At 64.9% G+C, this 54,863-nt stretch carries 57 protein-coding genes and 1 other RNA gene (1 of these 58 running past the window's edge); 21 read left to right on the top strand and 37 right to left on the bottom strand.

Features of this window, described 5'->3' with window-relative positions; translation table 11 throughout:
* The 7 genes from Q0030_RS36780 to Q0030_RS36750 form a co-directional block, all read right to left on the bottom strand.
* Positions 1–310, bottom strand: the beginning of a protein-coding gene (locus tag Q0030_RS36780) for a TetR/AcrR family transcriptional regulator (RefSeq protein ID WP_298378792.1). The gene continues 404 nt to the left of window position 1, outside the view; the window shows 310 of its 714 coding nt (coding positions 1–310); the start codon lies at positions 308–310; its stop codon lies beyond the left edge, outside the window.
* Positions 311–606: 296 nt separating this feature from the next.
* Positions 607–972, bottom strand: coding sequence for a hypothetical protein (locus tag Q0030_RS36775; RefSeq protein WP_298378789.1), 366 nt, complete (start codon positions 970–972; stop codon positions 607–609).
* An 81-nt stretch (positions 973–1,053) separates the two neighbouring features.
* On the bottom strand, positions 1,054–1,479 hold the full coding sequence (locus Q0030_RS36770) for a YciI family protein (RefSeq protein ID WP_298378786.1): 426 nt from the start codon (positions 1,477–1,479) through the stop codon (positions 1,054–1,056).
* Between the two features lie 158 nt (positions 1,480–1,637).
* Entirely contained in the window at positions 1,638–2,054 is a 417-nt protein-coding gene (locus Q0030_RS36765) for a YciI family protein (protein ID WP_298378783.1), read from the bottom strand.
* Between the two features lie 123 nt (positions 2,055–2,177).
* Entirely contained in the window at positions 2,178–3,386 is a 1,209-nt protein-coding gene (locus Q0030_RS36760; RefSeq protein ID WP_298378780.1) for a serine hydrolase domain-containing protein, read from the bottom strand.
* A gap of 70 nt (positions 3,387–3,456) precedes the next feature.
* The gene (locus tag Q0030_RS36755) at positions 3,457–3,828 is read right to left on the bottom strand and encodes a nuclear transport factor 2 family protein (RefSeq protein WP_298378778.1); all 372 of its coding nucleotides are present in this window, start codon (positions 3,826–3,828) and stop codon (positions 3,457–3,459) included.
* A gap of 153 nt (positions 3,829–3,981) precedes the next feature.
* The gene (locus Q0030_RS36750; RefSeq protein ID WP_298378775.1) at positions 3,982–4,635 is read right to left on the bottom strand and encodes a glutathione S-transferase family protein; all 654 of its coding nucleotides are present in this window, start codon (positions 4,633–4,635) and stop codon (positions 3,982–3,984) included.
* A gap of 282 nt (positions 4,636–4,917) precedes the next feature.
* Between Q0030_RS36750 and Q0030_RS36745 the strand changes: the two genes are divergently transcribed.
* Complete coding sequence (locus tag Q0030_RS36745; protein WP_298378773.1) at positions 4,918–5,706, top strand: SDR family oxidoreductase; 789 nt, start codon at positions 4,918–4,920, stop codon at positions 5,704–5,706.
* Positions 5,707–5,855: 149 nt separating this feature from the next.
* Here the strand turns inward: Q0030_RS36745 and Q0030_RS36740 are convergent, their stop codons facing one another.
* The gene (locus Q0030_RS36740) at positions 5,856–6,446 is read right to left on the bottom strand and encodes a histidine phosphatase family protein (RefSeq protein WP_298378770.1); all 591 of its coding nucleotides are present in this window, start codon (positions 6,444–6,446) and stop codon (positions 5,856–5,858) included.
* 253 nt (positions 6,447–6,699) lie between these two features.
* Here Q0030_RS36740 and Q0030_RS36735 point away from each other — a divergent pair, with 253 nt between their 5' ends.
* Complete coding sequence (locus tag Q0030_RS36735; RefSeq protein ID WP_298378767.1) at positions 6,700–7,551, top strand: hypothetical protein; 852 nt, start codon at positions 6,700–6,702, stop codon at positions 7,549–7,551.
* Positions 7,552–7,702: 151 nt separating this feature from the next.
* Here Q0030_RS36735 and cobS read toward each other — a convergent pair whose 3' ends face one another.
* The gene (gene cobS / locus Q0030_RS36730; protein WP_298378764.1) at positions 7,703–8,455 is read right to left on the bottom strand and encodes an adenosylcobinamide-GDP ribazoletransferase; all 753 of its coding nucleotides are present in this window, start codon (positions 8,453–8,455) and stop codon (positions 7,703–7,705) included.
* Positions 8,456–8,633: 178 nt separating this feature from the next.
* Here cobS and cobT point away from each other — a divergent pair, with 178 nt between their 5' ends.
* The 3 genes from cobT to Q0030_RS36715 all read left to right on the top strand — a co-directional run bounded on the left by cobT (position 8,634) and on the right by Q0030_RS36715 (position 10,650).
* Positions 8,634–9,647, top strand: coding sequence for a nicotinate-nucleotide--dimethylbenzimidazole phosphoribosyltransferase (gene cobT, locus Q0030_RS36725; RefSeq protein ID WP_298378761.1), 1,014 nt, complete (start codon positions 8,634–8,636; stop codon positions 9,645–9,647).
* Between the two features lie 174 nt (positions 9,648–9,821).
* Positions 9,822–10,112, top strand: coding sequence for a hypothetical protein (locus Q0030_RS36720; protein WP_298378758.1), 291 nt, complete (start codon positions 9,822–9,824; stop codon positions 10,110–10,112).
* 115 nt (positions 10,113–10,227) lie between these two features.
* The gene (locus Q0030_RS36715) at positions 10,228–10,650 is read left to right on the top strand and encodes a hypothetical protein (protein WP_298378755.1); all 423 of its coding nucleotides are present in this window, start codon (positions 10,228–10,230) and stop codon (positions 10,648–10,650) included.
* 170 nt (positions 10,651–10,820) lie between these two features.
* On the opposite strand, the gene Q0030_RS36710 is transcribed toward Q0030_RS36715, so the two are convergent.
* From Q0030_RS36710 to Q0030_RS36685, 6 genes are all read right to left on the bottom strand, one after another.
* Positions 10,821–11,231, bottom strand: coding sequence for a VOC family protein (locus Q0030_RS36710; RefSeq protein WP_298378753.1), 411 nt, complete (start codon positions 11,229–11,231; stop codon positions 10,821–10,823).
* Between the two features lie 80 nt (positions 11,232–11,311).
* Positions 11,312–11,848, bottom strand: coding sequence for an SRPBCC family protein (locus tag Q0030_RS36705; protein ID WP_229171581.1), 537 nt, complete (start codon positions 11,846–11,848; stop codon positions 11,312–11,314).
* 33 nt (positions 11,849–11,881) lie between these two features.
* Entirely contained in the window at positions 11,882–12,292 is a 411-nt protein-coding gene (locus tag Q0030_RS36700; protein WP_298378749.1) for a DoxX family protein, read from the bottom strand.
* 198 nt (positions 12,293–12,490) lie between these two features.
* Complete coding sequence (locus tag Q0030_RS36695; RefSeq protein ID WP_298378748.1) at positions 12,491–13,768, bottom strand: RNA polymerase sigma factor; 1,278 nt, start codon at positions 13,766–13,768, stop codon at positions 12,491–12,493.
* On the bottom strand, positions 13,765–14,133 hold the full coding sequence (locus Q0030_RS36690) for a YciI family protein (RefSeq protein ID WP_157347862.1): 369 nt from the start codon (positions 14,131–14,133) through the stop codon (positions 13,765–13,767). Before Q0030_RS36690 ends, Q0030_RS36695 begins: the two co-directional genes overlap by 4 nt.
* 189 nt (positions 14,134–14,322) lie before the next feature.
* Positions 14,323–14,616 carry a hypothetical protein gene (locus Q0030_RS36685; protein ID WP_298378745.1) on the bottom strand — a complete coding sequence of 98 codons (294 nt, stop codon included), beginning with the start codon at positions 14,614–14,616 and terminating at the stop codon, positions 14,323–14,325.
* Positions 14,617–14,705: 89 nt separating this feature from the next.
* On the opposite strand from Q0030_RS36685, the gene Q0030_RS36680 reads away from it, so the two are divergent.
* Positions 14,706–15,671, top strand: a complete 966-nt coding sequence (locus Q0030_RS36680) for a glyoxylate/hydroxypyruvate reductase A (protein WP_298378744.1) — start codon at positions 14,706–14,708, stop codon at positions 15,669–15,671.
* Positions 15,672–15,755: 84 nt separating this feature from the next.
* Here Q0030_RS36680 and Q0030_RS36675 read toward each other — a convergent pair whose 3' ends face one another.
* The 4 genes from Q0030_RS36675 to Q0030_RS36660 form a co-directional block, all read right to left on the bottom strand.
* The gene (locus Q0030_RS36675) at positions 15,756–16,247 is read right to left on the bottom strand and encodes an SRPBCC domain-containing protein (protein WP_298378743.1); all 492 of its coding nucleotides are present in this window, start codon (positions 16,245–16,247) and stop codon (positions 15,756–15,758) included.
* The gene (locus tag Q0030_RS36670; RefSeq protein WP_298378741.1) at positions 16,228–16,632 is read right to left on the bottom strand and encodes a metalloregulator ArsR/SmtB family transcription factor; all 405 of its coding nucleotides are present in this window, start codon (positions 16,630–16,632) and stop codon (positions 16,228–16,230) included. The genes Q0030_RS36675 and Q0030_RS36670 overlap by 20 nt, the downstream gene beginning before the upstream one ends.
* 98 nt (positions 16,633–16,730) lie before the next feature.
* Positions 16,731–17,378, bottom strand: a complete 648-nt coding sequence (locus Q0030_RS36665) for a dihydrofolate reductase family protein (RefSeq protein WP_298378738.1) — start codon at positions 17,376–17,378, stop codon at positions 16,731–16,733.
* 91 nt (positions 17,379–17,469) lie between these two features.
* Positions 17,470–18,129, bottom strand: a complete 660-nt coding sequence (locus Q0030_RS36660) for a TetR/AcrR family transcriptional regulator (protein WP_298378737.1) — start codon at positions 18,127–18,129, stop codon at positions 17,470–17,472.
* 98 nt (positions 18,130–18,227) lie between these two features.
* On the opposite strand from Q0030_RS36660, the gene Q0030_RS36655 reads away from it, so the two are divergent.
* The gene (locus Q0030_RS36655) at positions 18,228–18,872 is read left to right on the top strand and encodes a glutathione binding-like protein (RefSeq protein WP_298378736.1); all 645 of its coding nucleotides are present in this window, start codon (positions 18,228–18,230) and stop codon (positions 18,870–18,872) included.
* A 46-nt stretch (positions 18,873–18,918) separates the two neighbouring features.
* Here the strand turns inward: Q0030_RS36655 and Q0030_RS36650 are convergent, their stop codons facing one another.
* From Q0030_RS36650 to Q0030_RS36610, 9 genes are all read right to left on the bottom strand, one after another.
* Positions 18,919–19,386, bottom strand: coding sequence for a nuclear transport factor 2 family protein (locus Q0030_RS36650; protein WP_298378734.1), 468 nt, complete (start codon positions 19,384–19,386; stop codon positions 18,919–18,921).
* Between the two features lie 86 nt (positions 19,387–19,472).
* The gene (gene ybgC, locus Q0030_RS36645; protein ID WP_298378732.1) at positions 19,473–19,922 is read right to left on the bottom strand and encodes a tol-pal system-associated acyl-CoA thioesterase; all 450 of its coding nucleotides are present in this window, start codon (positions 19,920–19,922) and stop codon (positions 19,473–19,475) included.
* A gap of 177 nt (positions 19,923–20,099) precedes the next feature.
* Complete coding sequence (locus Q0030_RS36640; RefSeq protein ID WP_298378731.1) at positions 20,100–21,587, bottom strand: ABC transporter substrate-binding protein; 1,488 nt, start codon at positions 21,585–21,587, stop codon at positions 20,100–20,102.
* 330 nt (positions 21,588–21,917) lie between these two features.
* On the bottom strand, positions 21,918–23,810 hold the full coding sequence (locus Q0030_RS36635) for an adenylate/guanylate cyclase domain-containing protein (RefSeq protein WP_298378729.1): 1,893 nt from the start codon (positions 23,808–23,810) through the stop codon (positions 21,918–21,920).
* 225 nt (positions 23,811–24,035) lie between these two features.
* Positions 24,036–24,953, bottom strand: a complete 918-nt coding sequence (locus Q0030_RS36630; RefSeq protein WP_298378727.1) for a metallophosphoesterase — start codon at positions 24,951–24,953, stop codon at positions 24,036–24,038.
* Positions 24,954–25,277: 324 nt separating this feature from the next.
* On the bottom strand, positions 25,278–26,327 hold the full coding sequence (ruvB, locus tag Q0030_RS36625; protein WP_298378725.1) for a Holliday junction branch migration DNA helicase RuvB: 1,050 nt from the start codon (positions 26,325–26,327) through the stop codon (positions 25,278–25,280).
* Complete coding sequence (gene ruvA / locus Q0030_RS36620) at positions 26,324–26,941, bottom strand: Holliday junction branch migration protein RuvA (protein ID WP_298378723.1); 618 nt, start codon at positions 26,939–26,941, stop codon at positions 26,324–26,326. The genes ruvB and ruvA overlap by 4 nt, the downstream gene beginning before the upstream one ends.
* Positions 26,938–27,465, bottom strand: coding sequence for a crossover junction endodeoxyribonuclease RuvC (ruvC, locus tag Q0030_RS36615; protein WP_097676713.1), 528 nt, complete (start codon positions 27,463–27,465; stop codon positions 26,938–26,940). Before ruvC ends, ruvA begins: the two co-directional genes overlap by 4 nt.
* 182 nt (positions 27,466–27,647) lie before the next feature.
* Positions 27,648–28,394, bottom strand: coding sequence for a YebC/PmpR family DNA-binding transcriptional regulator (locus Q0030_RS36610; protein WP_298378720.1), 747 nt, complete (start codon positions 28,392–28,394; stop codon positions 27,648–27,650).
* A gap of 224 nt (positions 28,395–28,618) precedes the next feature.
* Between Q0030_RS36610 and Q0030_RS36605 the strand changes: the two genes are divergently transcribed.
* Positions 28,619–30,376, top strand: a complete 1,758-nt coding sequence (locus Q0030_RS36605; protein WP_298378719.1) for a methyl-accepting chemotaxis protein — start codon at positions 28,619–28,621, stop codon at positions 30,374–30,376.
* A 195-nt stretch (positions 30,377–30,571) separates the two neighbouring features.
* Positions 30,572–31,996, top strand: coding sequence for a methyl-accepting chemotaxis protein (locus Q0030_RS36600; RefSeq protein ID WP_298378717.1), 1,425 nt, complete (start codon positions 30,572–30,574; stop codon positions 31,994–31,996).
* A 274-nt stretch (positions 31,997–32,270) separates the two neighbouring features.
* Here the strand turns inward: Q0030_RS36600 and Q0030_RS36595 are convergent, their stop codons facing one another.
* From Q0030_RS36595 to Q0030_RS36580, 4 genes are all read right to left on the bottom strand, one after another.
* Complete coding sequence (locus tag Q0030_RS36595; protein ID WP_298378715.1) at positions 32,271–33,095, bottom strand: TIGR00282 family metallophosphoesterase; 825 nt, start codon at positions 33,093–33,095, stop codon at positions 32,271–32,273.
* A gap of 2 nt (positions 33,096–33,097) precedes the next feature.
* Positions 33,098–33,676: a 5-formyltetrahydrofolate cyclo-ligase gene (locus tag Q0030_RS36590; protein WP_298378713.1), complete on the bottom strand. Its 579-nt coding sequence runs from the start codon at positions 33,674–33,676 to the stop codon at positions 33,098–33,100.
* Between the two features lie 201 nt (positions 33,677–33,877).
* Positions 33,878–34,038, bottom strand: a non-coding RNA gene (gene ssrS / locus Q0030_RS36585) — 6S RNA.
* 200 nt (positions 34,039–34,238) lie between these two features.
* On the bottom strand, positions 34,239–34,868 hold the full coding sequence (locus Q0030_RS36580) for a TetR/AcrR family transcriptional regulator (protein WP_298378711.1): 630 nt from the start codon (positions 34,866–34,868) through the stop codon (positions 34,239–34,241).
* A gap of 135 nt (positions 34,869–35,003) precedes the next feature.
* Here Q0030_RS36580 and Q0030_RS36575 point away from each other — a divergent pair, with 135 nt between their 5' ends.
* Complete coding sequence (locus tag Q0030_RS36575; protein WP_298378709.1) at positions 35,004–35,480, top strand: PaaI family thioesterase; 477 nt, start codon at positions 35,004–35,006, stop codon at positions 35,478–35,480.
* A 6-nt stretch (positions 35,481–35,486) separates the two neighbouring features.
* Positions 35,487–35,702 (top strand): acyl-CoA dehydrogenase family protein, encoded by a 216-nt coding sequence (locus Q0030_RS36570; RefSeq protein WP_298378707.1) that lies wholly within the window; start codon positions 35,487–35,489, stop codon positions 35,700–35,702.
* Between the two features lie 69 nt (positions 35,703–35,771).
* Here Q0030_RS36570 and Q0030_RS36565 read toward each other — a convergent pair whose 3' ends face one another.
* Together Q0030_RS36565 and Q0030_RS36560 are read right to left on the bottom strand one after the other, a co-directional pair.
* A complete protein-coding gene (locus tag Q0030_RS36565; RefSeq protein ID WP_097673652.1) occupies positions 35,772–36,155 on the bottom strand; it encodes a cell division protein ZapA in 384 nt (127 codons plus the stop codon).
* Positions 36,152–36,472, bottom strand: a complete 321-nt coding sequence (locus Q0030_RS36560; protein ID WP_223966784.1) for a DUF4164 domain-containing protein — start codon at positions 36,470–36,472, stop codon at positions 36,152–36,154. Before Q0030_RS36560 ends, Q0030_RS36565 begins: the two co-directional genes overlap by 4 nt.
* A gap of 337 nt (positions 36,473–36,809) precedes the next feature.
* Between Q0030_RS36560 and tkt the strand changes: the two genes are divergently transcribed.
* The 8 genes from tkt (at position 36,810) to Q0030_RS36520 (ending at position 46,408) form a co-directional block, all read left to right on the top strand.
* Entirely contained in the window at positions 36,810–38,792 is a 1,983-nt protein-coding gene (gene tkt, locus Q0030_RS36555; RefSeq protein ID WP_298378703.1) for a transketolase, read from the top strand.
* 163 nt (positions 38,793–38,955) lie between these two features.
* Positions 38,956–39,963 (top strand): type I glyceraldehyde-3-phosphate dehydrogenase, encoded by a 1,008-nt coding sequence (gene gap / locus Q0030_RS36550; RefSeq protein WP_298378701.1) that lies wholly within the window; start codon positions 38,956–38,958, stop codon positions 39,961–39,963.
* A 142-nt stretch (positions 39,964–40,105) separates the two neighbouring features.
* Positions 40,106–41,302 carry a phosphoglycerate kinase gene (locus Q0030_RS36545; protein WP_298378699.1) on the top strand — a complete coding sequence of 399 codons (1,197 nt, stop codon included), beginning with the start codon at positions 40,106–40,108 and terminating at the stop codon, positions 41,300–41,302.
* Between the two features lie 42 nt (positions 41,303–41,344).
* Positions 41,345–42,412, top strand: a complete 1,068-nt coding sequence (fba, locus tag Q0030_RS36540) for a class II fructose-bisphosphate aldolase (RefSeq protein ID WP_097673655.1) — start codon at positions 41,345–41,347, stop codon at positions 42,410–42,412.
* Between the two features lie 190 nt (positions 42,413–42,602).
* Positions 42,603–43,628 carry a class I fructose-bisphosphate aldolase gene (locus Q0030_RS36535; RefSeq protein WP_298378696.1) on the top strand — a complete coding sequence of 342 codons (1,026 nt, stop codon included), beginning with the start codon at positions 42,603–42,605 and terminating at the stop codon, positions 43,626–43,628.
* Complete coding sequence (locus tag Q0030_RS36530; RefSeq protein WP_298378694.1) at positions 43,629–44,306, top strand: thiamine phosphate synthase; 678 nt, start codon at positions 43,629–43,631, stop codon at positions 44,304–44,306.
* A 7-nt stretch (positions 44,307–44,313) separates the two neighbouring features.
* Positions 44,314–45,387: a tetratricopeptide repeat protein gene (locus Q0030_RS36525; RefSeq protein WP_298378693.1), complete on the top strand. Its 1,074-nt coding sequence runs from the start codon at positions 44,314–44,316 to the stop codon at positions 45,385–45,387.
* 226 nt (positions 45,388–45,613) lie between these two features.
* Positions 45,614–46,408, top strand: coding sequence for an inositol monophosphatase family protein (locus Q0030_RS36520; protein ID WP_298378691.1), 795 nt, complete (start codon positions 45,614–45,616; stop codon positions 46,406–46,408).
* A 14-nt stretch (positions 46,409–46,422) separates the two neighbouring features.
* Here the strand turns inward: Q0030_RS36520 and Q0030_RS36515 are convergent, their stop codons facing one another.
* From Q0030_RS36515 to Q0030_RS36505, 3 genes are all read right to left on the bottom strand, one after another.
* The gene (locus Q0030_RS36515; protein WP_298378689.1) at positions 46,423–47,556 is read right to left on the bottom strand and encodes an AAA family ATPase; all 1,134 of its coding nucleotides are present in this window, start codon (positions 47,554–47,556) and stop codon (positions 46,423–46,425) included.
* A 116-nt stretch (positions 47,557–47,672) separates the two neighbouring features.
* A complete protein-coding gene (locus Q0030_RS36510) occupies positions 47,673–50,831 on the bottom strand; it encodes a multidrug efflux RND transporter permease subunit (protein WP_298378687.1) in 3,159 nt (1,052 codons plus the stop codon).
* Between the two features lie 6 nt (positions 50,832–50,837).
* Positions 50,838–52,040: an efflux RND transporter periplasmic adaptor subunit gene (locus tag Q0030_RS36505; protein ID WP_298378685.1), complete on the bottom strand. Its 1,203-nt coding sequence runs from the start codon at positions 52,038–52,040 to the stop codon at positions 50,838–50,840.
* Positions 52,041–52,582: 542 nt separating this feature from the next.
* On the opposite strand from Q0030_RS36505, the gene Q0030_RS36500 reads away from it, so the two are divergent.
* On the top strand, positions 52,583–53,581 hold the full coding sequence (locus tag Q0030_RS36500; protein WP_298378682.1) for a flagellar motor protein MotA: 999 nt from the start codon (positions 52,583–52,585) through the stop codon (positions 53,579–53,581).
* Between the two features lie 140 nt (positions 53,582–53,721).
* Positions 53,722–54,750 carry a peptidoglycan -binding protein gene (locus Q0030_RS36495; RefSeq protein ID WP_298378679.1) on the top strand — a complete coding sequence of 343 codons (1,029 nt, stop codon included), beginning with the start codon at positions 53,722–53,724 and terminating at the stop codon, positions 54,748–54,750.
* Positions 54,751–54,863 lie beyond the last annotated feature (113 nt).

Below are 54,863 nucleotides of genomic sequence, written 5' to 3'. Positions count from 1 at the left end.
GATAGGCCTTGCCGACCCGCTCGAACGCCGAGACGGTGTCGGGGCGGCCGTCGTCCCAGGCCTGGGTCAGCAGGGATTCGAACTGCTCGAAGCCGCGCTGTGCGATGCTGGCGATCAGCTCGTCACGGTCGCGGAAGTGGCGGTAGGGCGCGGCGGGGCTGACGCCGGCCATCCGCGCGGCATCGGCGAAGGTGAAGCCGGCCGGCCCCTTCTTCGAGATCAGGTCGAGGGCTGCCTGCAGCAACGCCTCTTTGAGATTGCCGTGATGATAGCCGCGCTCGGCGCGGCCTTGGTCCTTGCGCCAGCTCATGTGAACGGCTTTTACATGAGCCCGCGGTAAAGGTCACTAGCGGCGGGATCGCGGGTTCATCAAGATTAACGGATAGGTGGCGTCGGGCACGGCTCTCGCTTGACCGGGGCAGCCCGGCTCAAGCCAATGGCTCCATCTTCCCCTTCCCCGTGAAAGGGGGAAGGTCGGGATGGGGGTCAGACGCAGGCGGCGCTGCAGGTGGAGAGAGTAGATCCCCACCCGCTTTGCTCTGGCGAGCAAAGCGACCTCCCCTTTTCAAGGGGAGGTCAATGCTCCCCGCCCTAGCGCCCCCGGGACTACCGTCCCGGGATCGGCAGCACCGGCATGATCTCCACGGCTTCGCCGGGGAAGATCGAAAAGTGCGGGTGGTTCTCGAACAGTTTTGCCGCCGCCTCATGCGAGGGCGCGCGCACCACGGTGAAGCCGGTCATCAGATTGGCGATATCGGTGGTGCCGTCGGTCCCGACCTTCTTGGTCTTGCCGAGCGGTCCGCCCATCTCGACGATCACGTCGTGGTGCTTCTCGACCCAGGCGCCCCACGCGGCCATGCCCTGCTGCTCCTTGGCGCGCCGCTCGGCTTCCGGCAGCGCGTTCCAGGCTGCCATGCGCGAACCGGTCTTGCCGCCGCCGAGATAGACCGCGAGGAAGGTGTCATTGCTCATCGTGTTTCTCCGTTGTGGTGGTTTGACGATCGGTCGTTCGCGCGATGCCGCTTTGCGGCGGCATCGCGTCTCGTTTGAGATCTAGCGCAGCGCCTTGCCCCAGCCGCCCTGCGGATGTTCGAAGGTCGCGGCCGCCTGCTGCACCTCCTCGGAGAAATCCGCCATCTCCTGCACCTGGCGGATCTCGATCATCTCGTTGGCACAGGCCGGGCACTGCTTCGCCCATTCGATCGCTTCGGCGCGCGAGGCGACCTCGATCATCCAGAAGCCGCCGATCACTTCCTTGGCCTCGGTGAAGGGGCCGTCGACCACCATGGGCTCGCCGGTGTGGAACTTGACGCGCGCGCCTGACGCCGGCGGATGCAGGCCTTCCAGCGTGATCAGCACACCGGCGTCCTTCAGCGCCTGATTGTATCGCATCATCGCGGCGACCCGTTCCGGGTCGAGCTCGAGCTTGGCCGGCGCGGACTCGTAGCCGAGCGGGATCATCAACATCATGAAACGCATTGGTCGGACTTCCTTATCTGTTGAATCACGCGGAGTTCTCACCCCCGTCATTTCGGGAATGCGCCGTCCGAATTCGGGTTTACCCGAATTCGGCGCTTGGTATTTGTCCAAGTCGGCAACAGCCGACTTGGACGCGCAAGCCCGCGATGACGAAGACGTCACCTGTTTCCAGCCTGCGCACGCAGGCGCTCTCCCTGCTCGCGCAGCTCGGGCGTCAGCGCCTCGCCGAAATCCTCCGCGGCAAACACCTGGCGGATCTCGATCTCGGAGCCGCCGTCGAACGGCGCACGCTTCATCCAGTCGATCGCTTCATCGAGCGAGGAGGTCTCGATCAGCCAGAAGCCGCAGACGAGATCGCCGGTCGGGCTGAACGGTCCGTGGCTCACGGTGCCCTGCCCGCCGGCATATTTGACGCGCGCGCCCTTGCTGGTCGGATGCAGGCCCTCGCCGGCCTGCATCACGCCGGCCTTGACCATCTCCTCGTTGAACTTGCCCATCGCGGCGAGCAGCTCCGTGCTCGGCATCACGCCGGCCTCGGTATCCTTGTTCGCCTTCACGATCACCATGAACTTCATCATCCTGCTCCGTCGTCTCTGAGCCGATCACGGCACCGGCGCTCAGTTGAAAGACGGTGGAGAGTTTGCGATCCCGACACGGCGTTTGAAATTATTCTTTGGGTCATTGACGCACGCTCCGCGCTAGTCATCGATCGCCTGATAGGCGAGCGTCCAGAAATCTGAGAACACCCTGGGCGGCTCCGGCGAATCCAGCATGCGCTGGGTCAGCAGGATTCCGGTCATCGCCTCGCGCGGGTCGGAATACCAGGAGGTGCCATAGCCGCCGTCCCAGCCGTAGCGGCCCGGCACATGACAGAGATCGTCACGCACAGTGAACACCGACAGCCCGAAACCCCAGCCGCGCGACGCACCGAGCAACAGCTCGGAGCCCAGCCTTTGTTCCGGCGTGAGCTGGTCCGAGGTCATCAGCTCCACCGAGGGACGCGACAGGATGCGCTCGGTGCCGAGCCGCCCGCCATTGAGCATCATCTGCGCGAAGGCATTGAAATCATCCGCGGTCGACACCAGCCCGGCGCTGCCGTTCTCGAACGCCGGCGGCGCCGCGTATTTTCCCGTCGCGGGTGCATCGAACACTTTCAACGTGCCGGTCGCAGGATCGCCGCCATAGCACGTTGCAAACCGTGGCAGCTTGTGTTGCGGCACATGGAAAGCCGTATCGTTCATGCCGAGCGGCCCGAAGATCCGCTCCTGCAGGAAGGCCGCGAACGAGGTTCCGGCAACACGCGCGATCAGGACGCCGAGGATCTGGCTCCCGGTGTCGTAGAGCCAGCTTTCGCCGGGCTGATAGGCCAGCGGCAGTGTGCCATAGCGGCGCAGCAATTCATCCGGCGGAAACGACGGAAACACCGGCCCGGGCGCGAAGCCGGCATCCGCGATCGCCATCTGGATCGGATAGCGCGCCGGAAACACCGGGATCATGCCGAGCCCGAGACGGAAGGTTAGAAGGTCGCGCAGCGTGATCGCGCGCTTGGCCGGCACGGTGTCAGTGATCTCGGATTCGATGCTGCGCAACACACGGCGATCGGCAAGCTCGGGCAGCCAGCGATCGAGGGGATCATCAAGCCTGAGCCGGCACTCCTCGACCAGGATCATCGCGGCGACCGCCGTCACCGGCTTGGTCATCGAGGCGATGCGGAAGATGGTGTCGCGCTGCATCGGCGGCCCGTCCACCGCCATGCGGCCGAGCACATCGGCATGGATCTCGCCGCGACGGCTGACCAGCGCCACGAGGCCCGGAACGTCGCCCCCATCGACATGGCGTGCCAGCACCTCGCGCATGCGTCCGAGCCGTGCCTGCGACAGGCCGCTGCTTTCACTTGCAATGGACATTTTCCGGGTTTCCTTCGCAGAATTCGTGCTCGCCTGCGACCATCGGGCGAGCGATATCGCCGAGCTTGCCTTATCGATCCTGCCTGACGAGTTCGCCATCCTGATGTGACGGACCGAAATAGACGTCGATGCGCGACACCTTGTCGCCGTCGAACACGAAGAACTCGGTGTTGCGGAAGCTCTTGCCGTCCCGGCCAACGCAGCGATAGGTGACGAAGGCCTCAACGCCGTCGACCATGATGCGCTCGATCTCGTGGCGGCCGATCCAGCCAGAGTCGCGCCAGCACTCGGCGAAATAGCGCGGCTTGTCGATGTTCTCACCATAGGGTGTCGAGAAGCGGAAATCCTCCGCGAACGCGGCCTCGACGCTCGCGCGGTCATTGGCGAGATAGGCGGCGAAGATCCCGCGGATGATCTCCGCCCTGTTGCCAGCTGCAGCCATGTCGTCTCCACACAGATATCGCCCGAGCCCCGGGGCGCGACCGGCGCTCCAGAACCCGGGCTTCAGGGAGAAGACGAACGGAGCGGCGCGAAAGCGACACCGCGCCGCGATTTATTTTCGGGTCCTGGCCGGACCTCAGGTTCCCTTGTCGGTTCAGTCCCCCTTCGGGAACATGCCGAAATAAGGCTCGGCTTCCTTGAGGACGCGCGCGAAGGACGGTCGTTCCTTCAGCCGCTCGAGATAGGCCGCCAGATGTGGATGGCCCTCCCTGATCGGCTCGACCTTGTTGCCGTAGAACAGCGCCGGCGCGGCCGCACAGTCGGCCAGCGAGACCTGCTCGCCCATCATCCAGCCGCCATGCGCGAGTTGCTGATCCAGGATGGCATAGGAAGTGCGGAGCTGCGCCCGCGCTTCGGCGACGCCACGCGGATCCTTGCTGTCCGCCGGACGCAGCCGGTCGCCGACGATCTTCTGCAACGGCAGATGGACGTAGAGATCGAGGAAGCGATCGCGCAGCCGGGTCTGCAACGCAAGCTCCGGGTCATCAGGAATCAACCTGACGGTGCCGGGATAGTGCCGGTCGAGATATTCGATGACGATGCTCGATTCAGGCACCGTCTCGCCGCGCATCTCGTCGCGAAGCACGGGGAAGCGGCCGATCGGCCACAGCGCGAGCAGCGCCGCGCGCTCGGCGGGATCGCCGAGATTGACCATGTTCGGTGTGAACGGCGCGCCGTTCTCGTAAAGCGCGACCAGCGCTTTCCAGCAGAACGAGGACAGCGGGTGGTAATGCAGGATCAGCGACATCAGAACTCCATCATGGAACCAGTATCCGGAAGACGAACCGGAGACCGCTCTGCCGACATCCCGTGCGGAAATTATTATGCCCGTCGCCGGGCGCTGAGAGCGGGCATCGACGCGATGCGCATTCGTTGAGCACGCGAATCGCGGTGCTGAATCGATCCGTGAAACAGTCGGCGATACCAACGTTCACAATAGGTCTACGACAAGGAATCCCCGTCGGGTTGACACGTCGGAGCAAAGGCCGCAGACGGTCGGGACTTCCTGCCCGAACCGATGGACCATCCGATGAATTCCGCTTCCCCCAAAGTCGCTCTCGTGACCGGCGCCGCGCGCGGCATCGGGCTTGCCGCAGCGAAACGCTTTCTCGCTGACGGCTGGCGCGTCGCGCTGCTCGACATCGAGGGCGAATTGCTGCGCGCCGCGGTCGCGGCACTGAAGCAACCCGACACCACGCTGGCGCTGACCTGCGACGTATCGGACGCTGATGGCGTGGCAACCGCGATCGCGGCGATCACAGGCCGCTTCGGACGGCTCGATGCGCTGGTCAACAACGCCGGCATCGCCGTGTTCACGCCGGTGCTGGAGACGTCGGACGCCGACTGGAACCGGATCATGGCGGTCAACCTCACCGGCCCGTTCCTGTGCACCAAGGCGGCCGCGCCTGTCATGCGCGAGCATGGCGGCGGCGCGATCGTCAACATCACCTCGATCTCGGCGGTGCGCGCCTCGACGCTGCGCTCGGCCTACGGCACCAGCAAGGCCGGGCTCGCGCATCTGACGAAGCAGCTCGCGGTCGAGCTCGCCTCGCTCGGCATCCGCGTCAACGGCGTCGCGCCCGGGCCGGTCGAGACCGCGATGGCCAAGGCCGTGCATACGCCGGAGATCCGCGCCGACTATCACGACGCGATCCCGCTCAACCGCTACGGACTGGAGGAGGAGCTGGCGGAAGCGATCTTCTTCCTGTGCTCGGATCGCGCCAGCTACATCACCGGCCAGATCCTCGCCGTCGACGGCGGCTTCGACGCCGCCGGCATCGGCCTGCCGACCCTGCGCGGCCAGCGGCGGAATGGGTGAGACGTCCACGCAAGTAGGACAAACACCATCACCGTCACCCCCGCGCAAAGGCTTCGTCTTTGTCGCTGGAGGAGCGCGTAGCGCGTCTCGAAGGGTCGACGGCCCGACTGGTGGCCGTGCATCCTTCGAGGCTCGCAAGAGCTCGCACCTCAGGATGACGGGGTTGGTATCGGCGGCAGGTTCACTGCAACAATGCGCCAGGCGTCTGCCAGCCGGTCGATCCGCGTCAGCGACAGCGGATCGACCACGAAGCGCAGCGCAAGCTCCGGCGCGAGCTCGAGCGCGATTGCGAGGATCGCGCGGATGGTGCCGGAGTGCACGACCAGCACGACATCGCCGGCCGGCAGGCGTGCAAGCCCTGCCCGCGCCCGCGCGATCTGATCGGCAAAACTTTCGCCGCCCGGCGGCCGGTTGGTCCCCGGCGATTGCCAGAATGCACGATAGGCCGCGGCACCGAGTTCGACCTCGATCTCGCTGTGGCGGCGGCCGGTCCAGTCGCCAAAATCCTGCTCGCGAAAGGCATCATCCGCCGTTGCCGTCAGGCCGAGCCTCACGGCGGTCTCGCGTGTGCGCCGCGCCGGACTGCAGACCGCGACAGCGTCAGCCGGCAGCCGCGCCTGCAGCGCGGCGAAGGCGACGGCATCGCCGAAATCCGCGGGCGCATCCGGCGCATGGATCACACCGCGCGGACCGTCGACCGGCGCGTGGCGGATCAGCCAGAGATGCGTTTCGCGGTCCATCGCTGCAGGAGCCCTTCCATTCTGACCTGGGCGTGTACTCATGGACAGTTGATGCCTGATTTATCGGGCAAGGCGGAAATGCGTCGACGTGCTCGGCACGAGCTGGTCCCCCTCCATTATCACGAGACCTCAAGCCCGCTATCATCCGGCCATTTTTTTGGACAAGACTGACGGGAGTGCTGGGGGCTGATCGACCCTAACGGATAACCGAGTCGGCACGCTTGGGTGACATTGGATGGAAAGGGAAGCGCCAGTGAACTCCACCCCCACCCCGAACCCAGTCGAATCGAACGATGGCCTCGCCACGCGCGCCGACGAAAGGCTCGCAGAAACCCACAAGCAGATCACGCGCGCCAATGAAGAGCTCGCGCGTTTGAGTGAACAGCTTGCAAGAATGGAGCGCGATGCCGCGTCCCCAGCTCCGGCGCAACCTGCCCCGCCTTCGGTCGGACCCAGCCCTGCCGCCTCCGAGCCTGGCCCTACCTCTTCCGGACCTCGCTCGCGATCGCCGCGCCGAATGCCGGGGTTCCGTGCTCTCGCCGGCTTGTCGCTGGCAGCATGTATCGTTGTTGCTGCACTGGCTTTGCAGTCGTCGTATGGCAGAGGAGCCAAGCAGGTTGTCGCCCGTTGGGTACCTCAGCTCGTTTCAACTCCGTCATTGCCCCCGGATAATCCGCCGCTTGCGGCGCAGCCCGCTCCACCCACCGTTCAGGTCGCAGCGGCAGACGCCGCTCCGCCCCAAGCGACGCCCCCAGTTCAGACCGCACTGCCGCAGGACGCCGCGCCGACAGCCAATACAGCTCTTCCCGACCAGGCGCAGCTGCTGCAAACGATCGCCCGCAACCTCGAAAATGTGGAGCGAAGTATCGAGCAGCTCAAGGCGGACCAGCAACAGATGGCCCGCGCGAACTCCAAAGCCATTGAGGAACTCAAGGCGAGCCAGGAAGATATGAAACGGACGCTAGCGAAGGTCTCCGAGCCGAAGCCGTTACCGCTTCCGACGCCGCCGACCCCAAGCGTGCGCAAGCCCGAGCGGACGTCTCAGCCCCCGTATACAAGAGCGCGGCCTCCAATCTCCAGGGAGTGGCTCTACGACGATTGGTGACGGTCGATGCAATGCTCATCGATGTCTTGTCCCGCAACAACGCCTCGATCGGCGCGGCTTCCAGTTCTGGCCCATAGCTGAATTTCTCGCCGGCTGTTGCATGGAGTCGCATCATCTTCACGCGAACCGGTATCCGCTTCGCCGAAACGCTCTAACCGAATCGCGCGGCAAGCAGCACCAGGACCGCGGCCTCCGCAACCTGCTCGGCGCCGCCGAGCACGTCGCCGGTCTGGCCGCCGATTTGCCGCTTTGCCAGCAGCGCCACGATCAATGCGCTCGCGCACGCCGCGATCGCCGTCAGCAGCGCGCTGCCGAACGGCAAGACGAGGACTGCGATCACCAGCGCGATGCCGGCCGCGACCGCCGCAATCGTACCGTCGGGCCGGCCGGCATTGGCCGCGAGCCCATCCGTGCGCGCGTAAGGCAGGCTGATCGCGATCCACGGCAGCACGCCGCGGCCGAGCGCATGCGCCGCGATCAGGCTCTGCACCACCATATCGTTGGGAAGCGCCGCCAGCGCCGCAAGCCTGGTGGCAAAGCTCACCACGAGCGCCAGCGCACCATAGGTGCCGAGCCGGCTGTCGCGCATGATCTCGAGCTTGGCCGCTACGTCGCGGCCGCCGCCGAACCCATCGGCGACATCGGCGAGCCCGTCCTCGTGCAGCGCGCCGGTCAACAGCGCGCCGCCGCCGAGCGCCAGCGCCGCCGCGGCGAGGTCCGGCACGCCGATCGTCCGCAGCAGCAGACAGAACAGGCCGATCGCCACCCCGATGCCCGCGCCGACCAGGGGGAACAGCCGCTGCGCCCGGGCAAAACCCTCCGGCCGCGCGCCGTCCGGATGCGGCATCGGCAGGCGGGTCAGAAACGCGGTGGCGGTCCTGAGATCGTCGAGCCATTGATTCATGGTGAAGGCCTGAAAATTGAACTAAAGCGCGATGAGATCGGGCTGAATCTCATCGCGCTTTAGCTTCTTGTTAGGGCATGATCTCCGCGCAAATGCTACGCATTTGTCGCGAGGGAAAACCGCTTCACACTTTTCCGGATCATGCTTTAGTTTGCGGCCCGCTCGACGAGGGAATCGCATGCAGTTCAACACTCTAGACGACATCCGCAGCTTTTGTCGCGACCTGCCCGAGGGCGATGAGGCGAGCGCCGCGGCGGCCACGCTGCGCCAGCAGAACCTGACCAAGCCGCCGGGCAGCCTCGGCCGGCTGGAAGAGGTCGCGATCTGGCTGGCGCGCTGGCAGCGGCGCGAGATCCCTCGGCTCGACCAGGTCACGATCGCCGTGTTCGCCGGCAATCACGGCATCGCCGAGCGCGGCGTCTCCGCCTTTCCCTCTGAGGTCACCGCGCAGATGGTGGCGAATTTCACCGCGGGCGGCGCTGCGATCAACCAGATCGCCAAGCTTGCCGGGGCCGAGCTGCGCGTCGAGCCGCTCGAGCTCGCACGTCCGACCCGCGATTTCACGATGGCGCCGGCGATGGATGGCGCCGATTTCCTGGTCGCCTTTGACACCGGCTGGCGCACGGTGCCCGAGCAATGCGATCTGCTCGTGGTCGGCGAGATGGGCATCGCTAACACCACGGTGGCCGCGACGCTGTGCGCGGCGCTGATGGGCGGGCGCGGCGCGCGCTGGGCCGGCCGCGGCACCGGCGTCGACGATGCCGGCCTGCTGCGCAAGCGCACCGTGATCGATACCGCGCTGAAACTGCATCGCAGCCTGCTCGACGATCCGCTCGCCGTCGCAGTCGCGCTCGGCGGCCGCGAGCTCGCGGCCATCGCGGGCGCCGTGCTGGCAGCGCGGGCGAGATCGATCCCGGTGCTGCTCGACGGCTTCGTCGCGACATCGGCGGTGCTGCCGCTGGCGCGGCTTGCGCCTGATAGCCTTGCGCATTGCCGCGCCGGGCATGTCTCGGCCGAGCTCGGCCATCGCCAGCTGCTGCGCGAACTGCAGCTCGCGCCCCTACTTGATCTCGAGATGCGGCTCGGCGAAGCCTCCGGCGCAGGGGTTGCGATCCTGCTGCTGCGCGCGGCGCTCGCCTGTCATGGCGGGATGGCGACCTTTGCCGAGGCCGGCGTCTCCGGCGCAGGCTAAAGCTGCAGGTTAGCCGAACCGCTCCCCAAAAAGCCGGTGCATACCGCCCGGATCGGCCGCAATCTTCGCGTGCGCAGCATGACCTCTGCGCGCCGGAGGCCTAACGTCTGCGCCGGTGGGACGCCATTCGGCGGCTCAGCCATGCTGAACCAGATACCGGGGAGAAATCGCGTCATGTCGGGAGTCCTCATCAATCTGATCATTCAAATCATCAGCGGAGCCGTCGGCGGCAATGTCGCCGCCGGAGCGGCCAAGAACATCGATCTCGGCACGCTCGGAAACACCATCGCAGGCGCCATCGGCGGCGGCGCGGGCGGACAGCTTCTGGGCATGCTGATTCCGCTGCTCGCCAATTCCGGCACAACGCCTGACATCGGCAGCATCATCGGACAGGTCGCCGGCGGCGGCGTTGCCGGCGCGGTGCTCACGGCGATCGTGGGCGCGCTCAAGAACCGGGCAGCCTGAGCCCGCCTGTCATCGCGAATGGGGCATCGGTCTTGACGATGCCCCATTCCGGCGCGAGCCTTGCGGCTTCGGATGCGGCGGGACCTCGACCGCATCGTCGGCAGGGATTGCGCTGATGAAGATGTTTGTCGCGGCGGCAGCCCTCTGCGCAACGATTGGCTGCGCGCAGGCCGACGTCCGCATCCTCGCCAGCCCCGGCGGGCAGGTCGGTCCATTCATCGAACTGTTCGACAATGTGCGCGAGTCCGGAGAACGCGTGGTGATCGACGGGCCGTGCCTGTCGGCCTGCACGCTGGTGCTCTCGATGGTGCCGGGCGACCGCATCTGCGTGACACGGCGCGCGGTGCTCGGCTTCCACGCCGCGCGCTCGATCGACCGGCGCGGCCGAACCTATGCGGAACCGGAAGCATCCGAGGCGGTGCTGGAGGCCTATCCGGCGCCGGTGCGCGGCTGGATCGTACGCCGCGGCGGCCTGACCTCGCGCCTGCTGCTGCTGCGCGGCCGCGAGCTCGCCGCGATCTATCCGCGGTGCAGATGAAGGCGGAGAATGTAGGGTGGGTTAGCGAAGCGTAACCCACCATCTTCGCCACACAGACATTTGCGCAGATGAGAAACCGGCGGTGGGTTACGCCGGAGCCTGTCATCGGGCCGCGCTTCGCGCGGACCCGTTGGGCTAACCCACCCTACGATTCCGAAATTGATGCCGGCCTACATCTGCTGCGGGCAGTTCACCATCCAGGGGATGCCGAACTGATCGACGCACATGCCAAAACCGTTGGAGAAGAACGTCTTGCCGAACGGCATGGTGACCGTGCCGCCTTCGGACAGCGCCTTGAAGCGGCGTTCGGCCTCCGCGGGATCCTCGACCTGCAGCGCGACGTGAAATCCCTGCGGCTTCTGGAAGTGGCCGGGCGGGGCGTCGGAGGCCATGATGATCTCGCCGTCGATCGAGACCCGGGCGTGCATGATCTTGTCCTTCCAGCCGGGCGGCGTCTGCATCTCCGGATTGCCCTCGCCGTAGGGATAGGTTTCCTCGATCCGCGCACCGAGAACCTTCTCGTAGAAGTTCAGCGCGGCGCCGCAATTGCCGTCGTAGGAGAGATAGGGGTTGACCTGCATGACATGCTCCCTGGGGTAGATTCTCGTTTTGACGCGTTTTCCTCACGCGAACCGGTAACCACTTCGCTCGAAAACGCCCGCTATTTTTCAGTGAGCTTCTTCAGATTGGCGAGGCCGACCTCGAAATCCTTGCCGATCATGTGATCCAGGTTCATGAACACCTGCATCACTTTCGACATGAAGACGGCCGGACCATACATGGTCCATGTGACGCTGGTCGCATCTCCCTGCGGCAGCATTGTGAACTCGGCGGTGTTGTGGCCCTCGAACGGCTTGAGGAAGTCGAGCTTGATGACGATCTTCGACGGCGCGGACGATTGCAGGATCTCCATGCGGCCGGTGCCGACATTCTTGTTGCCGTCCCAGGCATAGACCGCCCCCTGCCCGCGCCCGGCGCCGTCATAGGTGCGCTTCATGGCCGGATCCCGGTTCTCGTAGGGCGACCAGACCGTCCACTGACGGAAATCGTCGATCAATGGAAAGATCCGTTCCGCCGGCGCATTGATGCTGGTCGCACGCGTGACGCGGAATGTGCTCGGCTTGGTCGCCGCGAGGACGAGGATGACGGCAATCGCGACCGCGAGAATGACCGCGATGATGGCAATGGTCTCGAACATGATGGTCTCCACAGGGACGGAATAAATAATAGCCTAGCGGCGGAATGGAAGCAGCGCGCGCAGATTGCCATCGCGCAGATAGAGCCCGCCCCACACCATCAGGCCGAGATAGAGCCCGAACAGCGTGTGGCTGAACAGGGGGCTGCCGATCCGCACATGGGACGCGATCGCACCGCCGAGATAGCCGGTGAGCAGGATGGCGCCGAGGATCGAGGTCGGCGGCACCGAGTACAGCAGCGTGCAGACGATGGTGATGATGCCGAGGCTGCGCGCCAGCGTATCACTCGCACCAAAGCCCATCTTGTCCATGGTCTCGGTGACGACAGGCAATGGCAGCAGCTTGATGGCGCCATCGAACAGCAGGAAAAGGACGACCACGCCGCTCATGACGCGGCCGGTGATGCGGGCGGGCTTTGAGATTTCGGTGTCGACGATCGTCGGCATGGCTTGCTCCCCAAGGTGTGGTGATGCTCTGCCTTCATGACGAACGGCGGGATGACGGACCGACAAGGACGGCGAAGATTTTTTGAGATTCGTCATGGCCGGGCTCGTCCCGGCCATCCACGTCTTCCTTTTTTCGCGGCATCCAAAGACGTGGATGCCCGGCACAAGGCCGGGCATGACGAGCAGCAATGTTGGGAGCTACTTCGCCTTCACATTGCGCGGCTGGCTGTCGCGCATCAGGCGGTCGATGTGCATGCGGATATGGGCAGCTTCGGCGGTGGTGTTGGCGAGCGCGATGGCGCGATCGAAGGTGACGCGGGCCTCCTCGTTGCGGCCGAGCTGCATCAGGAAGGCGCCGCGCACGCCGAAATAATGGAAGTAATTGGAAAGCCGCGGCGCCAAGGGCTCGATCATCTCCAGCGCGGCTTCCGGCCCCTTGACCTTGGAGACCGCAACGGCGCGGTTAAGCGTGATCACCGGCGACGGCTGCATGATCTCGAGCGCGCCATAAAGCAGGTCGATCTGGGTCCAGTCGGTATCCTCGGGCTTTTCCGCGCGGGCGTGGAGCGCGGCGATCGCGGCCTGCACCTGATAGGGCCCGCTGCGGCGATGGCGCATCGCCTTGTCGATCAGCGCGAGGCCTTCGGCGATCAGCTTCTGGTTCCACTGGCTGCGATCCTGGTCGTCGAGCAGGATCACCTGGCCATCAGCATCGAACCGCGCGGCGGCGCGAGCATGCTGCAACAGCAGCAGCGCCGTCAGCCCCATGATCTCCGGCTCGCTCTGGAACAGCCGCAGCAGCAGGCGGGCCAGCCGGATCGCCTCCTCGCACAACGGCGAACGGATTTGAGCGGTGTCGCCGCTCGCCGAATAGCCCTCGTTGAAGATCAAATAGATCATCGCGGCGACCGAGACGAGCCGCTCGCTACGCTCGACCGCGCCCGGCGTCTCGAACGGCACATTGGCGTCGGCGACGCGCGTCTTGGCCCGCGTGATGCGCTGCTCCATCGCGGCTTCCGAGACCAGGAAGGCGCGCGCGATCTGCTTCACCGACAGGCCGGAGACGATGCGCAGCGCGAGCGCGACCTGCTGGGTCGCCGGCAGATCCTTGTGGCAGCAGATGAACAGGAGCCGCAGGATATCGTCGCGGTAATGCGAGCCGTCGAGCCGCTCGGCGAGCTCTTCCTCGGCGTCGCCGAGGTCGGAGATCGCCTGGTCGTCGTCGGGCAACGCCTCCTGCTTCTTGCTGCGCCTGATGTCGTCGATCGCGACATTGCGGCCGACCATGATCAGCCACGCCGCGGGATCGCGCGGCGGGCCGTTCTGCGGCCAGCTCTTCAGTGCCCGCAGGCAGGCGTTCTGGAAGGCCTCCTCGGCGGTATCGAGATTGCGGAAGTAGCGCAGCAGCGCGCCAACCGCCTGGGGACGCGCCGACGTCAGCGCGGCATCGATCCAGGCGGTGTCGGTCATGCTCACGCCTTCGTACCCCCCTGATTGAAGTAGCCGACCGGGCGGATCTCATAGGTGCCGCCGGGATTGGCCTCGCCGAGGTCGCGCGCGATGTCGAGCACCTCGTCGAGGTTCTTGCCCTCGACCAGATAGAAGCCGAGCAGCTGCTCCTTGGTTTCGGCGAACGGGCCGTCGAGCACCAGCGGCGGGTTTTCCTTGCGCAACGTGGTCGCCGCAGTGGTCGGCAGCAGCCGCGCCACCGGACCGAGCCGGCCCTGCTTGGCGAGCTTGTCCTGCACGACCGACAATTTCTGCATGACCGAGGCGTCGTGCTCCTTGCTCCAGGAGCCGACCATGTCTTCGTCATGATAGCAGAGGATGGCGTACAGCATCGAAAAGGCATCTCCGTTCATTGCAAGAACGAACGATTATGCCCGCTGCCGACAGGCGGAGCGAAAGAAATTTAGGTTCCGGATGCGGGCGATGGATTTCGCCGAAGCTTCATGGCGCGCCGCGACAGACTGAAGGCTGAGGCCACAGCGATGGCGTGTCAGGTCATCGCCGTGACGACGATGCTGCGATCACCAATAGACACCGTAACGGGCGGCGATCCGGCGCGCCTTGGCCTCGTCGCTCTCGCGTCGGCTGGTCTGGCTCCGCTTCGCCGGACGCGACGCCTGCGGCCGGGAGGCCTCGGCCGGCTGGGCCTGTGACGGCGCCGGTTGGGCCTCGGCCTGCGCGGGAGCAACGGCCGGTTGCGCCTGAGCGGGCGTATCGGCGTTTGCGAGCACGAGGCCGCGGCTCTGGCCGGCGTGAGCGGCGGTGGCGGTGGTGGTGGCTGCGATGAAAGCCGCGATCAGGATCAGCTTGCGCATGGAAGTTCTCCCCGGTTGATGGCAGGAGATTAGGGAGCGGGCCGGACCCGCTCTGTGATTTACATCACATTGACATTGGAGGTATCCGGATGGGTAAGGCCGCACTGGCGCTGCTGATCAATGGCGGCTCGGAAAACTGGTCGTCGGCGCGCTGGAAGGCGCGGTTCGACACGGTCTGCCCGGACCGCCGCGTGGTGCTGCTGCCGGACGGCGCGCTCGATCCCGCCGAGGTGCACTATGCCGCGGTGTGGAAGCCGAAGCCGGGCGAGCTCGCGGCGTTCAAGAACCTGCGCGTCATCTTCAACCTCGGCGCCGGCGTCGACGCGCTGATGGCCGACCGTTCGCTGCCCGACGTGCCGCTGGTGCGGGTCGCGGTCGGCGATCTCACCGACCGCATGACTGAATATGTCGTGCTGCATGTGCTGATGCATCACCGCCAGGAGCTCTATCTGCGGGAGTCGCAACGATTGAGGCGCTGGGCGCCGGACTATCAATGGGCGGCAAGCGCGATCACTGTCGGCATCATGGGACTCGGCACGCTCGGCGCGGCCTCGGCGCATGCGCTGCGCGCGCTCGGCTTCCGCGTCGTCGGCTGGAGCCGCAGCGAGAAGCGGATCGACGGCATCGCCTGCTACCACGGCCGCGAGGGTCTTGACGCGTTCCTGCGCGAGACCAACATCCTGGTCTGCCTGCTGCCGCTGACGCCGGATACGCGCCACGTGCTGAACCGCGACGTGTTCGCGAAGCTGAATCGGGGCAGCCCGCTCGGCGCGCCCGTCATCATCAATGCCGGCCGCGGCGGCTTGCAGAACGAAGCGGACATTCTGCGCGCGCTCGACGACGGCACGCTGGGCGCTGCCTCGCTCGACGTCTACGAGACCGAGCCGCTGCCGCAAGACAGCCCGTTCTGGAGCCATCCGAAGGTGGTGCTGACGCCGCACAACGCCGCCGACACCGACGCCGACGAGATCTCGAAATACGTCGCGCAGCAGATCGCGCGCTTCGAGCAAGGTGGCGCGCTGGAAAATCTCGTCGATCGCAAGCGGGGGTATTGAGGCAGTGTCGTCCCTGCTTTCGCAGGGACGACCACGTTGATGGAGCAGCGCTTCGCTGGCGAAGCGCAACTCTCGGCCAGGGCCTCAGCCCATCCCGGCAACCACTTCTGCAAGCCGGTCGTAGGCGGGCTCGACACCCTTATCGATGCCGGAATTGAGATGGCCGTCGCGCGCCTCCTTGGTGGGATGGCGGATGGTGGTGGTCAACGTAGTGGTGCCGCCGGCCTCGATGAAGGTCGAGATGACGAGATATTCGTCGCTGGTGAAGCCCGGCATCGAGAACGTCTCGCCGAACGCCAGCCGCTCCGGGCGCACCACCTCGCGATAGGTGCCGGTGAGTTCATGCTCGATGCCCTCGGACGAGCGGAACACGAACCGATAGGCGCCACCGACCCGCAGGTCGACTTCGCACACCGGCATTGCGAGCTGCTCGCAGCCAAGCCAGCGCACCAGATATTCCGGCTTGGTCATCGCATCGAACACGAAGCGCCGCGGCGCGTCGAACTGGCGCGTCATGGCGAATTCGCAATCCGATGGGGTCGTGATCCTCAGCGTCTTATCCACGCGTGCGTCCACGTTGCTTCTCCTTGGTTACTCTGACTTTACGGGTGGTGTGCGGCGGGGCCTTCGTGGCCTCCTCCACCTTCATCTCCTCGAGCAGGCCGTCGAGGCGGTTGAAGCTCTCGTCCCAGAAGCGGCGGAAATTCCCGAGCCAGCCATCGACCTGCTTGAACGAAGAGGGCGCGATGCGGCACGGCCGCCACTGCGCCTCGCGCCCGCGCGAGATCAATCCGGCATGCTCCAGCACCTTCAGGTGCTTGGAGATCGCCGGCAGGCTCATGTCGAACGGCTTTGCCAGCTCCATCACCGAAGTCTCCCCGAGCGCGAGCCGCGCCAGGATCGCGCGCCGGGTCGGATCGGCCAGCGCCGCGAAGGTCGAACTGAGGGGGTCGAGCGGCATGTACTTAGCTCATCGGTTAAATAACCTTTGGGTTAAGTACGACCAAATGGCGATCGCGTCAACGGCCAATTTTGGCCGTTGACGCAGGCGTGAACCGTTCAGGACTTGCGCGCGAAGGTGACGTGCGTGGCGTTCGGGCTCGCGACATGCGAGACGACGGCATAGCCGAGCGCGGGCAGATCGAGGCCCGCGAACAGATTTTCGCCCGAGCCGAGCAGCACCGGCGACAGCGCTAGTTGCACCTCGTCGAGCAGGCGTGCCTGAAGGAATTGGCGCACCAGCGACACGCCGCCGCCGACCCGGATGTCCTTGTCCCCCGCAACGGCGCGCGCGCGCTCGAGCGCCTCGGCAATGCCTGAGGTCACGAAGTGAAACGTCGTGCCGCCTTCCATCTCGATGTCAGGCCGCGCGTGATGGGTCAGCACGAACACCGGCGTGTGATACGGCGGATTGGCGCCCCACCAGCCCTTCCAGGCATGATCCGGCCACGGCCCGCGGATCGGGCCGAACATGTTACGCCCCAGAATCCAGGCACCGATGTTTTCCATCGATTTGCGCGCGATCTCGTCATCGAGACCGGTGCTGCCGCCATCCTGGCCGAACGTCTGGCGAAACGTCCGCGTCCCGAGGAACCAGGCAGGCAGCGCCATGCCTCCTTCGCCGAATGGATTTTCGAGGCTCTGCCGTGGCGCGGCGCCAAATCCGTCGATCGAGACCGAGAATGCCGAAGTCCTGACTTTTCCCATGATATTCCGCTTCCGTGAGTTGAGGGACCTTACGGAAGACGGGCGCGAAAAACAGCGCCCGACATTTGGTGCAGAAGAAATTTCGCCGCTTCTATTTGGCCGCGCACAGCACGTCGACGGCGCCCTTCACGATCGCCTCGAGTTCCTTGCGCGGCACGCGGGCGCGGGCACGGATCGCGATGGTATGGATGGTGGCGGAGGCAAGATGCGCCAGCGACGCCGGATCGGCGCCCTCGGGCAGCTCGCCGCGCTCCTTGGCATGGCGGAAGCAAATCCCGAACGCCTTGTCGAGCTCGGTCAGGCCCTCCACCACCATGGTGCGGATATCCGGATCCGAAACTGCCTCGGATGCCGCCGTCATCACCGTGAAGCAGCCGCGCGGGCCGGACTCGCCGGAAAGATAGATGTCGAGCGCGATGCGATAGATGCGCTCGAGCCGCTCGCGCAGCGGCGCATCGGCACGGAAGATGTCGACCATCGCCGCGCGCGCGTCATCGCGGTAGCGCTGGTAGCTCTTGATGTAGAGCTCGCGCTTGTCGCCGAATGCGCCATAGAGACTCGGCCGGTTCATGCCGGTCGCAGCACTGAGATCATCGAGCGAGGTCGCGGCGAAGCCATCACGGCGGAACAGGTCGAGCGCCTTGCCGAGCGCGACCTCGGGCTCATAGGCGCGCGGCCGCCCGCGCCGCTTCGGCGCTGTGGGCGCTGCGATTTTGGCAGCAGATGGCGGCCTCTTACTTTTTTGTACCATTTCGCATTTAATTCCTTGACGCCATCAATATTATCCCAGACAGTACAAAAATCAACAACGGCCGGACACCCGCGCCAGACCGCCCCAAGGAGGCACCAATGGACCTTTATTTCTCGCCGCTCGCCTGCTCGATGGCGACCCGCGTCGCGCTCTATGAAGCGGGCCAGCCGGCGAACTATCTCGAGGTCGATCCGAAGACCAAGCAGGTGCGCAACGACGGCACCGACTTCAACAAGGTCAACCCGCTCGGCCTGGTGCCGACGCTGCGCACCGACGACGGCGTCGTGCTGACCGAGAACGCCGCGATCCTGCAATATGTCGCCGACCAGTTCCCGCGGGCCGGCCTCGGCACCGCTTCGAACGCCGAGCGCTCCAAGCTGCATCAATGGCTGTGCTTCATCGGCACCGAACTGCACAAGGGCCTGTTCCTGCCGCTGCTCGACAAGAAGGCGCCGCCGGAAGCCAAGGCCTATGCGCTGGAGAAGTACGTGTCGCGGCTCGACTATGTCGAGGATCACCTGAGGGGACGCGAATATTTGCTCGATCATTTCAGCGTCGCCGACGCCTATCTCGTCACTGTCATCAACTGGACCATGGCGACGCCCCCGATCGAGCTCGCCAAGTGGCCGGCGCTGAAGGCCTATTACGAACGCCTGCGCTCCCGGCCGTCGGTCGCCAAGGCGGTCGCGGAGGAGTTCGAGCTCTACAAGGCCGAGATCGCGCGGCACAAGGCGGCGGCGTAAGCCGGTCTCTTACTATCCGTCGTCCCGGCGAAGGCCGGGACGACAACTAGAACGGACTATCCCCCAGCCCCGGTACGTCGGCCGGACGCGGGCCCGGCGCGGGCCAGTGGAAGCGGCGATCTTTCTCCGCAATCGCGATATCGTTGATCGAGGCCTCGCGGCGGCGCATCAGGCCGTGCTCGTCGAACTCCCACTGCTCGTTGCCGTAGGAGCGAAACCAGTTGCCGGCGGCATCGTGCCACTCGTACTGGAAGCGCACCGCGATGCGGTTGCCGTCGAACGCCCAGAGATCCTTGATCAGGCGATACTCCAGCTCCTTTTCCCATTTGCGGGTCAGGAAGGCCACGATCGCCTCGCGGCCCTGAAATACCTCGGATCGGTTACGCCAGCGGCTGTCCTCGGTATAGGCGCCGGCAACCCGAACCGGGTCGCGGGAATTCCAGGCATCTTCCGCCATGCGCGCTTTCTGCGCGGCGGTCTCGCGGGTGAAGGGCGGCAGCGGCGGGCGTGACATCGGCGATCCCTCGCGGTTGTTTTGTCACGCGCAAATCTATCGCCGTGCCGCGCAGAGTCGATGGGGCGTTTCCTATCGGCCAATAGTTAAGCCAGATCGGCCTTCATTAGCGCGCGAATGGACTTCGGAATCGGCTGCGCCCGGCCCTGACTGACGAAGGCGACGCGCACCTGCGCCTTCACAAGCACGTCATCGCCGCGCCTGACCTCCTGCGCGAGCATGATGGAGGCGCCCTTCACCGCAATTGGCCAGGTCACGACGTCGAGCATGTCGTCCATCCGCGCGGGCTTCAGGAAGTCCAGCGACATCGAGCGCACCACAAAGGCGAAGCCGCCGGTCTCCTCCTGCGCCTCCTCGAACAGCGCGTTCTGTTCGGCGCCCATCAATCGGAGATGATTGGTGCGGCCGCGCTCCATGAAGCGCAGATAATTGGCGTGGTAGACGATGCCGGAAAAATCGGTGTCTTCGTAATAGACACGGACCTGCATGTGGTGTCGGCCATCGCGGATCGCGCCGTCGATATGGGGTAAGGTCATTTAGAAAACTCTCGCTCGATATCCCTGCGGCCGTCGAGAACGCGAACGATCACGATCCGATCCATCCCACCAGATAGAATGCAATGCAGCCCTCGATCAACCGCCCACGTAACGACGGCCACAGCTCACTTCAATTGCCTGATCGCACAACGAAGAATGAACCATGAGATTCGCGCTTCACTCCGACTTGTCGATGTTCCAGAAGATCGGCGTGGCAGGGCCGTCGAGCACGCCTGAGAGCGATTTTCGCCACGCGCTGACCCCGCGCCATTGCCCGAGGGGGACATAGATCACCTGGTCATAGACGACCGCCTGGATATCTGCGGCGATCTTCTGCTGCTCGGCCGGCGTGGATGCACGCACGAACTGGTCTTTCAGCGCTTCGAGCCGGGCCGATTCCGGCCAACCAAACCAACCACCGTTCCTGCCACGACCGTTGACCAATATGTTGACGACAGGGTCCACCACATCGGCAATGATGAAGTTGGTGAAAAACAGGTTCCAACCACCCTCTTTGGGCGGCTTCTGGCTGGCGCGACGGGAGACCACTGTTTGCCAATCGGTCGCCTGCAGATCCACGTTGAAACCAGCCCTACGCAGCAGTTGCGCCGCGACGATCGGTTGTGCCTTGAAAACCAGGACGTCGCCGGGCGCCATGATCACAACAGGCGTGCCGTCGTAGCCGGACTCCGCAAGCAGCTTCGCCGCTTGTGCGATGCCATTGCCTTTCACCAGCGATTCCGAGCCTGCGTCGGTGGCCAGCGGCGTATCACAACCGAAAACCGCGCCACACACCCGGTAGTATTCTGAATTACCGACCAGTGCGTCCAGCACATCCTTCTGGTTCAGCGCCAGCAACGCCGCGCGGCGCACCAGGACGTTATCGAACGGCGGGTAAAGAAAATTCATGCGTCCGACGATCTGGAAGCCATGCTTGTCCAGGGTCTCAAGCTTCAAGTCCTTGTTGGCTGCCAACTTCGTCACGAGATCGAAGGGGACATTCTCCATGAAGTCGATGTCGCCGGATTGCAGCGCGTTCACGGCGGTCTGTGCATCCGGCATCCGGATCCATTCGACCCGATCGACCATCACGACCTTACCGCCCGACGTCCAGTTCGGCGGCTCCTTACGCGGCACGTAGTCCGTGTTTTTCTCGTAGACGGCCTTTACGCCAGGCTGGAATTCGGACTGAACGAACTTGAAGGGACCGGAGCCAACCTGCTCCTTGATTTGCTGGCCCGGCGGCGTTTCGGCCAGACGCTTGGGCATCATAAACGGAACAATCGATGAAGGTTTTCCAATCGATTCCAGCACTAGCCCGTAAGGCTCTTTCAGTTTCAGCGTGATGGTTCTGTCGTCAGTGGCCTCAATGCTGGCCGTGAAGTCCATCAGCGTCTGGCCCATGGTCTCGTTCTTGCTCCAGCGCTTGAGCGACGCAACGCAATCTTCCGCAGTGACCGGGCTGCCATCATGCCATTTCAGTCCGTCGCGGAGGGTAAAGGTGTAGGTGAGCTTGTCGTCGGAGACCTTCCAATCCGCCATCTGAGGCCGGATCTTGAAGTCGGAGTCGGTGGCGAGCAAAGTGTCAAAGATCATGTAGCCGTGATCGCGCGTGATATACGCGCCGGTGAAGGTCGGGTCGAGGATGCGCAGATCGGAATGCATCACCGCGATGAGAGTCTTCGTATGCACTGGCGACGAGATTGGTTGCGCCGAAGCGAACACTGCCCACAAGGCCCCAACTGACACGACAGTGCAAAGTTTCCGACATGATATCTGAAGCATTGAATGTCTCCTGATACCGGCTGATCAAATCCTCAAATTCGAGCTGAGCGTACAGGCTTGATACGGCGGAGCACCGCACCAGCGACCACATGCAGAGATGTCAGCCCGGCACCCTATCCGCAATCATCCCTCGTGTGCTGCGCTGCACGGCGCTCGTAGCGCCGCGAGCGGAATGAATACCCATGAGCCGACCTTGTCGATCGACTGCGATTATTTCATCCCCGCCTGCTGCAATCCCTTGAAGAGTTCATTTAATGTACTCTGAAACGCTAGATGCTGATTTGGAATTTCCTGGGAATAGATGTCGTGGATGCGCGCCAGTGTGTAACCCGGCAGTGCGCCGTTGAAATCATTCAACGCGTCGACCGCTTCGGTTTGCTTTCCGGCCAGCGCAAATGCGCTCACCAAATGCGCCCGACTGAACCAAACCGTGCGTCTCTCCTCAACCGCTCTTCGAAGCCAGACAATTGCGTCGTCGTAGTTTCCCATCGCGAAGTACGCGCGCCCCAGGACCCAGGAAAATACACTCCTGGCAGGATCGCGGGGACTGAGTCTGATCGCCTTCAACACCAGCGGAGGCGCTTCCTTGGGACGTCCCGTCAGGACAAGTTGATTGGCTTTCTGAGCATATGCGAGGGCAAGATTGGGATCGAGAGCAAGCGCCCGTTCGAAAGCGTCCAGAGCTCCTTGATGATCCCCCTTCGCGCGGCGAATAAAGCCATCATCCATATGGGTCAGAGCAATGGTCGGATCGAGACTGAATGCCTGTTGCAACGCATGCTCGGCCTGGTTGAGCAGCTCAATGCGTGCGTTGGAATCTGTTCCAGCAGCTTCGTTCCAGCGATTCAAATAGTCACGCATCAAGACATCTGCCAGTTGGCTCCAGGCGATGGCCGATTGCGGGCTGAGCTGCAGAGAATCTTGAAGATACTTGCGTGCGATAAGATTGTGCTGTGGAGTAACCGAGTCAATGAGAATGGCCATGGCACGTAACCTCATATCAATCGCATTGGAATCTCCCGACCGATCACGTCGACGACTCTCGGCCTTGACCAGTTGAAGTCCGAGTGACGAGGCGATTCGACCCGTTACAACTTCTTGCAATTCGAAAAGGTCTGTAACATCAGTATCAAATTGATCCGCCCAAATAGCTCTGGCGGAGCGCGCATCTACCAGATGCGCGTTAGCTTGCACCTTGGTACCGATTTTCCGGATGCTGCCTTCCAAGAGATATCGAACGTCGCAGTCCAGTCCGATCTGTCGAGGGTCAATATCTTTCCCCTTGTAAGTGAAAGCCGTCGCACGCGCAATCACCACAGTATCTGTCAAGCGGGAGAGGTCCGTGGTTAGATCATCGGTGACCGCGTCGGCGAAATAGCCCTCCTGCGGATCATTGCTCATGCTGCGAAACGGCATGACCATGATGGAAGCTTGAGCAGACTGCGCTTTTTGGCCATGCCAAAACGGCACTGTGCCTACAAACATCGCGATGGCTAATAGGACTGCAAATGCTGCGGCCACCGAACGACGCATCGGAGGAAGCGCGATAGCTCGGCGCGCGGCAAGGCGCATTCGCCCCAGGAGGGATTTGTTTTGCTCCTCGGCCCGCGTAACCCGATAGACCTGAATCGGAGGGTCGATGTTCTTGAGCCGATGACGGCCCCTGTCCTCAAATGCGAGTTCCGGATGACCCAGGAGCTGATCGCGAACGGTATTGGTAACAAATAGCTCGCCTGGCTCGGCGAGAGTCTCCAGCCGAGCTGCAATATTGACGCTGTTTCCGTAGATATCGCGCTCGTCAAAAATGACGTCACCGGCATTTACGCCGATGCGCATTTGGAAGCGGCGCTCGGGGGCGGCACCGGCATTGCGCTGGTTCAATTCCTGCTGAATTTCGATACCGCAACGTACGGCATCCAGAGCGCTGTCGAATTCGACAAGTAATCCATCGCCGCTGGATCGGATCAGGCGACCACCATGCTCGGAAATTTTGGGTTCGATCAAGCCGCCGAAACATTCGGACAGCATTACGTGGGTGGCGTCCTCGTCGGTCGACATGAGCCGACTGTAGCCAACGACATCCGCCAGCAGGACGGCTGTCATCCTGCGTTTCACAGGGCACCTCCTTCCCGCGGCATCGGGGCTTAATGTTTTTACAGGAGCGGGCGGCTGTTGTCACGCGCCGAGGTCGGCATGGGTGCACGACACCCGTTTGTGGTGACGAACGTGCCTACCTCGCAAAAGGATGCCGCGTTTCAAGGAATTCCCCATGCAGCCTGATCCCCAAACGCCAACGTCCGCGCCCTTATGAGTACACGGCCTGGACGGTCAGGACACCACCGGCCCCTTTGCGCCGAGCGTAACCTGCACGATCTCGGGCGGCACGCCGAGGCGGAACGGCATGATGCTGCAGCCGAGACCGCCGGAAACGACGACGTCGCATTTCAGCTTGATGTGGCCATAGGCGAGCCGCATGCCGTGCTTCACCGGCACCGCCGGCGACCAGCCGAGCAGCCGGATCTGGCCGCCATGGGTGTGGCCGGACAGCTGCAGCGCGACGCGCGAGGGCACGCGGAGCGCGACGTCGGGCTCGTGCGCGAGCAGGATCACCGGCGCGTCGTCGGTGACTTTTGCAAGCGTCGCGTTGAGATCGTCGACGCCGATGCGCCGGACCTCGCGATAGCGCCGCGCCGGCAGATAGGCGAGCTGGTCGCCGAGACCGGCGAGCCAGAACGGACGGCCATCCTTGACGAGCCGCACCGCATCGTTCTCGTAGACCGGAATGCCGGCGCGCTCCAGCGCACGGCGCGCGACGGGAGTGCCCTGCCCCAGGCGCTGCACCGTTTTGTCTTCCCAATAATCGTGATTGCCGAGCACGGCATGCACGCCGAGCGGCGCCTTCAGGTCCTTGAGCACTGCAGCCCATTCCGAGGCCGGAATGAAGCGGGTGACGTGGCGCAGCCCCGCGACATAGTCACCGAGCAGCACGATGATGTCGGGGTTCAGCGCGTTGGTCCGCTCGACGATCTCTGCGATGCGATCGAGCGACATCCAGGGATCACAGGCGTGAATGTCGGCAATCGCGGCGATCTTGAGCGGAAAATCCGCAGGCCATTGCCGCGGCGACAGATCGTAGCGCGTCAGCGTGAGACGGACGACCGGTTCGCTCAGGCCATAGGCCGCGGTCGAAGCGGTGGCGGCGGTCAATCCGGCGGCGGTGCGCAGAAAATGTCGACGTGAGATCATGGACGTTTGATCGGTGATGCCTAGTGCATGATCCGATTGAATCGGATCATGCACTTAATTCCTTGTTTGGTCGCGTTTTCTTGATGCGAACCGGTATCCACTTCGCTTGAAAACGCTCCACACGATCATAGGCCTCTTATTGAAGCGAAATTGGGCCGCGTTTGTGCAGACGGCCTGCAGAGACGTCGCAATGGTTAGCGGGGAAGGTTACCGCGCAGCGCGATGCGCTGCGTCAACACGACTTTTCACGTCTTCGAGAGCGAGGCCTTTTGTTTGAGCATGATCTCCTCCGAAAAACCGCTTCGCACTTTTCCGGATCATGCTTTAGTCGTCGTCGCCATTGCCGCCGAACAGGCCGAACTGCGAGGGATCGCGGTTCGGCTCGGCGAGGCCGAGATGGCGGAAGGCATGCGAAGTCAGCAGTCTTCCGCGCGGGGTGCGCTGCAGATAGCCGCACTGGATCAGATAGGGCTCGATGATGTCCTCGATCGCATCGCGCGGCTCCGACAGCGCCGCCGCCATGGTCTCGACGCCGACCGGACCGCCGCCATAGTTCAAGGCGATGGTGGTGAGATAGCGCCGATCCATCGCATCGAGCCCGGCGCTGTCGACCTCGAGCGCGCTGAGCGCACGGTCGGCGATGCCGCGATCGATGGCGTCGGCATCCGCGGCGGAGGCAAAGTCGCGCACCCGGCGCAGCAGGCGGCCGGCGATGCGCGGCGTGCCGCGGGCGCGGCGCGCGATCTCGTTGGCGCCGTCGGGGCTCATGCCGATGTTGAGCACGCGGGCACCGCGGGTGACGATCTTCTCCAGCTCTTCCACGGTGTAGAAATTGAGCCGGATCGGAATGCCGAAGCGGTCGCGCAAGGGATTGGTGAGCAGGCCCGCGCGCGTCGTCGCGCCGACGAGAGTAAATTTAGACAGCTCGATCTTCACCGAGCGCGCCGCAGGGCCTTCGCCGATGATCAAATCGAGCTGGAAATCCTCCATCGCGGGATAGAGCACTTCCTCGACCGCCGGGCTCAGGCGATGGATCTCGTCGATGAACAGCACGTCGCGCTCTTCCAGATTGGTGAGCAGCGCCGCGAGGTCGCCGGCCTTCGCGATCACGGGACCGGAAGTGGCACGGAAGCCGACACCGAGCTCGCGCGCGACGATCTGTGCCAGCGTGGTCTTGCCGAGGCCCGGCGGACCAACGAACAGCACGTGATCGAGCGCCTCGCCGCGCTTCTTCGCGGCATCGATGAAGATCGAGAGATTCTTGCGCGCCTGGGCCTGGCCGACGAACTCCGTCAGCGATTGCGGACGCAGCGCGGTGTCGCCGACATCGTCGGAGCGGCGTTCGGGCGTGACGATGCGCGAGGGCGTGTTCACTTCGACAATTCCTTCAGGCCGAGCCGGATCAGCTGCGCGGTCTCGGCGCTCTCACCGGCGCTGCGCGAGGCGGCGGCGATCGCGGCGGCGGCCTGCGGCTGGCCATAGCCGAGATTGACCAGCGCGGAGATCGCGTCCGTGACCGGACGCGGCGCGCGGTTGTTGTCGATCGCGCCGGACAGCTGCACCACCGCCGGATCGACATCGGCAAAGCCCGGCGCCTTGTCCTTCAATTCGCTGACGATGCGCTCGGCGACCTTCGGTCCGACGCCGGGCGTGCGCGCCACCGCCGCCTTGTCGCGCAGCGCGATGGCGTTGGCGAGATCGGTCGGCGGCAGCGTGCCGAGCACCGCGAGCGCGACCTTGGCACCGACGCCCTGCACGGTCTGCAGCAGGCGAAACCATTCGCGCTCGAGATCGCTACGAAAACCGAACAGCTTGATCTGGTCCTCGCGGACATAGGTCTCGATCGAGAGTACGGCCGCGCCGCCCGGCGACGGCAATGCCTGCAGCGTGCGGCTGGCACAATGCACCTGATAGCCGACGCCGCCGACGTCGAGGATCACGTAATCCTCGCCATAGGAATCGATCAGGCCCTTGAGCTTGCCGATCATAGGTTCGCCACCCTGAGGCGGAGCGCGGCGCTCTGGCGGTGATGGGCGTGGGTGATCGCGACCGCGAGCGCGTCGGCGGCATCCGCAGACGGCGGTTCGGCTTTCGGCAACAGGATCTTCAGCATCACCTGGATCTGGTTCTTCTCGGCATGACCGGCGCCGACCACGGTCTTCTTGACCTGGTTCGGCGCGTATTCGGCGACCGAGATACCGAACATTGCGGGCGCCAGCATGGCGACGCCGCGGGCCTGGCCGAGCTTCAGCGTGGCGACGCCGTCCTTGTTGACGAAGGTCTGCTCGACCGCGGCCTCCGCCGGTCTGTAGTCGCCGAGCACGGCGGCCAGCCCCTCATGGATCGCGAGCAGCCGGCTCGCCAGCGGCAGATCGTCCGGCGGCTCGACCGAACCGCAGCCGATATAGACCAGGCGGTTGCCTTCGGTCTCGATCACACCCCAGCCGGTGCGGCGGAGACCCGGATCGATACCGATGATGCGGACGGGAGAGCGAATCGGCTGCGATGTCATGGGGAAGTGATACCGCCTGTGCCGGGAGAACGAAACACAAACGGAGCAGTCATACCCGGGAAAGCACAACACCTACAGTCGTCATGCGCGGGCTTGACCCGCGCATCCATCGATTAAGAAAGCGCTTTTGCTTTTGATGGATTGCCGGGTCAAGCCCGGCAATGACGGCCGCGCAAGCCGCGTCAGCCGCCCATCTTCGCGAGCAGCGCGTCGGACACCTCGAAATTGGCGTACACGTTCTGCACGTCGTCGTGCTCGTTGAGCAGGTCCATCAGCTTCAACAGCTTTTCGCCGGTCTCGTCGTCGACCGCGACGGTGTTCTGCGGCTTCCAGGTCAGCGCCGCCTTGCGCGGCTCGCCGAACTTCGCTTCCAGCGCCTTGGCGACTTCGCGGAAGGTCTCCTGCGAGGCATAGACCTCGTGGCCGGCCTCGCTGGAGACCACGTCATCGGCGCCGGCCTCGATCGCGGCGTCCAGCATCGCGTCGTCGGAGGCGACCTTGGCGTCGTATTCGATGATGCCGGTGTGATCGAACATGAAGGCGACCGAGCCGGTTTCGCCGAGATTGCCGCCCGACTTGGTGAAGAAGGAGCGGATGTCGGAGGCGGCACGGTTGCGGTTGTCGGTCAGCGCCTCGACGATGACGGCGACGCCGCCGGGGCCATAGCCCTCGTAGCGGATCTCGTCATAGTTCTCGCCCTCACTGCCCAGGGCCTTCTTGATGGCGCGGTCGATATTGTCCTTGGGCATGTTCTCGGCGCGGGCGGCGACCACGGCGGCGCGCAGCCGCGGATTCATCGCCGGGTCCGGGGTGCCGAGCTTGGCCGCCACGGTGATTTCGCGGGCCAGCTTGCCGAAAAGCTTCGACTTCTGGGCATCCTGCCGGCCCTTGCGGTGCATGATGTTCTTGAATTGGGAATGGCCGGCCATGCGACGTCTCTTCGAGCGTAGGGTCTGAACAGGGGTGGAAAACGCGGCCTTATAGGCCCCTGGCGGTCAAAATCAAAGGTCGGCAGGGGCCGTCCAGCCCGGGAATACTACCGCAAGCCGGAATATGAGGCACTTGTTAACCATGACTTCATGCCCGGATGCGAGGATCACCCCGTCCCGCCGCAACTTTCCAAGGCAACTTCCCACAGCCCCAAAGAGCCCCCATGGCGTTCGGATTGTTTCGAAAGCAAGTGCCGGAGCCGGCTGCGCCTGCCGCCGCGCCACAGGTTCCAACCGCGGCTGACGTCTCGACCGAGACTGATTCGGCCAAGGATTCGTCGAAGGAAATCCTGGAACTGCTGGAACTCGAGCTCGGTGCGATGATCCGCCAGCTTGAGCGTGCCGCGGGCTCGGTGGCCGACGGCGCCGAGGCGACGGCAGCCAAGCTCGCCACCATCCGCGCCCGCACCGATGCGCTGACCGGCCGCAGCAGCGATGCGCAGAGCACCGCGACGACGTTCTCCGAAGCCGCCGATCGCTTCACCCATTCCGCCGAAGGGATCGGCGCGCAAGTGCGGAGCGCCAGCCAGCTCGCCGACGATGCCGCGGCCGCGGCGCGCGAGGCCACCGCCAATGTCGATCGCCTGCGCGAATCCTCGGCCGCGATCGGCAATGTCGTCAATCTGATCGCGCAGATCGCGCGGCAGACCACGCTGCTGGCGCTCAACTCGACCATTGAAGCGGCGCGTGCCGGCGCCGCCGGCAAGGGCTTTGCGGTGGTCGCCACCGAGGTCAAGGCGCTGGCAGTGCAGACCCAGAGCGCAACCGAAGAGATCACAAGGAAGATCGAGGCGCTGCAGAAGGACGCCACTGGATCGGCGGATGCCGTCCACCGCATCTCGCAGGCGATCGAAAAGATCCGCCCGGTGTTCGAGAACGTCAACGGCGCGGTCGCCGAGCAGAACCAGATCACCGGCGAGATGGGCCAGAACGCGGCCTCCGCCTCCCACTTCATCGTCTCGGTCGGCACCAGCGCCGGCGAGATTGATTCGGCAACGCGCGAAGCCGCCGCCCATGGCGACAATGTCGCGAAGGCCGGCAAGGCGGTGACCGCCTTCGCTCAGAAGCTGAAGGCGCGCTGTGCGGTGCTGCTGCGCCAGGACGAACGCGGCGATCCGCGCAAGAACGAGCGCCTGCCCTGCAGCCTCAAGATCGAGATCACGACCGCGCGCGGCATGGTCACCGCGCCGGTCTATGAGATCGCGATGGACGGCATCCTGATCGGCGGGCCGGACGCCGAGAAGCTGCCGGCCCATGAGACCCTGACCGCGACCTTGCAGGACATCGGCTCGTGCCGGATCAGGATCGCGGACCGCTCCAAGGCAGGCAGCCAGGCGCGCTTCGAGGCGGCGTCCATCGCGCTGCGCGAGAAGATCGAAGACCGGATGTGGGCGATCCACGAGGAGAACGCCGAACTCGTCACCCGCGCGATGGAAGCCGGCAACGCGCTGAGCAGGCTCTTCGAGAACGGACTGGCAAGCGGCGCGATCACGATCGCTGACATGTTCGACACCGACTATGTCGCGATACCGGACACCAACCCGGTGCAGTACCGCACCAAAATGCTGGACTGGGCGGATCGCGCGCTGCCCGCTCTGCTCGAGGCGTTCCTCGCCAAGGACACGCGCCTGGCGTTCTGCGCGACGGTCGACCGGAACGGCTATCTGCCGGTCCACAACAAGATCTACTCGCAGCCGCAGCGGCTGGGCGACGTCGGCTACAACACCGCCAATTGCCGCAACCGTCGCATCTTCAACGATCCAGCGGGCCTCGCCGCCGCGCACAATGAGCGCGCCTATCTGGTCCAGAGCTATGCGCGCGACATGGGCAACGGCAGCACCGTGATGATGCGCGAGATCGACGTGCCGATCCGCGTGCGCGGCAGGCACTGGGGCGCCTTCCGCACCGCCTACAAGCTTTGATGGTTTCGTAGCCCGGATGGAGCGAAGCGCAATCCGGGACACGCGCTTCCACGGGCAGGGATCCGGATTTCGCTGTGCTGCATCCGGGCTACGCAGTGCACGCTCAGGCAAGACCGCCTGCGCGAATCACGCTTTAGATCGGAATGGGGAATGCCGCAGCGGCATGATGGGCTGCTGTAACGGAGGAAACGCGATATGTCGGCGGCGCAGCTTGCAGTGCTGGATACGTCATCGGACCGGACGCTGGCCGAACGGCTGGTCGACCAGCTCGCCGACCGCATCGGCGGCCTCGGGGTCGAGCTTGCCGACATCGCCGGCAATGTCCAGGAGGTTGCGAACCGCGTCAGCAGCCAGTCGGACCGGTTCCATCATCTGCAGGAGACCGCCGAGATTATGGTCTCGGCCAATCACGACATCGCCAACGCATCGCAGGCGGTGCAGACGACCGTATCCGCCGCGGTCGGCCAGATCGCCGAATCGCGCAACGTGGTCGAGACGGCGGTCAGCCATATCGCGGAACTCGTCGCAGCGGTCGGACGGATCGAGGCGCGGCTCGCCGCGGTCGGCTCCGCGCTGAGCCAGGTCGCCAAGGTCTCCGGTTCGATCGAGGCGATCGCCAAGCAGACCAATCTGCTGGCGCTCAACGCCACGATCGAGGCCGCGCGCGCCGGCAACGCCGGCCGCGGCTTTGCCGTGGTCGCGAGCGAGGTGAAGAACCTTGCCGAGGCGACCCGCCAGGCAACCCATCAGATTTCCGACACCGTGCGCGATCTCGACGGCCAGATCGGCAGCCTGATCGGCGAGAGCAGTGATGCCTCGCTGCGCGCCAAGAGCGCCGGCGAAGGCGCCCAGCAGATATCTAGCATCATCATGCGCGTGCAGGAGGGATTTTCATCCGTCGGCGCCGAGATCGGCAGCGTGGCGCGCGCCGCGACCTCCAATCTCGGTCATTGCGACACCGTGATCGCGGAGCTGAACGAGCTCGCCAAGGGCGTCGATCTCTCCTCGCGCGACCTCAAGCACGCCGACGGCCGCGTCGCGAAGCTGCTCGAGCTCTCCGAGAGCCTGATCGTGACCATCGCCGACAGCGGCGTCGAGACCAGCGATGCGCCGCTGATCCGCGTTGTGATCGACACAGCGAAACAGATCTCAGAGCTGTTCGAGCATGCGATCGCGCGCGGCGAGATCACGCTCGCGCAATTGATGGACGAGAATTATCGCGAGATCGCGGGCACCAATCCGAAGCAGTATCTCACCGACTATGTCAGCTTCACCGACCGCGTGCTGCCCGCGATCCAGGATCCGATCCAGAAGACCGATCCGCGCATCGTGTTCTGCGTCGCCTGGGCGCGGAGCGGCTATCTGCCGACCCACAATCCGAACTACCGGCTGCCGCAGGGACCGGACCCGGTGTGGAATAACGCCAACTGCCGCAACCGCCGGCTGTTCAACGACCGCGCGGTAAGCAAGGTCGCGGCCAATATCAAGCCGTTCCTGCTGCAGACCTATCGCCGCGACATGGGCGGCGGCAATTTCGTGCTGATGAAGGACCTGTCATCGCCGATCTTCGTCGGCGGCCGGCACTGGGGCGCGTTCCGGATGGGTTTCCGGCAGAGCTAGGCCAGCCCCTCGCCGGGACGGCGGGGTGTACTGCCAAAATATTGAAAACAACCCCATGCAAAGTAGCCGGCGGCTGCCGGCGCTCGACACTGCACTTGACACGTCGGGCAACTCAGAGGTATTTTTCCATTATTCCGAAATAGCCCCGTAGCCCGGATGGAGCCAAGCGCAATCCGGGTACAGCCTCTCAACTTGCGAGGGACCCCGGATTTCGCGGAGCCTGTCATCGGGCGCACGTTCGCGCGACCCGTTGGCTCCATCCGGGCTACGGGCGCTACGTCCAGAACGGCGGCACAGCGGGCTCGAGCCGCCCGCCGGCGCGCACCGGCGCAACCTTCACCGCAAGCCCGGTCGCATCGTCGGTCTCGACCGCGACGCCGCTCAGCGTCGCAACGCCGCCGGCCGGCTCGAAACGGCCGGAGGGAATGCCGGTGAGGAAGCGCTGCAGCGGCTCCTCCTTCTGCATGCCGATCACCGAATCATAGTCGCCGGTCATGCCGGCATCGCTCATATAGGCGGTGCCGCCGGGCAGCACCTGATGATCCGCGGTCGGCACATGGGTGTGGGTCCCGACCACGAGGCTGACGCGGCCGTCGCAGAAGAAGCCGACGCCCTGCTTCTCGCTGGTCGCCTCGGCATGGAAATCGAGCACGATGGCGTCACAGCCCTCGCGCAACGGGCAGGCTTCGAGCTCGCGCTCGATCGCGCTGAACGGATCGTTCGAGGACGGCTCCATGAAGACGCGGCCGATCGCGTTGATGATCAGCGCGCGCTTGCCGCTCTTGGTGTCGACCAGCGTGGCGCCGCGTCCCGGCGAATGGCGCGGGAAATTCAGCGGCCGGATCAGGCGCGGCGCGCGCTCGATGAAGACCAGCGCTTCCTTCTGATTCCAGGCGTGGTTGCCGAGCGTGATCGCATCGGCGCCGGCGTCGAGCAGCTCCTGATAGATCGCCTCGGTGATGCCGAAGCCGCCGGCGGCGTTCTCGCCGTTGACGACGACGAGATCGAGCGACCAGTCTCTGATCATGCCGGGAAGATGGTCGGATATGGCGGTGCGGCCGGTCCTGCCGACGACGTCACCAACGAAGAGAATACGCAAGGCTAGCTACTCCGGAAATCGAACGTCTTGCGCTCCGTTAGCACATAATCGAGCGGGACGTCGTGCGACAGCGCCGGAATGGCCTTGGTTTCCTGTGCAGCAAAGGCGACCCCCACCCCGATCACATGCTTGGCCTTGCGCAGATGTGCAAAGGTATAGTCGTAATAGCCGGCGCCATAGCCGATGCGGTGGCCGAGCTTATCGAATGCCGCGAGCGGCACCAGCATCACGTCGGGATGCACCTCGGCGGCGGCCGGCGACGGCTCGGGAATGCCGAGCGGCCCGAGCATCAGCCGGTCCTGCGGCGACCAGCTGCGGAAGGTCAGCGACTGGCCGCGCGCATTGATGCATGGCAGCGCAAGCCGCGCACCCTTTTCGGCAAGCTTCTTCATCAGCGGCGCCGGATCGAGTTCGCTGCGGATCGCAGCATAGCCCGATATGATCATGCCCTGCGTGATCTCGAACGGCGCGCCGCGCTTGGCAAGCGCCTCGGCAGCCGTCGCGCGCTGCTCATCGCTCAGCGCGTCGCGCTTGGCGAGGGCAAGCGCCCGAAGCTCGGCCTTCGATGGAGCTGCGTGCATGATCCATCTTCCGCTGTCATCGTCCGCAAAACGCGAACGAGCCGGCACTCCAGAAACGCTAGCATTCGTTTGACCAGGCCGCGGCGCACTGGACACCCCGCGAGGAGCCTGCCAGCGGGCGAGCCGATGACGAGACCCATTGCGGGGAAACTGCACATTCAAACCGCCGCAGCGCGACGACAAGGCAACAGCAAAAATCAGTGCGAAGCCGCAGAGGCCGTTGGAGCGCTCGATCCCGGAGTTCCCTACGAAAGTAGGTGGGCACCATATGTCCGGGTCCACGGACCCGGCCAGGGACAGTTCCCTAAAGGATCGATAAGGCCCCGGGGATATATGGCTCCTGACGCACGACGCAGCTTCGCGGGGCCAATGTAGCGACGAAGTGCCGGTTCCGCCAGCGGCAAGGGGCGGACTTCCGCAAATCAGAGCGCCGGCGCCGTGCTCGGCTTCCGCCGGAGTGCAAAATATCCGGTGCTTGGCGTGCGCTCCGTCACGGCGCCCGACGAAGCGGGCGACCCAAGCAGGCCCCGCCGCCTGATCGCCGACCGAACTGGCGCTTCAATCAGCCTCCGCCGCTCAGCCGCGCAACCATATTCCTCGTGTAGTGCGCCAGCAGAACCGGCGCGTTGTTGCCAAGCACGTCGATCCTTCCCCCGTGCTTGAGCACGAGCAACCCGACCAGATGCGTGATAAGCGCGGTGGCCTCGATGCGGACCATCGGCAGAAACGGCTTCGCCGTGGCCTTGCGAACCTGCTCCGCGAGCAGAGCGAGCAGAGTGTCCAGTTGCCGCTTGAGGGCCTCATCCAGGCCGGACCCGAGCTTCTTCTTGCGGTCCCCATTGAACAGCACGAGCGACAGCGTCAGCTCGGACGGATGCGCGTCGTAATATTTGTATATTGCAAGGGTCCCCCGTCGAAGGGATTTCGCGGGAACAGCGATGCCGTCCATCGCGGCCCTGACTTCTTCAGTGACTGCCAACAGCGATTCACCCAGCACCGCCGCGAATACTTCCTCCTTCGATCGAAACAGCGGGTAGATCGCGCCTGTCGTGCACCCGGCCATTTGCGCGATCGCCCTGATCGACGCGCCCTCGAGGCCGGTGGCCTCAAATACACGCCGCGCGGCGTCAACGATCACGCGACGACGATGAAGGTCGAGGGTCTGCTGATAGGTTTGCGCAGCGGCAGACATTGACTCGTTGCCGGTTCTGTAACATCGTTTCCAACAAATAACACTGTTATTCAGCTTGGGCAAGCGCATGTCGACGCTGCGGCCCCAAGCACTTCCGACGCCAGACGCAGTTCAGAATCTCTCCCGGAGAGCACCATGCGTGAACACGAGACGGCACGCTCCATTGAGCCTCTGCTGGATGCCGAGCAAGTGCGGCGGGCGATCATCCGAAACCTGCCGAGCATCGACCACCACGGCGAGATCGTTGAGAGCGTCGGACCGAACGCGATCCGCGTCCGGCTTCCGTATCAGCAGGCGTTCATGGGAGCCGAGTTGTGGCAAGACGGCAGCGGCGGCGTGTTTTCGGGACCGATGGTGATGGGCCTTGCCGACACCGCGATGTACGGCTGCGTCCTGGCGGCCCTCGGAGCAAACGTGATCCCGGTGATGGCAGCCTTCAACATCACCTTCCTGCGGCCAGCCAGGGCTTCGGATTTGATCGCGGAGGCGCGCATCGTGCGCCGCGGCCGCCGCCTGCATTATCTCGAATGCTGGCTGACTTCGGACGGCGAACCAGACCCTTGCGCCCATATCACGTCGACATATCGGGTCGCGGTGCGGCCGGAGCGCTAGCGCGCCATGCGCCACTCATTCAGTCCCAAGCTCTACGCATCGGAAGCGACCCATGGCATCATCGACAGCGCCGTTCAGATTTTCCGTGCAATGGGGATCAGCAAGGGTGAAGTCGTTGAACGGCTCTATCGCCACGTTCGCGCTTTACGGATCTTCGATGGAACGAGCGAGATCCACAAACTGATCATCGGCCGCAGCCTGTCGGCAGATGCAGGCAAATAGATCGTATCCGGCGGCGTCCGATCATTTTAGTCCGGCACGTCCTCCCCGCGGGTGAAGCTGCCGCGAACTTCAGCCGATCGCGATGCCGCCGCCGATTGTGCGGTTGAGCACCTGCGTGGTGCGCTCGATCCGCTCGGCGGCCGCGTTGAGCGCATTGGAGACCGCGGCCTGGGTCGCGCGGGCGCGGTCGGTGGCGGCGCTGCGGGCATTGCGCAGTTGCTCGACTTCTTCCTCGAGGCTGCGGATGCGCGCGCCCGCATCGACCAGCTCGTCGCAGGCGGTGAGCGCCGCCATCACGGTGAGCCGCGCATCGCCGATCTCGCCGAACTTGCCGCGCAGCGATTCGACGCGCTGCTGGAGATTTTCCGCGAGCTTCAGGAGCCGCACCTCCTGGCCCTCCTCGCAGGCCATCCGGTATTGCCGGCCGTTGATGGTGACGTTGATGTGGCTCATCTGCCTTCTCCGCCATCGAGCACGGCGCGAATGGTACCGATCGCCGCGTCGAGCTTTTCCGCGATGTCGCGATTGACGCGCTCGAGCTTGCGCGTCTTCACCAGCGATCCGTCGAGCTCGTCGGCAAGCCTGGAGCGATCGGCGCCGAGCGCCTGGATCCGGCTCGCCAATTCGTTCTCGTCGCGGTCAGCCTCGCGGCGCCGCTCCACGGAGCTCTCCAACGCATCGAGCGCTGCCATCAGCCGCTTTGTCGCAGCATCGATATCGGCAAGCGGTGCCTCGGTATTGCCAGACCCGTTGGCGAGACGATCACTCATGACACGCGGTGTGGACCCTTCAAGTCGGTCAGCTGGGGTAGCCTGGTGGAAACAGGCCTGCCGCACGGCAAAACTGGCGGTTCGGCAAGCGGTTAGCGGACGAAATTTACGTGGCAAGCGAGCCGAGTGCAACGGCGGCGCCAAACTATGCACCGTTCAATGAAATTGGGCCATTTTGGGCGACTTTTCCCCGTTTTGGGGCGTTTCATCGCCTTGGACTTGCGGAATTGAGGTGCTAATCCACCCTCCAACCCGTAAGGCCATCCACGCGCGTATCGCGGCTGCCCGCCCCGATGCGTCCAGCATTCAGCTCCTCATTCCAGGCGGACTTTTCATCATGACGCAGGTCGATCACACCCGTATGGCCAATGCGATCCGTGGCCTTGCCATGGACGCCGTCGAGAAGGCGAATTCCGGCCATCCCGGCCTGCCGATGGGCGCCGCCGACATCGCGACCGTTCTGTTCACCAAATTTCTGAAATTCGATGCCGCCGACACGGCATGGCCCGATCGCGACCGTTTCGTCCTCTCGGCCGGCCATGGCTCGATGCTGCTCTATGCGTTGCTGTACCTTACCGGCAACAAGGACATGACGCTCGACCAGATCAAGCGTTTCCGCCAGCTCGGATCGCTGACGCCGGGACACCCGGAGAACTTCCACACCAAGGGCATCGAGACCACCACCGGCCCGCTCGGCCAGGGCATTGCGACCGCGGTCGGCATGGCGCTCGCCGAGAAGATGCTCGCCGCAGAGTTCGGCAAGAAGATCGTCAACCACCACACCTATGTGCTCGCCTCCGACGGCGACCTGATGGAAGGCATCTCGCAGGAAGCGATCGCGCTGGCCGGCCATTGGCGCCTCAACAAGATGATCGTGCTGTACGACGACAACGGCATCTCGATCGACGGTCCGACCTCGATCTCCGATTCCGTCGACCAGGTGAAGCGCTTCAAGTCCGCCGGCTGGGCCGCCGAATTGATCGACGGACATGATCCGCAGGCGATTGCCGCCGCGATCACCCGTGCGCAGAAATCCAGCAAGCCTTCGATGATCGCCTGCAAGACCACGATCGGCTTCGGCGCGCCGACCAGGGCCGGCACCGCGAAAGCTCATGGCGAGGCGCTCGGCGCTGCCGAGCTCAAGGGTGCCAAGGAGAAGCTCGGCATCTCGCTCGAGCCGTTCTCTGTGCCCGACGACGTGCTGAAGGCCTGGCGCGAGGCGGGTGCCCGCGGCGCCGCCGAGCACAAGGCGTGGGACGAGCTGTTCGCGCAGCTCGGCAACCGCAAGCGCGCCGAGTTCGAACGTCGGATCCGTCACGAGCGGCCGCAGTCGCTCGCCAAGGGGCTGCGCGCCTTCAAGAAGGGGCTGCTGGAAAATCCGCTCAACGTCGCGACCCGCAAGTCGTCGGAAGCCGCGATCGAAGTGATCGCCGCCGCGATGCCGATGGAATTCGTGGCCGGCTCCGCCGACCTCACCGGCTCCAACAACAACAAGGCGAAGTCGGCGACTGCGTTCGCCGCCAAGACCCCGAAGGGCCGCTTCATCCATTACGGCGTCCGCGAGCACGGCATGGCGGCGTGCCTCAACGGCATCTTCCTACATGGCGGCTTCGCGCCGAACGGCGCAACCTTCCTGGTGTTCACCGACTATGCGCGCGGTGCGATGCGGCTGTCCGCGCTGATGGGCACCGGCGTGGTCTATGTGATGACCCATGATTCGATCGGCCTCGGCGAGGACGGCCCGACGCACCAGCCGGTCGAGCATCTCTCCGCGCTGCGCGCGATGCCCAACATGCGCGTGTTCCGTCCCTGCGACGCGGTCGAGACCGCCGAGTGCTGGGAACTGGCGCTCAACCGGATCGACGGACCGACCGTGCTGGCACTGACCCGCCAGAACCTGCCGCAGCTCCGCACCACTGCGCCGAACGACAACCCGTGCAGCCATGGCGCCTACGAGCTGGTCGCGGCGCAGGGCGACGCAAAAGTGTCATTGTTCGCCTCCGGTTCCGAGGTCCAGATCGCGGTCGAGGCCCAGAAGCAGCTCGCCGGGCGCGGCATCGCGACGCGGGTCGTCTCGGTCCCGTCGCTGGAATTGCTGCTGGCGCAGCCCGCCGAGCGGCAAAACGCCGTTATCGGCAAGGCCCCGGTCAAGATCGCGATCGAGGCCGCGGTGCGCTGGGGTTGGGATGCCGTGATCGGCCATGACGGCGAATTCGTTGGCATGCACGGTTTCGGCGCCAGCGCCCCGGCGAAGGACCTTTTCCCGCATTTCGGCATTACTGCAGAGGCCGTCGTTAACGCTGCCCTGAAGCGCGTCTGACGCTGGCCAGACACCCGCCGGTCGAAGGTTGAGCTTGCCGCGAAAAAGGATTACCAAAGCTCCATCTTTTCCGCTCGCGTCCGGCTGAACCGGGCGTTCCGCCGTAAAACCCTCGTGGGATACCTCCCACGGGGCCGGCAGCAGCTTTTAGAGGAGACACAGCATGGCAATCCGCGTCGCGATCAACGGGTTTGGGCGTATCGGCCGCAATGTGTTGCGCGCCATCGCCGAGTCCGGCCGCAAGGACATCGAGGTGGTCGGCATCAACGACCTCGGTCCGGTCGAGACCAACGCGCACCTGCTGCGCTTCGATTCCGTGCATGGCCGCTTTCCTGGCACCGTGACCGTCGACGGCGATTCGATCAGCGTCGGCGACAACAAGATCAAGGTCTCGGCCGAGCGCGATCCGTCCAAGCTGCCGTGGAAGGCCCTCGGCGTCGACATCGCGCTGGAATGCACCGGCATCTTCACCGCCAAGGACAAGGCCTCTGCGCATCTTGCCGCCGGCGCCAAGCGCGTGCTGGTCTCGGCGCCCGCCGACGGTGCCGATGCGACGATCGTCTACGGCGTCAACCATGACACGCTGAACAAGGATCAGCTTGTCGTCTCCAACGGCTCCTGCACCACCAACTGCCTGGCGCCAGTTGCCAAGGTGTTGAACGAGACGGTCGGCATCGAAACCGGCTTCATGACCACGATCCACGCCTATACCGGCGACCAGCCTACGCTCGACACCCTGCACAAGGATCTCTATCGCGGTCGCGCCGCGGCGATGTCGATGATCCCGACCTCGACCGGTGCCGCGAAAGCCATCGGCCTGGTGCTGCCGGAACTGAAGGGCAAGCTCGACGGCGTCTCGATCCGCGTGCCGACCCCGAACGTCTCGGTGATCGACCTGAAGATCGTCGCCAAGCGCGCCACCGACGCCAAGGAAATCAACGAGGCGATGAAGCGCGCCTCCGAGCAGCAGCTCAAGGGCATCCTGGGCTTCACCACTGCGCCGAACGTCTCGATCGATTTCAACCACGATCCGCACTCGGCCACCTTCCACATGGACCAGACCAAGGTGCAGAACGGCACGCTGGTGCGTGTGATGGCCTGGTACGACAATGAGTGGGGTTTCTCGAACCGCATGGCCGACACCGCCGTCGCGATCGGCAAGCTGATCTGAACATAGACCACCGTGATGCCCGGCCCAGCGCCGGGCATCTGCGTGTTTGCCCCCGCATTCGCGACCTTGACGGCCGCGACATCGGCAAGCGAAAGCGACGCCGTCCACTGGATGGCTGTGTCCGGCCGCACAGGAAACGCTCATGACCAAATCGTTCCGCACCCTCGACGACGTCAACGTGAAGGGCCAGCGCGTGCTGCTGCGCGTCGACCTCAACGTTCCCATGGAAGGCGGCCGCGTCACCGACGCCACGCGGCTCGAGCGCGTTGCTCCCACCATCACCGAAATTTCCGACAAGGGCGGCAAGGTGATCCTGCTCGCCCATTTCGGCCGGCCCAAGGGCCGCGATCCCAAGGACTCGCTGAAGCCGGTCGCCGAGGCGCTGTCCAAGGTGATCAAGCGCCCGGTCGCCTTCGCCGAGGATTGCATCGGCGAAGCGGCGGCCAAGGCGGTTGCGGCCCTCAAGGACGGCGACATCCTCTGTCTCGAGAACACCCGCTTCCACAAGGAAGAGGAAAAGAACGACGCCGGCTTCGTCGCTGAACTGGCCAAGCTCGGCGACATCTGGGTCAACGACGCCTTCTCCGCCGCGCATCGCGCCCACGCCTCGACCGAAGGCCTCGGCCACAAGCTGCCGGCCTATGCCGGCCGCACCATGCAGGCCGAGCTCGACGCGCTCGGCAAGGCGCTGGAAGCCCCAACGAAGCCCGTGATCGCGATCATCGGCGGCGCCAAGGTCTCGACCAAGATCGACCTGCTGGAAAACCTCGTGAACAAGGTCGACGCGCTGGTGATCGGCGGCGGCATGGCCAACACCTTCCTGCACGCGCAGGGCATCGCCGTCGGCAAGTCGCTCGCCGAAAAGGACCTCGCTCCAACCGCGCTGCGGATCATGGAGAAGGCCAACGCGGCCAATTGCGCGATCATCCTGCCGGTTGATGCGGTTGTCGCCAACCAGTTCGCCGCCAACGCGCCGTCGCATGCCTATGGCCTCGACGCGATCCCGGCTGACGGCATGATCCTCGACGTCGGCCCGCAATCGATCGCGCGCATCCATGCCGCGATCGACGATGCCGCGACGCTGGTCTGGAACGGGCCGCTCGGCGCCTTCGAGCTGACGCCGTTCGACCGCGGCACCGTGGTGTCGGCCAAGCATGCCGCCGAGCGCACCAGGGCCAGAAAGCTGATCTCGGTCGCCGGCGGCGGCGACACCGTCGCGGCGCTCAACCAGGCGGGCGTGGCCGGCGATTTTTCCTACGTCTCGACCGCGGGCGGCGCGTTTCTTGAATGGATGGAAGGCAAGCCGCTGCCGGGCGTCGAAGTTTTGAAGAAGGGTTGATTTAGGTCACATCCGCGAACGCGCATTACAGGGAGAAATGGAATGGCTCGCATAACATTGCGGCAACTGCTCGATCACGCGGCCGAGCACGATTACGGCGTACCTGCCTTCAACATCAACAACATGGAGCAGGCACTGGCGATCATGGCCGCGGCCTCCGAGGTCGACGCGCCGGTCATCATCCAGGCCTCGCGCGGTGCGCGGTCCTACGCCAACGACGTCATGCTCAAGCACATGATGGATGCCGTCACCGAGATTTATCCGCAGATCCCGGTCTGCGTGCATCTCGACCACGGCAACGAGCCCGCCACCTGCATGACCGCGATCCAGGCCGGCTTCACCTCGGTCATGATGGACGGCTCGCTGAAGGCCGACGGCAAGACCCCCGGCGACTGGGACTACAATGTCGGCGTCACCAGGACCGTGACCGGCATGGCCCATCTCGGCGGCATCTCGGTGGAAGGCGAGCTCGGCGTGCTCGGCTCGCTCGAGACCGGCATGGGCGACAAGGAAGACGGCCACGGCGCCGAAGGCAAGCTGTCGCATGACCAGCTGCTGACCAATCCGGACGAGGCCGTGAAGTTCGTCAAGGAGACCAAGGTCGACGCGCTGGCGATCGCGATGGGCACCTCGCACGGCGCCTACAAGTTCACCCGCAAGCCCGACGGCGACATCCTCGCCATGAACGTGATCGAGGAAATCCATCGCAAGCTGCCGAACACGCATCTCGTCATGCACGGCTCCTCGTCGGTGCCGCAGGAGCTGCAGGAAATCATCAACGCCAATGGCGGCAAGATGAAGCCGACCTGGGGCGTGCCGGTCGCCGAGATCCAGCGCGGCATCAAGAACGGCGTGCGCAAGATCAACATCGACACCGACAACCGGATGGCGATGACCGGCCAGATCCGCAAGGTGCTGAAGGACAATCCGGAAGAGTTCGATCCGCGCAAGTACCTGAAGCCCGCGATGGAGGCGATGACCAAGCTGTGCAAGCAGCGCCTGCAGGAGTTCAACACCGCGGGCCAGGCCAGCAAGATCAAGAAGGTGCTGACCACGGCGGAAATGGCCAAGCGCTACGCTGCGGGCGCGCTCGATCCCAAGGTCGCCTGACAAGGTCGCCTGACAACTTCTCGCCTGAATCATTAAGGCGGGACACCGGTTCTGACGCAGTCGGAAACGGTGTCCCGGGGCTTGATCGCCGGCTGCGACAAACATCGGCCGCGACCAACGTTTTCTAGGCATTTGCCCGAGAACCGCCTATTTTGGTTTGCAAAGGCAATGGCTCCGGAGGACGCCCCCGATGAACCTCGCTGACCTCAACAAAATTGCGCTCGCCATGGTCACCCCGGGCAAGGGCATCCTCGCCGCCGACGAATCCTCCGGCACCATCAAGAAGCGTTTCGACGCCATCAAGGTCGATTCGACCGAAGACAGTCGCCGCGACTACCGCGAGATGCTGTTCCGCTCGCAGGAGGCGATGAGCAAGTACATCTCCGGCGTCATCCTCTACGACGAGACGATCTGGCAGAATGCCAAGGACGGCACGCCGCTGGTCAAGCTGATCGAGCAGGCCGGCAGCATTCCCGGCATCAAGGTCGACGAAGGCACGCAGGCGCTGCCGAACTGCCCGGGCGAACTCGTCACCGCCGGCCTCGACAAGCTCGCCGAGCGCCTGAAGAAATATTACGAGCGCGGTGCGCGCTTTGCGAAATGGCGCGCCGTGATCGATATCGGGCCGCGAATTCCGACCCAGACCGCGGTCCGCGTCAACGCCCACGCGCTGGCGCGCTATGCCGCGCTGTGCCAGGCCGCACAGATCGTCCCGATCGTCGAGCCCGAGGTGCTGATGGACGGCGATCACGACATCGACCGCTGCTATGAGGTGACGCAGCGTGTGCTGAACCGCACCTTCCAGGAATTGCGGGTGCAGCGCGTCGCGCTCGAAGGCATGATCCTGAAGCCCAACATGGTGATCTCGGGCAAGAAGTGCCCGAAGCAGGCGTCGGTGCAGGAAGTCGCCGAGAAGACCATCCGCCTGCTCAAGAGCTGCGTGCCGGCCGCGGTGCCCGGCATCGCTTTCCTTTCCGGCGGACAGAGCGACGAGGAAGCGACCGCGCATCTCGACGCCATGAACAAGATCGGCCACCTGCCCTGGCGGCTGACCTTCTCCTATGGCCGTGCGCTGCAGGCGGCGCCGCAGAAGGCGTGGTCCGGCAAATCAGACAATGTTCCCGCGGGCCAGCGCGCCTTCTCGCATCGCGCCCGGATGAACGGACTGGCGAGCACCGGCAATTGGGAAGCCGGCCTCGAGAAACAGGCGGCATAGTTGGCCACCAAGCCCGTTCCGCCGCCGCCGGTGCCGCGCCTCTATCTGGCAACCCCGCCGGTCGACGAGCCGTTGCAGCTTGCGGCCGAGCTTGCCGACCTGCTTCCCGCGGCCGACGTCGCGGCCGTTCTGGTGCGGCTGCGCGAGACCGATCCGCGCAGCATCATCTCCACCATCAAGGCGCTGGCGCCTGCGATCCAGAACGCGGGTGCGGCGCTGCTGATCGACGGCCATCCCGATATCGTGGCCCGCGCCGGCGCCGATGGCGCACACCTGACCGGCATCGCCGCGATGGAAGAGGCGATGCCTGCGCTGAAGCCCGACCGTATCGCAGGCGTCGGCGGGCTCGCGACGCGCCACGATTCCATGGCCGCGGGCGAAGCCGGTGCCGACTATGTGCTGTTCGGCGAGCCCGACGCCAAGGGACAGCGGCCCTCGCTTGAGGCGATCGCCGAGCGGCTGGAATGGTGGGACGAGTTGTTCGAGCCACCCTGCGTCGGCTTTGCGACCTCGCGCGAGGAAGCCGAGGCGTTCGCCGCGGCCGGCGCGGATTTCGTGCTGGTCGGAGATTTCATCTGGTCCGATCCGCGCGGCGCCAAGGCCGCACTCGTCGAGATCGGCGAAGCGGTTGCGCACGCGCATGCCGGCACATTGGGCAAGGCCAAGGCCGAGGGATGACGCCGGAATGAAATGCCTGCGTCCGATAGGAGTTGCGCTCGGCTGCACGATGCTGGCGAGCGGCGCGATGGCGCAGCTCTCGATCACGCCGCCGGCACAGACGCCGCCGCCCGCGAAGAAGGAGGCGCCGAAAGAGAAGCCAAAGGTGCATGCGCCCGCCGCGAAGAAGCCCGCGCCGAAGCCCACCGCCACACCAACGGCCACCCCGACACCCTCGCCGACCCCGACGCCTGACGATCCCAATGTCGACCTCGTCTACGGCGCCTATCAGCGCGGCATGTACAAGACCGCGTTCGACCTGGCGATGGTGCGCGCCCAGAACAACAACGATGCCAAGGCCATGACGATGCTGGGCGAGCTCTATGCCAACGGGCTCGGCGTCAAGCGCGACTACGTCAAGGCCGACGACTGGTACAAGCGCGCGTCCGACGCCGGTGACCGCGAGGCGATGTTCGCGCTCGCGATGATGCGGATCGCCGGCCGTGGCGGCGCGGTGGACAAGGATTCCGCGGTCAAGCTGCTGGCCTCGTCGGCCAAGCTCGGCGAACCGAAGGCGGCCTATAACCTCGCGCTGCTCTATCTCGACGGCCAGACCCTGCCGCAGGACCTCAAGCGCTCCGCCGAGCTGTTGCGGATGGCCGCGGACGCCGGCAGCCCCGAGGCGCAATACGCGCTCGCGACCTTCTACAAGGAAGGCACCGGCGTGCCGAAGGACCTCGAAAAGGCGGCCCGGCTGCTGCAGGCCGCCTCGCTGGCCGACAATGTCGATGCCGAGGTCGAATATGCCATCGCGCTCTACAACGGCGCCGGCACGCCGCGGAATGTGCCGGCGGCGGTGGCGCTGCTGCGCAAGGCTGCCCGGCAGAACAGCGCGATCGCGCAGAACCGCCTCGCCCATGTGCTGGCGACCGGCGCGGGCGCCCCGGTGGACAAGGTCGAGGCGCTGAAATGGCACACGGTCGCCAAGACCGCCGGCAAGGGCGACCCCGATCTCGACGACATCCTCGCCGATATGAGCCCGGAAGACCGCGCCAAGGGCGAGGCAGCCGCGCGAAAATGGATCGGAAACAACGTCAAATGACGCCTTGACGGGGCGGCCTCCAGAGGGCACCCCAGTCCGCGAATCCAAGGCAGTTCCCCTCCCGCCCCGTCATCCTGAGGTGCGAGCGGAGCGAGCCTCGAAGGATGCACGGCCCCCGACTGGTGACCGTCGATCCTTCGAGACGCGCGTTCCGCGCTCCTCAGGATGACGGGACTACATCTGAACCCGCCGCCACGGCACCATCGCACCAAAGAAATCGCCAATCATGCTCTACTCCGCCCTCATCAATGTCATGGTCAAGGCCGCGCGCCGCGCCGGCCGCAGCCTCAAGCGCGACCTCGGCGAGATCGAACACCTCCAGGTGTCGCTGAAGGGGCCGGCGAACTTCGTCTCGCTCGCCGACAAGCGCGCCGAGGAGATGCTCTACACCGACCTCGAGAAGGCCCGGCCCGGCTACGGGTTCCTCGGCGAGGAAGGCGGCAAGCGCGAAGGCAGCGACAAGACCCACACCTGGATCGTCGATCCCCTGGACGGCACCACCAACTTCCTGCACGGCATCCCGCAATTCGCGATCTCGATCGGGCTTCAGCGCGAAGACACGATCATCGCGGGCGTGATCTACAATCCCGCCAATGACGAGCTCTACATCGCCGAGCGCGGCAAGGGCGCGTTCCTCAACGACCAGCGGCTGCGCGTCGCCGGCCGCCGCCAACTCAACGAATGCGTGGTCGCCTGCGGCCTGCCGCATATCGGCCGCGGCAATCACCAGCTGGCGCTGCAGGAGATGGCCGCGCTGCAGAGCAAGGTCGCGGGCTTCCGCCGCTTCGGCGCCGCCTCGCTCGACCTCGCCTTCGTCGCCGCCGGCCGGCTCGACGGCTACTGGGAGCGCAATCTGCAGTCTTGGGATGTCGCAGCCGGCCTCTTGATGGTCCGGGAAGCCGGCGGCACCGTCTCCGGTATCCAGGGCAGTGACGACCCGCTGCTGACCGGCCACGTCGTCTGCGGCAACGAGTTCGTGCACGGCGAGCTGATCAAGATCCTGAAGCCGCTCGGGCAATAGCGCGACGGCTCGATCTAGTCGTCGTCGTCATCCTCGTCGTCTTCGCCGTCACGAAATTCACCGCCGAGCGTCAGGCCCTCGATGGCCGTGGCGCCCTTCGCCTTGACCACCCGGCGCAGCGGCACCGAGCTCTCGCTCCGCAGCGCCTCCATCAAAGGCTCCGAATGGGTGACGATCCAGATGTCGGCGCGGCGCGACGCCCTGGCGATCAGCCTCGCCAATGGCGCCAGCAGCGATGGATGCAGGCTGGTCTCGGGTTCGTTCAGCGCGATGAACGGCGGCAGCCGATAGCCCATGAACACGGCGAGCAGGCAGATATATTTCAGCGTGCCGTCGGATAGTTCGTGCGCCTTGAACGGACGCGGCACGTCCGCCTGCTGCAGCTCGAATTCGCACCGCCCGTTTTCCGCCCATGCCCGCAGTTCGGCGCCCGGGAACGCGTCGTCGATCGCATCCTGCAGATCGACCGCATCTTGCCTGATCGCGCTGAGCGTTGCCAAGGCCGCAGCCAGATCGCTGCCATCAGCGCTCAGCGACGGCGTCGTGATCGCCAGACAAGGCTTGCGGATCGGCGAGCCCGGATCGGTACGGAAATCGTGATAGAAGCGCCAGCTCTGCAGCGCGTTTCGGATCAGGTCGATCTCGGGGCACGCTTTGCCGTCGAGAAAATCCGCGAGCGCGGTTTCCGATGGTAGCACCGCATTCTTGTGCTCGCTCCAGGCGCCGGTCTCGCCGCGGACGCTGACGTGCGAATTGGTCCGCTCCATCATCAGGACCTTCCGCTTGCCGTGGATCGCCTCGATGCGTTCGGACTTGATCATCGGCTCGCCGGGAAACGCCGCCTCGACCGGGCCGGGATGTCCGAGCTCGATCGAGTAATTGACGTGTTCGAATCTGGCCGCCAGCCGCAGCCGTCCATCCTCGCCCCGCTTGCGAAAGCCGGACCAGCAGACCGAGTTCAGCCCACCCTCGTCGGCGATCGTGCGCGTGATCCGGCCGGTCGCCGCGTCGCGCAGCAGCGACAGGGACTTGTAGAGATTGGACTTGCCGACGCCATTCTCGCCGATGAAGACCGACAGCGGTTGAATGGGCATGGTGAGCCGGCGAATGGAGCGATAATTCGAGATCGCAATATCGGTCGGCCGCATCACATACCCTCAATCCCCGGGTTGCCTGTACGCCCCCCGTTCAATCCAGAGATGCAATCTGGATTGGTCGGCATGCGAAAGCAAGCCGCTGAGCTGGTCGGCCGTCGTCTCGAACATCAGTGACCGATCCTCGCCGGCGCAGGCGGGCCGTAGACTTCGGCGTTCTCCGGCGCCTTCTCGCGATCTCCCGCCAGCACACGCTGCACGCTGACGAAGAACACCGGCACCAGGAGCAGCGCGAGGATCACGACGGCGATCATGCCGCCCATCACCGACGTGCCGAGCGCCTGCTGGCTGGCGCCGCCGGCACCGGTGGCGATCGCCATCGGCAGCACGCCGCAGACGAAAGCGAGACCGGTCATCAGGATCGGGCGGAAGCGCAAGCTGCACGCCTCGATGGTCGCCTCGACCAGCGGCTTGCCCTGCGCGCGCAGATCCTTGGCGAACTCGATGATCAGGATCGCGTCCTTGGCGGCGAGGCCGATGATGGTGATCAGGCCGACGGTGAAATAGACGTCGTTGGACAGCCCGCGCAGCGTTGCCGCCACCACCGCGCCGAGAATGCCGAGCGGAATCGTGAGCAGCACCGCGAGCGGAATGGTCCAGCTCTCATAGAGTGCGGCGAGCAGCAGGAACACCACGAGCACCGACAGCGCGAGCAGGAACGGCGCCTGTGAGCCCGACAGCTTCTCCTGCAGCGACTGGCCGGTCCACTCATAGCCGAAGCCGCGCGGCAGCTTGTCGGCAAGCCGCTCCATCTCCGCGATCGCGTCACCCGAGGTGAAGCCCGGCTTCGCCTCGCCGGAGATGCGCACCGCCGGATAGTAGTTAAAGCCCGCGATTTGAGTGGGCCCCTTCGACCATTCGATGGTGGCGAAGGCCGAGAACGGCACCAACTGACCGCGGCTGTTCTTCACATTGTAATTCAGGATGTCGTCCGCGTTCATGCGGCTGGTCTTGTCGGCCTGCACGATGACGCGCTGCATCCGCCCGCGGTTCGGGAAGTCGTTGATGTAGTTCGAGCCGAGGTTGGTCGAGATCGTGTTGTTGATGTCCTCGAAGGTGAGGCCGAACGCGCCCGCCTTCTCACGGTCGATCATCAGATTGACCTGCGGCGCCGGCGGCAGGCCCTCGACATAGACCTTCTGCAACACGGGACTGGCATTCGCCTCCGCGATCAGGCGGTCGGACGCCGCGATCAGCGCCGCATAGCCCTTCTGACCGCGGTCCTGCAGGCGGAACGAGAAGCCCGAGGAGTTGCCGAGGTTGTCGATCGGCGGCGGCTGCAGCGCCGAGATCCTGGCATCGCGGATCGTCGACGACAGGTCGCGGTTGATATCGGCAACGATGGCGGCGGCGGAATCCTTCGAGCCGCGCTCCGACCAGTCCTTCAGCGTGATGAAGGCCTGTGCGGTGTTCATGCCCTGGCCGAGGAAGCTGAAGCCGGTGAGGAACGTGACGTTCTCGATGCCGGCGCGATCCTTCAGGTATTTCTCGACCTGCTCGACCGCAGCTTCGGTCCGCGCATAGGACGACTCCGACGGCGTCTGCACGTCGGTCGTGATGAAGCCCTGGTCGTCGACCGGCAGGAAGCCGCCCGGCAGCCGCACGAAGCCGTAGGCGACGCCCACGAACAGCACGAGATAGATCAGCATCAGGCGACCGGTGCGCTTCAGCCCACCCTGCACGGTGGTGACATAGCCCGCGCGGCTGCTGTCGAGCACGCGATTGAAGGCGCCGAACACGCCCTTGCGGGCATGGCCGTGACCCTTCTCGACCGGCTTGAGCAGCGTCGCGCACAGCGCCGGCGTCAGCGACAGCGCGAGCAGCGCCGAGAACGCGATCGCCGCCACCATGGTGACCGAGAACTGGCGGTAGATGATGCCGACCGAGCCGGGGAAGAACGCCATCGGCACGAACACCGCCATCAGCACCAGCGTGATGCCGATGATGGCGCCTGATATCTGCGACATCGCCTTCTTGGTGGCTTCCTTCGGCGGCAGGCCCTCCTCTGCCATGATGCGTTCGACGTTCTCGACCACGACGATGGCGTCGTCGACCAGGATGCCGACCGCCAGCACCATGCCGAACATGGTCAGCATGTTGATCGAGAAACCCGCGATCATCAGCGTCGCGCAGGCGCCGAGCAGCGCCACCGGAACCACGATGGTCGGAATGATGGTGTAGCGGATGTTCTGCAGGAACAGGAACATCACGATGAATACCAGCACCACCGCCTCGACCAGCGTCATCAGGACCTTCTCGATCGAGGCCTTCACGACGGGCGTGATGTTGTAGGGAATCTCGTAGGAGATATTGGCCGGGAAGAAGCGCGACAGCTCCTTCATCTTGGCTTCGACCGCGCTCGCGGTCGCCAGCGCATTGCCCTTCGGCGACAGCAGCACCGAAAGGCCGGCGGTCGGCTTGCCGTCGAGACGGGTGTTGAACTGGTAGCTGAGACCGCCGATCTCGATCCGCGCGACGTCGCGCAGGCGGACCGTCGAGCCGTCGGCATTGGCGCGCAGGATGATCGCGCCGAACTCGTCGGGCGAGGACAGCTGGCCCTTCACCAGGACCTGCGCGGAGATCTTCTGCGTGTCGGTGCTCGGTTCGGCGCCGATGCTGCCGGAGGCGACCTGGGCGTTCTGCGCCGTAATCGCCTTGTTGACGTCGTCGGCGGACAGGCCGTAGCCGACCAGCTTGGCCGGATCGATCCAGATGCGCAGCGAACGCTCGGTCGAATAGAGCGTGGCGCGGCCGACGCCGGGGATACGGCGCACCTCGCCCAGCACGTTGCGGATCATGAAGTCGCCGAGGCCCACTTCATCCAGCGAGCCGTCGGTCGAGTTCAGCGTGATGATCTGCAGCACGGCCGACGAGGCTTCCTCGACCAGGATGCCCTGCTGGATCACGGCGCGCGGCAACCGCGCCTCGACGCGCTTGAGGCGGTTCTGTACCTCGACCGAGGCCTGGCTGGTGTCGGTGCCCGGCTTGAAGTTGGCGATGATCTCGACCTGGCCGAGCGAGTCGGAGGTCGATTCGAAGTTCAGGATGTTGGCGGCGCCGTTGAGCTCCTCCTCGATCAGCCGCGTGACGCTGTTGTAGAGGTTTTCAGGCGACGCGCCGGGATAGCTCGTCGAGATCGAGATCGAGGGCGGCGCGATGATCGGATACTGCGCGACCGCGAGCAGCGGAATCGAGATCGCGCCGACCAGACAGATGAACAGCGCGACGACCCAGGCGAAGATCGGCCTGTCGATGAAAAAGCCGGGCATGTCGGATCACTTCACCGCGTGCGCGGTCTGCTGCGAATCCGGTGCCGCAGCAGCGTCGATCTCACGCCAGGCCAGCGGTCGCACCTTGTCGCCGGCGGCGAATTTCTGGAAACCCTCGACGACGACCTTGTCGCCGGCCTTGAGGCCTTCGGTCACGAACCAGGAACCGCCCTGCAGCGAGCCGGTGCGCACCGGCTGCACCGCGACGTGATTGTCGCCCTTGACGACGAACACCTCGCTGCCGCCGCCGCCATTGCGCTGGATCGCCTGCTGCGGCACGGCGATCGCATCGGTGTCGATGCCCTGCTCAATCTGCACGCGGACATACATGCCCGGCAGCAGGACTCGATTCGGATTCGGGAACTCACCGCGCAGGGTGACCTGCCCGGTATGGGCGTCGACCTTGGCGTCGGAGAACAACAGCTTGCCCGGCAGCGGATAGATCGAGCCGTCGTCGAGCACGAGACGCACCTTCATCGCGTCGGACTCGATGCGGTCGAGATCGCCGTTCTCGAAGGCGCGACGAAGCTGGTTCATCTCGGTGACCGACTGCTGGAAGTCGGCATAGATCGGATCGAGCTGCTGGATGGTCGCAAGGCTCGCGGCGTCGTTCTGCACGACGAGCGCGCCTTCGCTGATGACGGCAGCACCGATGATGCCGTCGATCGGCGCGCGGATCGTTGCATAGTCCAGATTGAGTTTCGCGCGCGCGACGTCGGCCTCACGGCCCTGCACGTCGGCTTCGGCCTGCTTCAGGTTGGCGATCGCCTTCTCGTTCTCGGCCTCCGAGGTCGCGCGCTGGTTGGTGAGGGTGGCGATACGGCGCGCCTGCAGCGAGGTCTGCTCGAGCACGGCCTTGGCGCGCGCCAGCGCCGCCTCGGTCGACTGCAATTCGACTTCGAACGGGCGCGGATCGATCTGGTACAGGGGATCGCCGACCTTCACCTCGCTGCCCTGGTGGAACATGCGGTTGACGACGATGCCCGAGACGCGCGGGCGCACCTCGGAAACGCGGGTCGGCGCGATGCGGCCCGGCAGCTCGCGCACCATCGCGCGCGCCTGCTGCTTCACGGTGACGACACTGACGTCCGGCTCGGGTGCTTGCACGGCGGCGGTCGCGGAATTCGGCTCGTCGCAGCCAGCAAGCAGTGGCGCCGTCACGGCCAGCATCAGAGCAATGCATGCCGATTGCGCGCGAAGTCCAGACATTGAGATGATCGCCCCTGAGAGGTTTGAACAAACGAACGGCGGTGTCACGGCGACAGCGCTCGCGTTGCTGCGGTGAAAATAAAATCTCGTTGCTGCGACGCAATGCGTTTTTCGGCGGCTCATTGTCACAGAACGCTATCACCCTGATTTCGCAACATGTTTTATCGGGTCACTGCATTGTGAGCGGGTTCCATCGCAGGCTGTGGAAATGCGTTAAGGACTGCGTGAGCGGGAAAACGCCTTTTGCCTGTGCGGGAATGCCGCAGATTGCAAAGTCGCAATGCGCGGCGCGCGAATCGCCGATCGCGGCGCGCCTCGCCCGGCGATGTGTGCAACCCGAGGTCGTCTCGCGACCCGCGCGTGGGATTGGCGCCTTCCGAACAGGCTGATGCGCCGAAGCGCCGGAATGCTGCGCAAAGCGGCAACACTCTGCCCGGTCTCAACCCAAGGTTATGCCATCCGCCTTTGGATTCGGCTTTCCTCACTCCGCCGCTGTGCCATATTGCTGGCAGATGCGGCCTTCGCGAACGGATGACCCGGCAATGCCCCCTTCCCGCTCCGACATGGAGATCGAACTGAGCAAGCTGTCCTCGCCCAGGATCTTCCTGGTGCGGATGCTGGTGTTCCTGGTGCTCTGCAGCCTGGTCGGGGTCGTGCTGTACAAGCAGATCGTCACCGCCTTCTTCGCCAATCCCGGGCTGAACGCCCTGATCGGCGCGGTGCTGCTGATCGGCATCATCCTGGCGTTCCGCCAGGTGATCCGGCTCTATCCCGAGGTCGCCTGGGTCAATAATTTCCGCATCGCCGATCCCGGCCTCGCAATCGAGCGCCGTCCGACCCTGCTTGCCCCGATGGCCGCGATCCTCGGCGGCGAGCGCACCGGGCGGATGTCGATCTCGCAGCAGACCATGCGGCATCTGCTCGATTCGATCGCAACCCGCCTCGATGAAGCCCGCGACATCTCGCGTTACATGACCGGCCTGCTGGTGTTCCTCGGCCTGCTCGGCACCTTCTGGGGCCTGATCGAGACAGTGGGCTCGGTCGGCAAAGTGATCGACGGGCTCAAGGTCGGCGGCGACGCCGGCGCGCTGTTCGACACGTTGAAGGAGGGCCTCGCCGCCCCGCTCGGCGGCATGGGCATTTCGTTCTCGTCCTCGCTGTTCGGCCTCGCCGGCTCGCTGATCCTCGGCTTCCTCGATTTGCAATCGAGCCAGGCCCAGAACCGCTTCTACACCGACCTCGAGGACTGGCTCGCCACCACCGTGCGCGGCATTTCCGGCGACGGTGTCGGCGCCGGCGGTGCCGACCTGCAGGGCGCGATCGACCGGCTGCGTGCGACCTTCGAGGAAGGTGGCGCCGGCGGCGGCGGCCGCAGCACCACGGCGGCGATGGCCAATCTTGCCGAGGCGATCCAGGGGCTGGTTGCACATATGCGCACCGAGCAGCAGATGATCCGCGAATGGGCCGACGGCCAGGGCGAGCAGAACCGCGAGATCAAGCGGCTGCTCGAGCGCCTCGCGCGCCAACCCGAGAAGAGCTAGGAACGCGCGCCCCGGACGCTGCGCAGCACGAAGTGATGCGCTGCAGAGCCGGGGCACACAGAGTTCATGGGTCCCGGCTCTGCGCCGCAGCGTTGCACGCTGCACCGCGTCCGGGACACGAGAGTTGAGGAGAATGCTTGATGGCCCTCGCCCGCTCGCGCCGCAGCGAATCCGGCTTCAACTACTGGCCCGGCTTTGTCGACGCGCTGTCGACGCTGGTGCTGTCGATCGTGTTCCTGCTGTCGGTGTTCCTCGTCGTGCAATTCTTCCTGTCCCAGGAGGTCACCGGCAAGGACAAGGCGCTGGAGCAGCTCAACGCCAAGATCGCCCAGCTCAACGACCTGCTGTCGCTGGAGAAGCTCTCCAAGCTGACGCTCGACGACCAGGTGTCGCAGCTTCGCGCCGGCCTCGCCTCTGCCGAGGGCGAGCGCGACCGCATGAAGGGGCTCTATGAGGGGCTGGCCAATTCCGGCAACGACGCCCAGGGCCGTGCCAACGAACTCAACAAGGCGCTGGAGTCCGAGAAGAGCGTGTCGTCGCGCGCGCTGGCGCAGATCGAGGTGCTGAACCAGCAGATCAGCGCGCTGCGCCGCCAGCTCGCCGCGCTCGAGGAGGCGCTCGACGCCTCCGAGAAGCGCGACAAGGAATCGCAGAGCCGGATCGCCGATCTCGGCTCGCGCCTCAACGTCGCGCTGGCGCAGCGGGTGCAGGAATTGTCGAAGTACCGCTCGGAATTCTTCGGCCGGCTGCGCGCGATCCTCGGTAACCGTCCCGATATCCGCATCGTCGGCGACCGCTTCGTGTTCCAGTCCGAAGTGTTCTTCGATACCGGCCAGGCGACGCTGCTGCCGGAAGGCAAGACCGAGCTCGACACCGTGGCGAATGCGTTGATCGATCTCGACAAGCAGATCCCGGCCGAAATCGCCTGGGTGCTGCGGGTCGACGGCCACACCGACGTCCGGCCGATCAACAGCCCGCTGTTCAAGTCGAACTGGGAGCTGTCCTCTGCGCGCGCGATCTCGGTGGTGCAATATCTGGTCTCGCTCGGCGTGCCGGCGCAGCGCCTGGTCGCCGCCGGCTTCGCCGAATTCCAGCCGCTCGACACCGCGCAGACCGAAGACGCCTACAAGCGCAACCGCCGCATCGAGCTGAAGCTGACGGAACGCTAGGCGGCACACGCCTCCGCGCTCCGCTTCGCCAGGACGACACTGAATGTGGCACGGCCTGCATCCACAATCGTCGTCCCTGCGAAAGCAGGGACCCATAACCACAGGGTCGGGTT

Source organism: uncultured Bradyrhizobium sp. (genome assembly GCF_947648125.1).
GTDB lineage: Bacteria > Pseudomonadota > Alphaproteobacteria > Rhizobiales > Xanthobacteraceae > Bradyrhizobium.
The sequence above is the reverse complement of the archived record's forward strand: the minus strand, read 5'-3'. Positions and strand labels throughout refer to the sequence as shown.

What these genes read in the sequence shown, in the direction of transcription:
- Q0030_RS36775 (WP_298378789.1), bottom strand. Translation starts at nt 972, where the DNA reads ATGAGCAATGACACCTTCCTCGCGGTCTATCTCGGCGGCGGCAAGACC.
- Q0030_RS36770 (WP_298378786.1), bottom strand. Translation starts at nt 1,479, where the DNA reads ATGCGTTTCATGATGTTGATGATCCCGCTCGGCTACGAGTCCGCGCCG.
- Q0030_RS36765 (WP_298378783.1), bottom strand. Translation starts at nt 2,054, where the DNA reads ATGAAGTTCATGGTGATCGTGAAGGCGAACAAGGATACCGAGGCCGGC.
- Q0030_RS36760 (WP_298378780.1), bottom strand. Translation starts at nt 3,386, where the DNA reads ATGTCCATTGCAAGTGAAAGCAGCGGCCTGTCGCAGGCACGGCTCGGA.
- Q0030_RS36755 (WP_298378778.1), bottom strand. Translation starts at nt 3,828, where the DNA reads ATGGCTGCAGCTGGCAACAGGGCGGAGATCATCCGCGGGATCTTCGCC.
- Q0030_RS36750 (WP_298378775.1), bottom strand. Translation starts at nt 4,635, where the DNA reads ATGTCGCTGATCCTGCATTACCACCCGCTGTCCTCGTTCTGCTGGAAA.
- Q0030_RS36745 (WP_298378773.1), top strand. Translation starts at nt 4,918, where the DNA reads ATGAATTCCGCTTCCCCCAAAGTCGCTCTCGTGACCGGCGCCGCGCGC.
- Q0030_RS36740 (WP_298378770.1), bottom strand. Translation starts at nt 6,446, where the DNA reads ATGGACCGCGAAACGCATCTCTGGCTGATCCGCCACGCGCCGGTCGAC.
- cobS (WP_298378764.1), bottom strand. Translation starts at nt 8,455, where the DNA reads ATGAATCAATGGCTCGACGATCTCAGGACCGCCACCGCGTTTCTGACC.
- cobT (WP_298378761.1), top strand. Translation starts at nt 8,634, where the DNA reads ATGCAGTTCAACACTCTAGACGACATCCGCAGCTTTTGTCGCGACCTG.
- Q0030_RS36720 (WP_298378758.1), top strand. Translation starts at nt 9,822, where the DNA reads ATGTCGGGAGTCCTCATCAATCTGATCATTCAAATCATCAGCGGAGCC.
- Q0030_RS36715 (WP_298378755.1), top strand. Translation starts at nt 10,228, where the DNA reads ATGAAGATGTTTGTCGCGGCGGCAGCCCTCTGCGCAACGATTGGCTGC.
- Q0030_RS36710 (WP_298378753.1), bottom strand. Translation starts at nt 11,231, where the DNA reads ATGCAGGTCAACCCCTATCTCTCCTACGACGGCAATTGCGGCGCCGCG.
- Q0030_RS36705 (WP_229171581.1), bottom strand. Translation starts at nt 11,848, where the DNA reads ATGTTCGAGACCATTGCCATCATCGCGGTCATTCTCGCGGTCGCGATT.
- Q0030_RS36700 (WP_298378749.1), bottom strand. Translation starts at nt 12,292, where the DNA reads ATGCCGACGATCGTCGACACCGAAATCTCAAAGCCCGCCCGCATCACC.
- Q0030_RS36690 (WP_157347862.1), bottom strand. Translation starts at nt 14,133, where the DNA reads ATGCTGTACGCCATCCTCTGCTATCATGACGAAGACATGGTCGGCTCC.
- Q0030_RS36685 (WP_298378745.1), bottom strand. Translation starts at nt 14,616, where the DNA reads ATGCGCAAGCTGATCCTGATCGCGGCTTTCATCGCAGCCACCACCACC.
- Q0030_RS36680 (WP_298378744.1), top strand. Translation starts at nt 14,706, where the DNA reads ATGGGTAAGGCCGCACTGGCGCTGCTGATCAATGGCGGCTCGGAAAAC.
- Q0030_RS36670 (WP_298378741.1), bottom strand. Translation starts at nt 16,632, where the DNA reads ATGCCGCTCGACCCCCTCAGTTCGACCTTCGCGGCGCTGGCCGATCCG.
- Q0030_RS36665 (WP_298378738.1), bottom strand. Translation starts at nt 17,378, where the DNA reads ATGGGAAAAGTCAGGACTTCGGCATTCTCGGTCTCGATCGACGGATTT.
- Q0030_RS36660 (WP_298378737.1), bottom strand. Translation starts at nt 18,129, where the DNA reads ATGGTACAAAAAAGTAAGAGGCCGCCATCTGCTGCCAAAATCGCAGCG.
- Q0030_RS36655 (WP_298378736.1), top strand. Translation starts at nt 18,228, where the DNA reads ATGGACCTTTATTTCTCGCCGCTCGCCTGCTCGATGGCGACCCGCGTC.
- Q0030_RS36650 (WP_298378734.1), bottom strand. Translation starts at nt 19,386, where the DNA reads ATGTCACGCCCGCCGCTGCCGCCCTTCACCCGCGAGACCGCCGCGCAG.
- ybgC (WP_298378732.1), bottom strand. Translation starts at nt 19,922, where the DNA reads ATGACCTTACCCCATATCGACGGCGCGATCCGCGATGGCCGACACCAC.
- Q0030_RS36640 (WP_298378731.1), bottom strand. Translation starts at nt 21,587, where the DNA reads ATGCATTCCGATCTGCGCATCCTCGACCCGACCTTCACCGGCGCGTAT.
- Q0030_RS36635 (WP_298378729.1), bottom strand. Translation starts at nt 23,810, where the DNA reads ATGACAGCCGTCCTGCTGGCGGATGTCGTTGGCTACAGTCGGCTCATG.
- Q0030_RS36630 (WP_298378727.1), bottom strand. Translation starts at nt 24,953, where the DNA reads ATGATCTCACGTCGACATTTTCTGCGCACCGCCGCCGGATTGACCGCC.
- ruvA (WP_298378723.1), bottom strand. Translation starts at nt 26,941, where the DNA reads ATGATCGGCAAGCTCAAGGGCCTGATCGATTCCTATGGCGAGGATTAC.
- ruvC (WP_097676713.1), bottom strand. Translation starts at nt 27,465, where the DNA reads ATGACATCGCAGCCGATTCGCTCTCCCGTCCGCATCATCGGTATCGAT.
- Q0030_RS36610 (WP_298378720.1), bottom strand. Translation starts at nt 28,394, where the DNA reads ATGGCCGGCCATTCCCAATTCAAGAACATCATGCACCGCAAGGGCCGG.
- Q0030_RS36605 (WP_298378719.1), top strand. Translation starts at nt 28,619, where the DNA reads ATGGCGTTCGGATTGTTTCGAAAGCAAGTGCCGGAGCCGGCTGCGCCT.
- Q0030_RS36600 (WP_298378717.1), top strand. Translation starts at nt 30,572, where the DNA reads ATGTCGGCGGCGCAGCTTGCAGTGCTGGATACGTCATCGGACCGGACG.
- Q0030_RS36590 (WP_298378713.1), bottom strand. Translation starts at nt 33,676, where the DNA reads ATGCACGCAGCTCCATCGAAGGCCGAGCTTCGGGCGCTTGCCCTCGCC.
- Q0030_RS36580 (WP_298378711.1), bottom strand. Translation starts at nt 34,868, where the DNA reads ATGTCTGCCGCTGCGCAAACCTATCAGCAGACCCTCGACCTTCATCGT.
- Q0030_RS36575 (WP_298378709.1), top strand. Translation starts at nt 35,004, where the DNA reads ATGCGTGAACACGAGACGGCACGCTCCATTGAGCCTCTGCTGGATGCC.
- Q0030_RS36570 (WP_298378707.1), top strand. Translation starts at nt 35,487, where the DNA reads ATGCGCCACTCATTCAGTCCCAAGCTCTACGCATCGGAAGCGACCCAT.
- Q0030_RS36565 (WP_097673652.1), bottom strand. Translation starts at nt 36,155, where the DNA reads ATGAGCCACATCAACGTCACCATCAACGGCCGGCAATACCGGATGGCC.
- Q0030_RS36560 (WP_223966784.1), bottom strand. Translation starts at nt 36,472, where the DNA reads ATGAGTGATCGTCTCGCCAACGGGTCTGGCAATACCGAGGCACCGCTT.
- tkt (WP_298378703.1), top strand. Translation starts at nt 36,810, where the DNA reads ATGACGCAGGTCGATCACACCCGTATGGCCAATGCGATCCGTGGCCTT.
- gap (WP_298378701.1), top strand. Translation starts at nt 38,956, where the DNA reads ATGGCAATCCGCGTCGCGATCAACGGGTTTGGGCGTATCGGCCGCAAT.
- Q0030_RS36545 (WP_298378699.1), top strand. Translation starts at nt 40,106, where the DNA reads ATGACCAAATCGTTCCGCACCCTCGACGACGTCAACGTGAAGGGCCAG.
- fba (WP_097673655.1), top strand. Translation starts at nt 41,345, where the DNA reads ATGGCTCGCATAACATTGCGGCAACTGCTCGATCACGCGGCCGAGCAC.
- Q0030_RS36535 (WP_298378696.1), top strand. Translation starts at nt 42,603, where the DNA reads ATGAACCTCGCTGACCTCAACAAAATTGCGCTCGCCATGGTCACCCCG.
- Q0030_RS36525 (WP_298378693.1), top strand. Translation starts at nt 44,314, where the DNA reads ATGAAATGCCTGCGTCCGATAGGAGTTGCGCTCGGCTGCACGATGCTG.
- Q0030_RS36520 (WP_298378691.1), top strand. Translation starts at nt 45,614, where the DNA reads ATGCTCTACTCCGCCCTCATCAATGTCATGGTCAAGGCCGCGCGCCGC.
- Q0030_RS36515 (WP_298378689.1), bottom strand. Translation starts at nt 47,556, where the DNA reads ATGCGGCCGACCGATATTGCGATCTCGAATTATCGCTCCATTCGCCGG.
- Q0030_RS36510 (WP_298378687.1), bottom strand. Translation starts at nt 50,831, where the DNA reads ATGCCCGGCTTTTTCATCGACAGGCCGATCTTCGCCTGGGTCGTCGCG.
- Q0030_RS36505 (WP_298378685.1), bottom strand. Translation starts at nt 52,040, where the DNA reads ATGTCTGGACTTCGCGCGCAATCGGCATGCATTGCTCTGATGCTGGCC.
- Q0030_RS36500 (WP_298378682.1), top strand. Translation starts at nt 52,583, where the DNA reads ATGCCCCCTTCCCGCTCCGACATGGAGATCGAACTGAGCAAGCTGTCC.
- Q0030_RS36495 (WP_298378679.1), top strand. Translation starts at nt 53,722, where the DNA reads ATGGCCCTCGCCCGCTCGCGCCGCAGCGAATCCGGCTTCAACTACTGG.